The organism is Priestia megaterium, assembly GCF_009497655.1.
GTDB classification, from domain to species: Bacteria; Bacillota; Bacilli; order Bacillales; family Bacillaceae_H; genus Priestia; species Priestia zanthoxyli.
The window spans coordinates 147,501-205,171 of record NZ_CP023317.1 but is presented as its reverse complement, the minus strand read 5'-3'; the positions used below and the strand labels follow the sequence as shown (position 1 = coordinate 205,171).

Genomic DNA, 57,671 nt, shown 5'->3' with positions numbered 1-57,671 from the left:
TAGTTTCATCAGGAGACGTAGACATAAACGTAAATTCATTAATCTCTGTCATTCATTCAGAACCTCATTTCAATCTGTATATATATATTGTAAACGTTGTGGACTATACATATCCAGTAAGAAATCCAACAATCTTTAACATCGCAATTCTACAAAGAAATTTCTTTGTATATAAAAAATTCCTTAGGATTGCTCCTAAGGACGGTAAAGTTTTATATAAAAATGGTTCAAACAATAAAAAAGACGAAACACATTGTTTCGTTTCTAAAACATGGCGGTCCCGACGGGAATCGAACCCGCGATCTCCTGCGTGACAGGCAGGCATGTTAACCGCTACACCACGGGACCATGTTGGTTGCGGGGACAGGATTTGAACCTGCGACCTTCGGGTTATGAGCCCGACGAGCTACCGAACTGCTCCACCCCGCGATGATAAAAAAGCAAAATAAAAATGCCTAGCGATGTCCTACTCTCACAGGGACAAAGTCCCAACTACCATCGGCGCTAAAGAGCTTAACTTCCGTGTTCGGTATGGGAACGGGTGTGACCTCTTTGCCATTATCACTAGACATTTATATGAGATTATTCTCTCAAAACTAGGTAACAGTTTGCTGAGTAAAGCTTACGCTTTTAAAGTTTGGTTAAGTCCTCGATCGATTAGTATCAGTCAGCTACACATGTCGCCACGCTTCCACCTCTGACCTATCAACCTGATCATCTTTCAGGGATCTTACTAGCTTGCGCTATGGGAAATCTCATCTTGAGGGGGGCTTCATGCTTAGATGCTTTCAGCACTTATCCCGTCCACACATAGCTACCCAGCGATGCCTTTGGCAAGACAACTGGTACACCAGCGGTGTGTCCATCCCGGTCCTCTCGTACTAAGGACAGCTCCTCTCAAATTTCCTACGCCCACGACGGATAGGGACCGAACTGTCTCACGACGTTCTGAACCCAGCTCGCGTACCGCTTTAATGGGCGAACAGCCCAACCCTTGGGACCGACTACAGCCCCAGGATGCGATGAGCCGACATCGAGGTGCCAAACCTCCCCGTCGATGTGGACTCTTGGGGGAGATAAGCCTGTTATCCCCGGGGTAGCTTTTATCCGTTGAGCGATGGCCCTTCCATGCGGAACCACCGGATCACTAAGCCCGACTTTCGTCCCTGCTCGACTTGTAGGTCTCGCAGTCAAGCTCCCTTGTGCCTTTACACTCTACGAATGATTTCCAACCATTCTGAGGGAACCTTTGGGCGCCTCCGTTACATTTTAGGAGGCGACCGCCCCAGTCAAACTGCCCACCTGACACTGTCTCCCGGCCCGATCAGGGCCGCGGGTTAGAATTTCAATACAGCCAGGGTAGTATCCCACCGACGCCTCCACCGAAGCTAGCGCTCCGGCTTCTCAGGCTCCTACCTATCCTGTACAAGCTGTACCAAAATTCAATATCAGGCTACAGTAAAGCTCCACGGGGTCTTTCCGTCCTGTCGCGGGTAACCTGCATCTTCACAGGTACTATAATTTCACCGAGTCTCTCGTTGAGACAGTGCCCAGATCGTTACGCCTTTCGTGCGGGTCGGAACTTACCCGACAAGGAATTTCGCTACCTTAGGACCGTTATAGTTACGGCCGCCGTTTACTGGGGCTTCGATTCAGAGCTTCTCCCAAAGGATAACCCCTCCTCTTAACCTTCCAGCACCGGGCAGGCGTCAGCCCCTATACTTCGCCTTGCGGCTTCGCAGAGACCTGTGTTTTTGCTAAACAGTCGCCTGGGCCTATTCACTGCGGCTCTCTCGGGCTATACACCCTACCAGAGCACCCCTTCTCCCGAAGTTACGGGGTCATTTTGCCGAGTTCCTTAACGAGAGTTCTCTCGATCACCTTAGGATTCTCTCCTCGCCTACCTGTGTCGGTTTGCGGTACGGGCACCTCCCGCCTCGCTAGAGGCTTTTCTTGGCAGTGTGGAATCAGGAACTTCGGTACTATAATTCCCTCGTCATCACAGCTCAGCCTTTATGATGAGCGGATTTGCCTACTCATCAGCCTAACTGCTTGAACGCGCATATCCAGCAGCGCGCTTACCCTATCCTACTGCGTCCCCCCATTACTCAAACGGCGGGGAGGTGGTACAGGAATATCAACCTGTTGGCCATCGCCTACGCTTTTCAGCCTCGGCTTAGGTCCCGACTAACCCTGAGCGGACGAGCCTTCCTCAGGAAACCTTAGGCATTCGGTGGACAAGATTCTCACTTGTCTTTCGCTACTCATACCGGCATTCTCACTTCTAAGCGCTCCACCAGTCCTTACGGTCTGACTTCACAGCACTTAGAACGCTCTCCTACCACTGACATCAAAGATGTCAATCCACAGCTTCGGTGATACGTTTAGCCCCGGTACATTTTCGGCGCAGAGTCACTCGACCAGTGAGCTATTACGCACTCTTTAAATGGTGGCTGCTTCTAAGCCAACATCCTGGTTGTCTAAGCAACTCCACATCCTTTTCCACTTAACGTATACTTGGGGACCTTAGCTGGTGGTCTGGGCTGTTTCCCTTTTGACTACGGATCTTATCACTCGCAGTCTGACTCCCATGGATAAGTCTTTGGCATTCGGAGTTTGACTGAATTCGGTAACCCGTTGGGGGCCCCTAGTCCAATCAGTGCTCTACCTCCAAGACTCTCACAACATGAGGCTAGCCCTAAAGCTATTTCGGAGAGAACCAGCTATCTCCAGGTTCGATTGGAATTTCTCCGCTACCCACACCTCATCCCCGCACTTTTCAACGTGCGTGGGTTCGGGCCTCCATTCAGTGTTACCTGAACTTCACCCTGGACATGGGTAGATCACCTGGTTTCGGGTCTACAACCACATACTAAACGCCCTATTCAGACTCGCTTTCGCTACGGCTCCGCCTTATCAGCTTAACCTTGCATGGGATCGTAACTCGCCGGTTCATTCTACAAAAGGCACGCCATCACCCGTTAACGGGCTCTGACTACTTGTAGGCACACGGTTTCAGGATCTCTTTCACTCCCCTTCCGGGGTGCTTTTCACCTTTCCCTCACGGTACTGGTTCACTATCGGTCACTAGGTAGTATTTAGCCTTGGGAGATGGTCCTCCCAGCTTCCGACGGAATTTCACGTGTTCCGCCGTACTCAGGATCCACTCAAGAGGGAACGAAGTTTCAACTACAGGGTTGTTACCTTCTTCGACGGACCTTTCCAGGTCGCTTCATTTACTTCGTTCCTTTGTAACTCCGTATAGAGTGTCCTACAACCCCAAGAGGCAAGCCTCTTGGTTTGGGCTAATTCCGTTTCGCTCGCCGCTACTCAGGAAATCGCATTTGCTTTCTCTTCCTCCGGGTACTTAGATGTTTCAGTTCCCCGGGTCTGCCTTCAATATCCTATGTATTCAGATAAAGATACTGTTCCATTACGAACAGTGGGTTTCCCCATTCGGAAATCTCCGGATCAAAGCTCACTTACAGCTCCCCGAAGCATATCGGTGTTAGTCCCGTCCTTCATCGGCTCCTAGTGCCAAGGCATTCACCGTGCGCCCTTTCTAACTTAACCATTAGCGAATAAATGGTACAACATAAAGTTGTGTTATTTATTGGTTTGATTAAAGAAAAGTTTCACTTTTCCTCAGCAATTACTGTTATCTAGTTTTCAAAGAACAATCGCAACCAAAATTCTTCTTATCTAATAAGAAGAAAGTAGTATGCTTTCTATAATTGAGAGATTGAACTCTCAAAACTGAACAAAGTGTCAAAACGTACGTCATGTAAAAATCCTTAGAAAGGAGGTGATCCAGCCGCACCTTCCGATACGGCTACCTTGTTACGACTTCACCCCAATCATCTGTCCCACCTTAGGCGGCTAGCTCCTTACGGTTACTCCACCGACTTCGGGTGTTACAAACTCTCGTGGTGTGACGGGCGGTGTGTACAAGGCCCGGGAACGTATTCACCGCGGCATGCTGATCCGCGATTACTAGCGATTCCAGCTTCATGTAGGCGAGTTGCAGCCTACAATCCGAACTGAGAATGGTTTTATGGGATTGGCTTGACCTCGCGGTCTTGCAGCCCTTTGTACCATCCATTGTAGCACGTGTGTAGCCCAGGTCATAAGGGGCATGATGATTTGACGTCATCCCCACCTTCCTCCGGTTTGTCACCGGCAGTCACCTTAGAGTGCCCAACTAAATGCTGGCAACTAAGATCAAGGGTTGCGCTCGTTGCGGGACTTAACCCAACATCTCACGACACGAGCTGACGACAACCATGCACCACCTGTCACTCTGTCCCCCGAAGGGGAACGCTCTATCTCTAGAGTTGTCAGAGGATGTCAAGACCTGGTAAGGTTCTTCGCGTTGCTTCGAATTAAACCACATGCTCCACCGCTTGTGCGGGCCCCCGTCAATTCCTTTGAGTTTCAGTCTTGCGACCGTACTCCCCAGGCGGAGTGCTTAATGCGTTAGCTGCAGCACTAAAGGGCGGAAACCCTCTAACACTTAGCACTCATCGTTTACGGCGTGGACTACCAGGGTATCTAATCCTGTTTGCTCCCCACGCTTTCGCGCCTCAGCGTCAGTTACAGACCAAAAAGCCGCCTTCGCCACTGGTGTTCCTCCACATCTCTACGCATTTCACCGCTACACGTGGAATTCCGCTTTTCTCTTCTGCACTCAAGTTCCCCAGTTTCCAATGACCCTCCACGGTTGAGCCGTGGGCTTTCACATCAGACTTAAGAAACCGCCTGCGCGCGCTTTACGCCCAATAATTCCGGATAACGCTTGCCACCTACGTATTACCGCGGCTGCTGGCACGTAGTTAGCCGTGGCTTTCTGGTTAGGTACCGTCAAGGTACGAGCAGTTACTCTCGTACTTGTTCTTCCCTAACAACAGAGTTTTACGACCCGAAAGCCTTCATCACTCACGCGGCGTTGCTCCGTCAGACTTTCGTCCATTGCGGAAGATTCCCTACTGCTGCCTCCCGTAGGAGTCTGGGCCGTGTCTCAGTCCCAGTGTGGCCGATCACCCTCTCAGGTCGGCTATGCATCGTTGCCTTGGTGAGCCGTTACCTCACCAACTAGCTAATGCACCGCGGGCCCATCTGTAAGTGATAGCCGAAACCATCTTTCAATCATCTCCCATGAAGGAGAAGATCCTATCCGGTATTAGCTTCGGTTTCCCGAAGTTATCCCAGTCTTACAGGCAGGTTGCCCACGTGTTACTCACCCGTCCGCCGCTAACGTCATAGAAGCAAGCTTCTAATCAGTTCGCTCGACTTGCATGTATTAGGCACGCCGCCAGCGTTCATCCTGAGCCAGGATCAAACTCTCCGAAGAAATGTTTGACTTGCTCATTTAAAAAATAAAAATTAACGTTGACGTTTGTCGCTTTGTTCAGTTTTCAAAGTTCAATATATTTGGAGCGGGTGATGAGAATCGAACTCACGACATCAGCTTGGAAGGCTGAGGTTTTACCACTAAACTACACCCGCAATATGGCGCGCCCGAGAGGAGTCGAACCCCTAACCTTTTGATCCGTAGTCAAACGCTCTATCCAATTGAGCTACGGGCGCTTCTTATGATGTTTACCGCCGTTGTTTTGGCGACTTTATTATAATATCATTTCTATTTTCTTATGTCAATACTTTTTTAAAAAGTTTTTTTGGTGCGGCCGAGAGGACTTGAACCTCCACGGGGTCGCCCCCACTAGGCCCTCAACCTAGCGCGTCTGCCATTCCGCCACGACCGCTAAATACATAAAATGAATAAGATGCGGGTGAAGGGACTTGAACCCCCACGTCGTAAAGACACTAGATCCTAAGTCTAGCGCGTCTGCCAATTCCGCCACACCCGCAAGAAATGAAAATGAGCCATGAAGGACTCGAACCTTCGACCCTCTGATTAAAAGTCAGATGCTCTACCAACTGAGCTAATGGCTCTTTATGGCTGGGCTAGCTGGATTCGAACCAACGCATGACGGAATCAAAATCCGTTGCCTTACCGCTTGGCGATAGCCCAATAATTTAAAATGGCGGTCCCGACGGGAATCGAACCCGCGATCTCCTGCGTGACAGGCAGGCATGTTAACCGCTACACCACGGGACCATCCAAAATTATGTATGAAACAGTCAAAATGGTGGAGGATGACGGGATCGAACCGCCGACCCCCTGCTTGTAAGGCAGGTGCTCTCCCAGCTGAGCTAATCCTCCACAGGATATGTAAATAAAAATCAATGGTGACCCGTACGGGATTCGAACCCGTGTTACCGCCGTGAAAGGGCGGTGTCTTAACCGCTTGACCAACGGGCCATTATAAAATGGCGGAGAAGGAGGGATTTGAACCCTCGCGCCGCTTACACGACCTACACCCTTAGCAGGGGCGCCTCTTCAGCCACTTGAGTACTTCTCCATATGGCTCCACAGGTAGGACTCGAACCTACGACCGATCGGTTAACAGCCGATAGCTCTACCACTGAGCTACTGTGGAATAATATTTATCAGACTTCTTACATTGTAATCGACATTATATGTAATGTCAATAAGTTTTTGTAATTTCTTTGCCGTTTATTTGAGACGGCTTTATTAATTTACCATAATGAATCTATTTTAGTCAAGCATCTTCTACATTTTTTTTAATTTACCTTTACACTTCCCACAAACATATTTAACTGTGTTCACTTTTCTTTTTCGAACATATTTTTGATCACACTGCATACATACATATATGTGCTCTTTTTTCTTTCCATCACTTTCTTTTTTCAATGCCTGACAAAATCGAGGTGCATCTACTTCTTTCATTAACCTTTTAAAGTCTTGATCTCCATGCTTATACCCTTTCCCCTCAATATGCAAATGATAGTGACAGAGCTCATGTTTAATAATTTCTACTATTTCTTGTGTGCCATATTGTTCAAAGTATTTGTAGTTTACTTCTATATTAGATGTACGTAACAAATACCTTCCGCCTGTCGTACGTAACCGAGAATTAAAAGTGGCTTCATGACGAAATGGTTTGTGAAACAGCTTCAATGAAATTTCTTCTACAAGTATTTGTAAATCCTTATCATTCATCTTACATACTCCTCTACTGTATGAAATCACCTGACTAGCTCTTGGGGCATACACTTCATTACATACTCACTATTCACCTTATCATAAATGAAAAGGAGTGATTGTCCTTATGCCAATGTGGCTACAAAAACAAATGAGGCGCGCTTATTCTGAAAAAGACCGTGCACAAATAAAATTGCTCAACCAATGTTGGTTTTTTTATCAAAAAAATAATTCCGCTTCTTAAATCACTTCTTTTTACAAATAAAATTGCCTTTTCAGAAAATCTGAAAAGGCAATTTTATTATTGATGGGGCGGAATCATCGTCAGTGCAACTCTTCCTTTTTTCATATCTACGTCTTCTACCCACACATTCACCAAATCTCCTACTGAAACGACATCGAGGGGATGCTTAACGTACCGATTCGTTAATTTAGAAATATGGACTAGACCGTCTTGCTTAACTCCTATATCGATGAACGCTCCGAAGTCTACGACGTTTCGCACCGTTCCTTCAAGCTGAATACCTTTTGCTAGATCCTCTAGCTTCAAAATATCCTGACGGAGCAAAGGTTTTGGCAGTTCATCACGAGGATCTCTTTCCGGTCTTACGAGCGCTTCTATAATGTCTTTTAAAGTAAGCTCCCCTATACTTAGTTCTTCTGATATTTCGGGTAAAGAAATATGTTTTAATGCTTCTTTTACTTTCTCCGTTCCAAGTTCAGTCTCTTTCACTTCCGCTTTCTTTAAAAGCTTTTTAACGTCTCCATATGTTTCAGGATGGATACCCGTTCTGTCTAAAGGTTCTTCACCTTCTATAATACGTAAAAACCCAATACACTGCTCATATGTTTTAGCCCCTAGACGCGGAATTTTCTTCAACTGTTTTCGGTTAGAGAATTTTCCGTTTTCATCCCGATATTTTACAATGTTTTGAGCAACTGTCTTATTTAGACCAGCAACGTATTGTAGAAGCGAAGCAGAAGCCGTGTTTGCATTCACTCCTACTTGGTTTACTACTGTCTCTACAATAAAAGTCAGTGAATCATTTAATTGCTTTTGAGACACATCATGCTGATATTGCCCTACTCCTACCGACTTAGGATCGATTTTCACAAGCTCAGCCAGCGGATCTTGCAGCCTTCTGGCAATCGATACAGCGCTTCGCTCTTCTACTTGAAAATCAGGGAATTCTTCTCTAGCAACATCAGAAGCCGAATATACGCTTGCTCCCGCTTCATTCACAATCAAATAATAAACTGGGTTTTCAATTTCTTTAAGAACATCCGCTACAAATTGCTCCGTTTCGCGAGATGCCGTTCCATTTCCAATTGCCACTACTTCAATAGGGTATTCAGCGAACATTTTCTTTAATTTATTTTGTGCTTCAGCTGCTTTTCTCACAGGAGGATGTGGATAAATAACATCAATTTTTAATACCTTGCCTGTTTCATCTACTACAGCTAATTTGCAGCCTGTTCGAAAAGCTGGATCTACTCCTAATACCACTTTCCCTTTCAATGGAGGTTGGAGAAGAAGTTTTCGTAAGTTTTCAGAAAAGATGTGAATGGCTCTTTCTTCCGCTTTTTCTGATAGGTCTTTACGAATTTCGCGTTCAATAGATGGTTCTATTAAGCGTTTATAAGCATCTTCTATAGCTGAGATGATATAACCTTCAGCTGAAGAATCCCTTTTCTTGATTACTTCTTTATGTAAATATGAAAGAATACGATCTGTAGGCGCGTCAATACTCACTTTTAAAATACCGTCTTTTTCTCCTCTATTCATAGCTAAAATACGGTGAGGAACGATTCGCTTTACCGCTTCTGTATATTCATAGTACATTTCATAGATATTTTTTCCATCTTTTTCCGGATCTTTGACTGAAGTAACAATTATGCCATCTTTTACAGTGGTCGTACGAATCCATTGACGGTAAGATGCTTCGTCAGAAATTTGTTCCGCTACAATGTCTAGGGCTCCCTGAATAGCTTCGTCAGAAGATTGAACTCCTGCTTCTTCATTTATGTATGTTTGCGCTTCAATGTTCACGTCAGAATTCGGGAAACTTAGTAGCCACTGTGCTAATGGTTCAAGACCTTTTTCTTTTGCTACAGTTGCTTTTGTACGTCGTTTTTGCTTAAAAGGGCGGTATAAATCTTCTACTTGCTGCAATTTCTTCGCTTGATGAATTTGAGCAGACAGTTCCTCAGTTAATTTCCCTTGCTCTTCAATTAATCGGTGAACTTCCTGTTTACGCTCCTCTAAATTCATTAAATAGTTCCAGGAATCTAAAATATTCCGGATTTGGACTTCATCCAAAGCACCAGTTTGTTCTTTTCTATATCGAGCAATAAAGGGAACTGTATTACCATCTTCTACTAAAGCAATTACGTTTTGTACTTGCTTGTGTGAAATCTCTACCTCTTTACTTACACGTTGAACAATTTGATTATCTAATTTCGTTGCAACAGACACAGCTTATCCTCCTACCTAAATGAAACTTTGTCTCTATTGTAACAAAACTCACATGCAATAACACATGTGAGCTAAAAAGAAAGGCTATGCAGTTGGAAGATGACCAGCGATATACGTAATATCGTCATTATGAGATCGAATTGCTGCCTGTAGGCGTGTCGACAATTGATCGACATTCATCGAGTTAGCAAAAACAGATTTAATCTCTTTTAATTCTAAGCCATCTGTATGAATCAAAAATTTAGAACCGGAGTCATATGGGAAGGTTTGTGTGCGGAACTTTTGAATTTTCCCTGATAAAAAACCTTGAATTGGCAGAGGGTACGTTAATTTCCCCTCCGGAGAATACAGATAAAAGCGGATATTACCTACATTTGTGTAATGAAATTCGTTATGTTTTTTATCAATTTTCAAAATAGCTACTGCTGCGCCTCTTGTATGTCGAGTAGCCTTGTTGCACTTAGAAATGATCTCATCTACATCTAGATGATGATGAGCTTTCGCTACATCCGTAACAGCTACAGAAGCGGCTCTGGCTTGTTCACCGCTTCCTAATCCATCTGCCACTGCACATAGAAAATAATCATCCGTTTCTTTGACATAGTAACTATCTCCACAACACACGTTCCCTTGCTTTGGCTCTTGATATATATGAGTTTGAATCGACTTTGTATTCGGGTCTACTGTCATCACGACATATACTCCGAATCGTTAGAATCTGAGCGAGCTGCAGTCCTTAGCTTATCAAGAGCTCTTCTTTGCAGTCGAGATACATGCATTTGAGAAATCCCTAATTTCTCACCGGCATCTTTTTGACTCAGATTTTCAATAAATGTATAGCGAATTACTTCTTTTTCTCTATCGCTTAATACATGAAGAATCTTTTCTAACACTAAGCGCTGATCAGTTTTCTCATAACCCGACTCTTGTTCACCTACTAAATCAAGGATTGTAACAGTACTTCCATCAGAGTCTGCTTCAATAGAATGATCAACAGACAACGCTTGATAACTTTGCCCCATCTCCATCGTTTCTAAAATTTCTTCCTCTGTCACTCCGATATGATCAGCAATTTCTTTTACTTGAGGAGATCGCTGTAAACGGGTTGTTAGCTCTTCGACAGCTGCTTTAATTTTAGGACCTAATTCTTTGATGCGGCGCGGTACGTGAACACTCCACGTTTTATCGCGTAAAAATCGCTTAATCTCTCCAATGATTGTAGGAACAGCAAACGATTCAAAACTTCTTCCAAATGAAGCATCATACCTTCTAATAGCTCCTAACAGTCCTAGCATCCCTACCTGCACAATATCTTCATGTAAGCTTCTGCCTTTTGAATAACGACGTGCAATAGATTCAACAAGGTTCTTGTAATGTACTACTAGATCACTTTGTGCTTCTTCATCCTGCGTTTTTTGAAAGCGCTCAATTCGTTCCTGAACCTGTTCTTTAGTTAATTTCATAGGTTGAGACTGTGTTTTCATCACTCTCCACCTGCTCTCTTTGCACATACTTAGTCATCATTAGCGTTACACCTTTTGAATTGACCATTTTCACTTCGTCCATTAGTGTTTCAATTAAATATAAACCAAGTCCACCTTCAGGAAGAAATTCAACTTCTTTTGATGTTTCATAAGGTCCTATATGTTCCTTAAGCTCTTCAAAATTAAAGCTTTCGCCTTTATCGACCACCATGATTTCTAAACGGTCATCAAATAAACCAAAACCTACTCTCACTTCACCATTTTCTTCACTCTTGTAAGCATGCTGTACGGCATTTGTACATGCCTCACTCACAGCAATTTTCATATCTTCAATTTCATCATAAGAAAAACCCATCCGGTTCGCTACACCAGACAGCGTCAGTCGAATAATCGCTACATAGTCTGGCTTAGCAGGAATCTTCATCTCAACAAAGTCATAAGGCTGTTTCATTTTACGCCACCTTCTACTTGTGAATTCACGTTTAAAATGTCTGTGAGGCCCGTAATATCAAATAAGCGCTTGATGCGCTCTGATACACCAACAAATTTCAAAGAGCCGTTATTTTTCTTATTGGCTTTTAACAATGCAATAAATACACCTAGTCCTGTACTATCCATGTATGATACATCGGTTAAATCGACTATAATTTCCGGTTCAGTATGTTCAGTAATTTCCATGAACTTTTCTTTTAGCTTAGGTGCTGTATATGCGTCAATCTCTCCAGCCAGCTTAATACGATATGCTTGACCGTCCTTTTGTATATCTATTTTTAAATTCATCGTATTAGTAGACCCCCTCTAATTTTGTGCTATCTTTTCTGTACCCTTATTTAGAATACTTAAACTAAACTCTTCAAAATAATCAATGTAAAGTCATCTCTCAATTGAAAATGCTGTAATTTTTCCAGCTCTTTATATACAGATTCTACAATTTCTTGAGGAGACAAATGCATGTATTTTTGAATTAATTTTATGATGTCCAATCTTTCGATAAATCCTTCTTCAGTTCTGCATTCTGTTACACCATCTGTTAACAGAACAATCATATCGCCTTTTGAAAGCTGCTGCTCGTACTGAAGATATTTCACATGGCGATCGACTCCTAGCACGAGTCCTTTTGCTTCCAAATCTTCAAATGAATCAGCTTTGGCATCATAATAAAAGCCTGGCTCATGCCCTGCAGATGCATAATCAAATAAGTTTGTCTCGGGATTATAACTTCCGTAGAACATCGTAATAAACATACTTGGATCTACGTTTCTCTCTACAATATTATTCAAGTTCTCCAATACGTAACTTGGATTTTTTCTTGAGTCCGGTAAGCTGTCCATTGCATACTTGATCATAGACATACACATTGCAGCTGGAATTCCTTTTCCGATCACATCGGCAATGGCAATACTTAATCCACCGTGCTCTTCTTCTACAAAGTGAAAATAATCTCCGTTCATCTGTTTAGCAGGTACGCTAATCGCGCCAATTTCTAAAGTTGAACTAGCCGGAACCTTTGTCCCTAACAGCGTCTGCTGGACGTTAGCGGCAACTTCGATTTCAGAACGAAGTTCCCGCTGCTTATTTTTTAATGTTTGATGCTCACGAAGAGCAAGACCGTAGCTAATCATTACCTCAAGTAAAAAGTCCAGAGAATGCAGCACTTTTTCTGGAATATCAGAATAAATTTCTTCAATCACTTCTTTATGAATGCTCACAATATCTTCTGGCGATATTTCATTCTCTAAAGATTTTCTACTTAGTTTTTGTCCTTGATACAAAATTTGTTCATTTTGTGTTTGGATATAGTTCCCCAAAATATCTTTGTATAAATCTCTCATCTCTTTATCAAAAGACATTATCTATTTCCTCCTACCGGAGCCACTTAACTGCTTTAATCTCAGTACCTTCTCCGACATTTGTTTCGATGTCAAACTCATCCATCAATCGTTTTACCCCAGGAAGCCCAGCTCCTAGTCCACCCGATGTTGAGTATCCATCTTCCATTACTTTGCGAACGTCGGGGATACCTGGCCCTTCATCTGTTGCTACGACAAGAAGACCGTTTTTTCCTCCACGATTTAATTTCTCAATATAGATTTGACCCTTACCCGCATATAGGTAAATATTACGAGCTAATTCAGAAATGGCGGTTGTAATACGAGCTTGGTCAACTGTTCCAAACCCTAGCTCTTTCGACACATTTCTACCTAATTGGCGTGCCGCTACGATGTCCCATTCTGTTACGATTTTTACGCTGGATTGGAATTCCATATACTAATCCCCCAATTCCGATTGGAGTTTCTCAAGACCTTTTTCTAAATCGAGTGCAGTAAGAACATCGTTTAGGCCAATCCCTAACTCAACAAGTGTAATAGCTACTGCAGGCTGGATACCTGTTAATACTACTCTGGCCCCCATCAAATTAGACATGCTAACCACGTCACCTAACACTTTTGCGATGAATGAATCGATCATATCAATTGAAGTTAAATCGATTACCACTCCTTTTGCTCCAGTTTGATGAATTTTACTTAGCAAATCTTCTTGGAATTGAATAGCCGTTTGATCATCCAGCTCCCATTGAATGGATACCAATAAGTAGTCGTACAATTTCAAAATGGGTATTCTCACGTTTATTCCTCCGATTCTATATCAACTATTTTCCGCTCAGTCATTTCTAACGCAAACTCTACACCTTTTTTTAATGAGTTTTTCGTAATAATTTCATTTAAGTTAATACCTAAGTTCACAATAGTCTGAGCAATTTCCGGACGAATTCCTACTAACAAACACTTGGCTCCAACCAAACGTACGGCTTCAGCAGCTTGAATGATATGATGGGCAACCATCGTATCCACTACTGGTACTCCGGTAATATCTATTAATACGACCTCTGATCGGTGCTTTACGACACCTTGCAGTAAGTTTTCCATAATTTTCTTTGCACGATCGGTGTCAATTGTTCCCACAAGCGGCATTACCGTAATTTTATCAAATACCGGTATTAATGGAGCAGACAATTCTTGAAGTGCAACTTTTTGCAACATAACTGTATTTTCCCACGAGTTGGAGTATTGTTCTACTATTTTGTTATAAATAGGGCTTAACCACTTGTCAAACCGATAGAATAATTCAGAATGAGTTTGATCAGCCTTTACATGTTCACTGTTTACATACCCTTCAACCACTACATGACCCAAGTTACGTACACCCTGTGTCAAATAAGCAAGAGGCCATCCTAAACTCACAACTCGTCCTACTACTTCCTCTAGTTCCTCTGCAAAATTTTCCTGATCACGGAATGCTTTTGCCAAAAGTAAATTTACAAAATCAGAGCTTACATTTACGTACACTTGCTCGGATACAATGTTTTTAATCCGCTCTGTTTCCACATCATTCATTAACACTAGCCATCGATCAAAAATTTCTGATTTATGATTTTGTATATAATTGAATAAATCTTGATTCATGAGGTCCTCCTTGTGAGTCAATACACTCATTTATATCTATATATATATTATCATTTTTAAAACGTTTCTTATTACAATATACGTTTACTGATTATTCCTAGTCAAATTAAAAAAGTTGCTCATAAAGGAGCAACTTAGCATAAATGGAAGTATAATTCTAAAAGTCGATAAGTCCTACACTGATTTGCAAGGCTTCATCCACTCTGTCCATCATTTCATCATCTAAATGGGTAATCTTGTCTGTTAGCCTCTGTTTATCAATAGTACGAATTTGTTCTAGTAAAATAACTGAATCTCGCTCAAATCCATAGCGCTTTGCATCAATTTCAACATGCGTAGGTAACTTTGCCTTTTGAATTTGAGCAGTGATCGCAGCTACAATAACAGTTGGGCTAAAACGATTGCCTATATCATTTTGAATGACAAGTACAGGGCGAACGCCTCCTTGTTCTGAGCCAACAACAGGAGATAGGTCAGCAAAATAAACGTCGCCACGTTTGACTACCAAGTCATTACCCCCCGCTTACTAAACGATCCACAGTATGATCAGCTTCATACTCTGCTAGAAAAGCCTCGGAAGCAATATTTAAGTTTATCTTTGCCATCTCCATATATCCACGTCTCATTGATTCGCGAATATGGCGTTTTTTTCGCTCACGAAGGTACAATTTTGTTGCTTGGTGAATAAAATCACTTCGGTTGCCATTTTCTTGTTTAACCATAAGATCGAGCTCCGATACTAAATTTTTCGGTAATCTTACTAGGATTTCTGTAGTTGCGCTCGCTTCAGACACAAACATACACCTCCAACATCAATACACACACCAATAGTCTCATCTTTCCTTATCATAACATTGATTAGCTTTAATGGAAAGTTAATTCTGTCAATTTCTACACTATTATCGTCAATTGATACCCTCTTTTATGCATGGAAGTTATTATTTTATTGTCTTTTGTTCGCAGGCTTTTTATGTTGACTCAGGAAGATGTATATTCAGCGCAAGATATAATTATTAACATGAATGTGCTGAGAATCTCTTGTATAAACCCTCGGAACCCTTGCTGCAATCATGCAAGGGATTTCATAATTAATTGTTTCAAGATGCTTTGCTACTTCATCAATTGTAATTTCAGCACCTTGTTGTTTTCCAATAAATGTTACTTTTGTACCCATTTTATACATTTTAGGCAATTTAATCATCAATTGATCCATGCATATCCTACCAACAATTGGCACTTTAACTCCATCTACTAACACTTCAAAATTACTTAATTTACGAATCCAGCCGTCTGCGTATCCTACTGGAATAGTAGCAATCCATTCATCTTCTTTAGCTTCATAAGTAGCTCCGTAACTGATATGACTCCCTTTTTTGACTTTTTTAACATGCACAATACGGCTGTGCAGCGAAAAAGCTTGTTTTAACGGAATTGGCAAGACTTCTTTTAATTCCTCTGAAGGACTCAAGCCATACATAGAGATACCTAAGCGTACGCCATTAAAGATATCGCTCGGACGACGAAGCAAAGCTGCGCTATTTGCACAGTGAATCATCGGAGGTGTAAAACTATGTTCTTTCACAATTCGAACCATTTCTTCAAAGAATGTGTATTGTTTTTCAAAATAAGACGAATTTAGCTCGTCTGCTGTTGCAAAGTGCGTAAACACTCCATCCAGCGCGAACCCTGAATGAGAAGTGATGATATTCATCGTTTCGTGTAATTCTTCTTTTGTTCTAATTCCTAAGCGACCCATGCCTGTATCTATTTTTAAATGCATATGCAACTGACTGTTTGCACCTAGAATGGACGCCGCTTCTTCAATCCAAGCTTTGCTATAAGCAGTGACCGTTACATCCCACTCCAATGCAGTTTGAATGTGTAAGGGAGGCACGGCTCCTAATACTAAAATGGATTCCTTTATTCCTTTTTTTCGAAGAGCAATAGCTTCATCCAAAAAAGCTACAGCTAGCATATCAGCGCCAGCTTGAAGCGCAATCTCTGCTACTTCTTTATCTCCATGCCCGTACGCATTCGCTTTTACTACGGCCATTAACGTTTTATGCCCCGGTATCAGTTCTCTTACATGATTCACATTTTGAAAAATGGCTTCTACATCAATTTCTGCCCATGTTTCTCTATAAAATGCATCCATTACTACGACACTTCCTTTTTTCAGAACCATTCTAAACGTACTTTCCTCTGTTAGTATAATACATCTATAGCCAAACTTCATCTCGATCTTTATTCAAATTAAGCAAGAACAAGCCTACATATATGCAGGCTTGTAAGCTTCTCTTATTTTCCCATCTGACTTTGCACAGATCTAGCAACTGTACTCAATTCATCTGGTGTCAGCTGATCAGAAGCCAGCATAAAGTCTACTCCATTATATGTCCAAGATAGACTTTTATCCGTTAAAGCTCCCACAGTAAAACCTAAATCAAATGGCTCTCCGGCAGTAACTGTAGATGTTGCTGTTTTAGCTACTTGCGCTTTTTCTTGTACAAGCGTAAACGGCTTTTCTCCTTTGTACATTAAAACGACTCTCTCACCATTTTCCGTCTCAATTTTCTTTTCCTTGGACAGCTTTGTACCTTTTGGAACGTCCTTAGGATAAAGAACGCTAAATGATTTGTGCTGAGCTAATGTCGGAATGTCAATCTTTGCACTTGTCATGTTTCTTTTTGTATCAAAAGCCCCTTTATCAAACTTAGAATCGAATTTCACCTTAGAGAAATCAACTTTTATTAACACTTTATTATCCGTATCCATAATTTTAACCGACACAGGCGCTAAGTCACTTTTGTTCAGCGTAATTTCTTGTTTAGGAAGCATTGTGCTATTTTGATAGTTCGTTTTTGTTTCAAAAATATAATGTTTATCCGTTGACTTAAAACTTGCCTTTTCATCCTTCACAATATCTTGGACAAGGGATTCATACAAATAAGCTTGACTGCTATTTTGCGGCCAGTCACTTTGAAAACGAAAGCTTTTATTTAAGGCAGGCGTTAAAACAAAAACCCCTTCATCATTACGCAAAATCATTTGGCTTTGATCTTTCTTTGTATTTTTCAAATTCACTCGATAGTACATAGGCTTACTATGCCAAATCTCTACATCGTATACTTGAGCATCTTTCCCTGTATTCAATGTCATCTTAGCATCTGATTTATACCCCGCCATTTCTTGTACCTTGGCATCCAATGCATCTGTTACATCCTGCTGACTTTTTTCACCGCATGCTGATAAGGCTAAGAGAAAAAAGGCGCAAACAAATAAGCCAATCCATTTTTTATGCATTTCCCCAACTCCTTTGTTTCTTATATTCACAGCTAAACGGAGAAGCAAGAACATATCTTGTCTCCCCTATCCACACTATGAATATATGAACAAGAAATAGTGAATATGCAGACTAGCTTGACAAGCGTTCAATAATTACTTGAGCAATCGCATAGTGCGCACTGTGGGAAATAGATACGTGTACAGATGCTTCCAGTGGTTGTTTTGTAACAATGTGGGGTTTCCCTCTTTCATCATTCACGATTTCGATATCTTGGAAGCTGAAATCTTTCCCTATTCCTGTTCCAAGAGCTTTCGAATATGCTTCCTTCACAGCAAATCTTCCTGCTAAAAATTCGACCTTACGTCGGCTTGATAGCTTTTCATAGCGTTCTCTTTCATTTTTTGTTAAAATCCGAGTAATAAAAGCGCTTTGACGCTGCACCATTTTTTCAATCCGCTCTAACTCTGTAATATCAATTCCAGTTCCTATAATCATTTTCATTTAATCCTCTCTTACAGAATAGTATATAAAAATGCCTTTATAAAAAGGAGTGACAAATATGTTCGTACGCACAGAAAATGCAGCTGAATTTAAACGTTTTTATCCTGTTACCTTCACACTTATCTGCATCCACATTGCGCTATGGTTACTTGCCGCTCTTCCCTCACACCTTGCAGAATCTTTTATACATCAGCTTATTGGTGTGAATAGTTTAATTTCCCAAGGAGACTACTGGCGGCTTTTCACACCTATCTTTTTACATCTAAGCTTTTCACATCTTCTTTTCAACTCATTTTCCTTGTTCTTGTTAGGACCAGGCGCTGAGCGTATTCTTTCTTCTTATAAGTTTCTTCTATTCTACCTTACGTGTGGATTGCTTGGAAATATCGTTACATTTCTAATCCAATCTTCTTTTTACAGCCATGTGGGTGCATCCGGTGCCATTTTCGGACTGCTGGGATTTTACCTCTATCTTGTCATAAAACAAAAGCATATGCTTTCTAAAAGCAACCAGCAAATCATTGTCGTCTTTTTAATTATTGGATTACTTTCAGGTCTGCTAACGCCAGGAACCAACAATACAGCTCATTTCGCTGGAGGTATTGCTGGATTTCTTCTCGCTTTTCTTACGTTCAAACAGAAAAACAAGCCACAGATATAAGGCCTGCTTTAGGATTTAATATAAAAAGTGGATGAGTTAATAAATTCCACATCTTCATAAGTCTTCAAATCTCTTACTAACTGAAAGAGCGCTTCATCTTTTTTCTTAGCTTCAATCATGCAATCAATTTGCGGTATCGTTCCATTTACTTCTTTTAAAAAGCTGTAAAACCCATTAACATCGATATAATCTGCATGGGCTCTAAATTCTTTATCACTTTTAGGACTAGATATATGCATTTTTAGAGGGAGTGTTTCATGTTCCCATGTTCTAATGATACGGTCCCAATGCTCTTGCCATGAAGTTTCATCGTTGTTCGCCTGATGATGATGAAGATCAAAAATGATTGGGACATTTAGTTTTTCACATAAATACAAGACGTCTTTTATATGAAAGGTTGTATCGTCGTTTTCCAACATAATCATTTGCTGAAGGGATTGAGGTACAAGCCCCCAATTATGAATAAACTGCTCCAGTGCTTTTTCTTTATCATTATAAGCTCCTCCAACATGTAGAACACAGCGATTTTGAAGCGGAATATCCATTCCTTTCAGCAACTTTTGATGCATGCGAAGAGTTTGGATAGAATGCTTAAAAACCTCTTTATCCGTTGAGTTTAAAACAACAAAATGATCCGGGTGAAAATCTACTCGCATTGGATGTTCCTTCAAAAATACAGAAATACGCTGAAGAGCATCTTTTAAAGGAGCTATGTAGTTCCACTCTTTTAGTGCCTCATGGTTAGCTAATGGAATTAACTTAGAACTGAATCGAAAAAACTCAATTTCACTCCAAGCATTATGTTTTAATAACCGTAAGCAGTTTTCTAAGTTGGATATTGCAATACGTTCGAGCTTGCGAATGGCCGCTTCATGGTCTTTCACACGCTGAAATTGTGCAAAAGTCATTGTTTGAGAAGGAGAACTATTTTCCAAATGAACGCTCATCGCCACATAACCTAACCGAACAATGGTCGACATTAGTGAACACCCCATTTTATTTTACTCATAGTGTGCACCAATAAAATAGCAATTAACACATAAAAAAAACGAGCCTGTTAAGGCTCGTTTTTATTTTACGCTTTGCTGCGAGAATCTTTACGATTACTGCTGCTATTGCGATTTCTATTATCACTGCCGTTGCTTCCACCGCGACGCTTGTCACCAAAACGCTTTGAGTTTCCACGACGATTTTGCTGTGAGTAGTTTTTAGAGTTAGAACGTGAACGACCTCCGCCATTTCCACGTTTGTTTTTATCACCTTTTGCAATTACCGGTGGTTCAGCAGTTAATTGAATTGGTGATTCATTTGGTTCTTTTGTAAATAATTTGATTGCCGCTGCCACTAATGAAACTGAATCGTGCTCTTCAAGTAACTCTTCTGCCAACTGTTTGTAGTAAGATAAGTTGCCTTGTGTCACAGATTCCGTTAATTTGTCAGCTGCAATACGCTGTTGACCTTCCATTGCTTCATCAAGCGTTGGAGCAGTCATACGCTCCATTTTACGTTTTGTTGTACGCTCAATATTGTGTAACTGTCCAGTTTCTCTTGGCGTTACAAATGTCATAGCAGCACCCATTTTACCAGCACGTCCTGTACGTCCGATACGGTGTACATAGCTCTCCGGATCTTGAGGGATATCAAAGTTGTATACATGAGTAACACCAGAAATATCAAGTCCGCGTGCAGCTACGTCTGTCGCAACTAATACATCAATAGAACCTTCTTTAAATTGACGTAGTACAGATAGACGTTTCGATTGTGTCAAGTCACCATGGATACCTTGTGCAGAATAACCACGCATATTTAATGCTTCTGATAACTCATCAACACGGCGCTTTGTACGACCAAAGATGATAGCTAATTCAGGTGATTGCATATCTAAAAGACGAGTAAGGATATCAAATTTACGCTTTTCTTGTACTTCTAAATAATACTGCGTAATGTTTGGCATCGTTACTTCTTTTGCTTTTACTTTTACCACTTTTGGTTCGTTCATGAATTTTTCAGCAATGCGACGGATTGGAGTAGGCATTGTTGCTGAGAATAAAAGTGTTTGGTGGTTCTCAGGTACGTTTGATAAGATTTTTTCAATGTCTTCGATGAATCCCATGTTTAACATTTCATCTGCTTCATCTAAAATAACTGTATGAACGTCTTGTAGACGAAGTGTACGACGATTAATATGATCTAGCATACGTCCTGGTGTCCCTACGATGATATGAGGGTGCTTTTTCAATGCACGAATTTGACGACTGATATCTTGACCACCATAAATTGATAGCACGCGTACGCGCTTTGTTTGACCAATTTTGTAAAGTTCTTCAGATACCTGTACAGCAAGTTCACGAGTAGGAGCAATAATTAACCCTTGAATTGCATCTACGTTTACATCAACTTTTTCAATAAGAGGAATACCAAATGCCGCTGTTTTCCCTGTTCCTGTTTGTGCTTGTCCGATCAAATCGTGACCTTCTAGTGCTAATGGGATAGTTTCTGATTGAATTGGTGTTGCTTCTTCAAAACCCATTTTACTCACAGCTTTGTTAAGCTGTTGACTTAATCCTAAATCTTGAAATAATGCCAAGTTTTTCAAACTCCTTTTATATTTAGACTATCTATATTTTACAAAAAAAAGCATTCTCCGAGGAAACGGAAAATGCTCTAAACGACTACTTCAATAAATTCAACGTTTAGAGTATAAGCGCCTCAAGACACTCAGACTACATCATAACACTATGGCTTTCCGTTTGCAATAGAGCTTACTTATACTCTTTTTAATATCACGGTAATTTATGCATCATTTTTGAGATAACTTCCTCAAGCTTCATCCCTCGAGATGCTTTCACTAAAACCACATCTTCTCTTGTTGTAATCGCTGTTAATTTTTCAACAAGCTCATCTTTCTCCTCAAAGTGTATTACCTTATCTTCTGCAAAATTATTTTTTGCTCCTTGCTCAATTTCAACAGATAAAGGACCGTATGTTAGAACATAATCAATTTTTTCTGCTTGAATAAACTCTCCCACTTCTTTGTGGAACTCTTTTTCCTGATCGCCTAATTCAAGCATATCCCCGAGAACAAGAATTTTTTGCTTATAGCCTTCTAAATCATGCATCAACGTGATAGCAGCTTTAACGGACGTTGGACTTGCGTTATATGCGTCGTTAATGAAGGTCAGGCCATCTGTTCGTTTTACAAGCTCCATACGCATATTTGTTAGCTTTAATTCTTTTAATCCCTTAGCGATTGTTTCGTTGTCTAGTCCAAAATAATGGCCTACCGCAATAGCAGAAAGCGCATTGTGAACATTATGTTTACCTAATACCGGGATAAAGAATGAATATGTTGTTTCACGTGAAACAGTGAATGTTGTTCCTAACTCTTCGGCTGAAATAGCACTTGGATACAAATCGTTTTGTTCTGAGCTGCCAAATGTCACCGTTTCAAATGCTGGATTAACTACGCGCGACGTTAAAAGTGGCTCATCACCATTATAGACAAGCTGACCTGTTGGTGCTAAGCCGCTTGTAATTTCTAATTTTGCCTCCGCAATTCCATCACGACTTCCTAAGTCTTGAAGGTGCGATTCTCCGATATTTGTAATAATGGCCACATCAGGCTCCGCTAAATTAGAAAGAAACTCAATCTCTCCTCGGCTGCTCATGCCCATTTCTAAAACGGCAATATCATGAGTTTCATCTAAACGCAAAATAGTAAGCGGCATGCCAATATGATTATTAAAGTTTCCATCTGTTTTCAGAACACGGTAAGTTGTATCAAGCACAGCTTTCACCATGTCTTTTGCCGTTGTTTTTCCGTTACTTCCTGTAATGCCCACTACTTTAATATCTAACTCGTGACGATAGGATTTCGCTAATTGCTGAAGAGCTTCTAGCGTATCATCGACTAAAATAACGCTAATGTCTGTCGGTGGGTTTTCTTCATCTTTGTTCCACAGAGTAGCGACCGCTCCGTTTTCAATTGCTTTATCGACAAATACATGCCCGTTAAAACGTTCCCCTTTAATTGGGATATATAAATTGCCTCGCTGAATAGTTCTCGTATCAATTGAGACTCCCTCAATTACAGTTGCTTCGTTCCCGCTATGAAATACACTTCCTGGAATCATTGCAGCTAGCTGTTTAAGCGTACGTTTAATCATTGTTGGTTTGCTCCTCTCGATATAAAGTAAACTATGGATACTATTTAATTGAAACTAAACACAGAAACACTATTCATGATGAATAGTGTTGTGTGAGTTACATTGTGTGTTTAATTTGCTGCTTTTCGGTATGACGTTCAATTGCTAGTGATACAAGTTTTTCAATTAAATCTGGATATTCAACACCTGCGTGTTTCCACAATAACGGGAACATACTGAAAGGTGTAAAACCAGGCATCGTATTCACTTCATTAATAATGAATTTACCTTCTGATGTTAAGAAGAAATCTGCACGTACAAGACCAGATCCATCAATTGCTTTAAATGCTTTGATTGCTAGTGCTGACATTTCTTGATGCTGTTCTTCTGTAATTTCAGCTGGAATAATAAGACCTGTATCGCCGTCTTCATATTTTGCTTTGTAATCGTAAAACGCTTTTTTAGGTAAGATTTCTCCAACTACTGAACAAGCTGCTTCATCATTCCCTAACACACCAATTTCAACTTCACGACCAACTGCTGCTGCTTCTACAATGATTTTTCGATCGAATAAGAAGGCTTCAACAAATGCCGCTTCTAACTCTTCGCGGTTATCACATTTGCTAATCCCAACACTTGAACCTAAGTTTGCTGGTTTAACAAAGCAAGGGTATCCAAGTGTTTCTACTTTTTCATAAGCAGCCGTTCGATCTGCTTCCCACTCGCGGCGGATAAATGATACGTACTCCACTTGAGGCAGACCTGCCTGTGCAAACAGCTGCTTCATTACAACTTTATCCATACCAGCTGCTGAAGCTAATACACCGTTTCCAACATAAGGAATATTCAATAATTCTAATAATCCTTGTACCGTACCATCTTCTCCATTTGGACCATGAAGAAGTGGGAAAATAACATCTAGTTGATCATCTGTTTTTGAATCTGTTAATGCAAACATTTCTGTATTCAATGAAACTGGTGAAATAGCTGTTCCGTTATCTTGAATTTCTAATTGAGCAACTGTTTCAAGCGGACCAGTCAGCTGTGTGCCGCGAATCCATTTTCCTGTTTCCGTAATGTAAATTGGATGCACTTCATATTTATCGTGATTAATTGCTTTTGAAACTGCTAGAGCTGTTTGTAAAGATACTTTATGTTCAGCGGATTTTCCTCCGTATAAAAGGCCAAGCTTAATTTTCACTGATGTTCCTCCTAACACATATTCATCTTTTCTATTTTATCATGCACGTTTAGATAGTAAACAGAAATATTAACTATTATTACGTATGTCAAAATAGCTAGGCTTGTGAAAGAAATTCCAGCTTCTCCTTTCATTATTTAAAATGACCTTTTCACTTGAATCATTTATTTTCGAAAAAACTTTTTTGATTTTAAATCTTTTTTAAAAGTTTATTTATAAAGTTTATTTATGCTAAAGATCACCATCAATAATCGAAACTATAGTTCTGGTATAAATCGGGAGGTTCAACAAATATGAGCAAAATGGGAAAAACGATGATTGCTGCATGCAGCGTAGCCATTGGAAGTATTTATGCAACGGGTTATATAAACACTCTATCTGACGCGCAAGCTGTTCAAGTCACACCGGCTCATCATCAGAAAAAAACGAGAGATCAGACAGACAATCAAACAATTGTTAATGATAACTGGGGAGAAGATATCGCTTCTTCTAATAAGCACCCTTCATCAGCGAGTACCGAAAGTTCTGCTCCTAAAACAAAATACAAAGATGGAACGTATTCTGGTCAAGGAAGCAACCGTATCGGAACTGTTTACGTATCTGTGACCATTAAAAACGACCGAATTGATACAGTTGAAATTACAGAAGCGGATACTCACTATTCTGAGAGTTACATTGAGGATCTTCCGTCTCAAGTCGTACAAAGACAAAGCTCAGATGTCGACGTCGTGAGCGGAGCAACGCTTAGCACAGAAGATTTTCAAAATGCCGTGGATGACGCCCTTCAGCAAGCAATGAATGCATAAAGGAGAAACGAATGATGTCCATAAAAACGTATAGCCGCTCTGTCTTATGTATGGGAACAACCGTGTCCATTCAAGTAATTGCTCCCCAATCGGAGGAAGCAAATGTCCTTCACCATATCTCAAAGGCATTTACTATTTTTAAGACCGTCGAAACGACATGCAGTCGATTTGATGCCAAAAGCGAAGTTATGAAGCTAATTAGACATATCAAAGAACCTGTTGCTGTTAGCCCCCTATTATTTGAAGCCCTTCATTTCGCTATCTTAGTAGCAGATGAAACGCATGGAATCTTTGACCCAACGGTAGGAAAACAATTAGAAAAACGTGGTTTTAACGAACATTATTTAGATGGAAAGCTCGTACAAGTGAACGAAGCAGTCGATTCTGGAAGTTATAAAGACATCGTATTGAATACACATAAAAAAACGGTTCTCTTACAAAAACCGATGATTATAGATCTTGGAGCGGTCGCCAAAGGATTAGCTATTGATTTGGCTGCCCACTCCCTTCCTTATCAGCATTTTATGATTAATGCCGGAGGAGACATCCTAGTTAAAGGACTCAATCAACACGGAGATTTGTGGAAAGTCGGGATTCAGCACCCTCAGATTCAAACGCAGTCATTACTGACCTTGCGTGTAACAGATACGGCTGTCTGCACATCAGGAAATTATGCTAGAAAAAATAAGACGCAACCATTCATGCATCATTTGGTTAATCCCTTATCTCCATCTACTAGAAGCAGTCTAATGAGTTGTACAGCTATTGCTCCTTCTGCCATGCTGGCCGATGCATTATCTACATCAGCTTTTATTTTAGGAGCGGAAAAAGGAGTAAATTTATTGAATGATGCCGACGTACGCGGCGTACTCTTCGATTCTAGTTTCACTCCTTTTTTCACATCAGATATGGAGGAATTAATGAATGATGACCACACGTTCTGAACGAAGAAGCGGTGTTAAATATATTAGTACACCCAAAGGTTATATTATTGTAGATGAAAACAAACCAAAAGAAATAAGTCGGTGGGGGCAGCTAGTTAAAACACCTAAAAGATACGTGATGGCTATGCTGCTGCTTTTAACCTTATTAGGTGAATTCAACTCTTCTGCCTTTCAAGGATTAGGACACCTACTACTCGCCGTATGCTCGGCGGCCGCCTTAGATTTAGGATTTTCTTTTGCTTATAAAAAGAAAATTCAGCTTCCTGACGGCGGAATTATTACTGGATTAATTATTGCCTTAGTGCTCAGCACCTCTACACCTGCTTGGGTCACATTTTGCACTGTAGCTGTTGCTATTTTATCGAAGCACTTAGTAAAAGTAAAAAAGAAGCCTATTTTTAACCCTGCTGCTTTTGGTCTTCTCTTTTCACTTATTGTCTTTTCAAGCGGCCAAAGCTGGTGGGGAAGCTTATCTTTACTACCCGTCTGGCTCATTGTATTCGTGTTTGTGACAGGGTACCTTGTGACGAGCAAAGTAAATAAATTCCCTCAAGTATTTGCGTTTTTAGGCGTGTATTTTGCTATTTTTACGATTATGTCATTAATAGGAGTAGGTGATGTAGCGGATGCTTTACGAGCTCCTTTTGTTAATTCCGCTTTATTTTTAGCCTTCTTTATGGTGACGGATCCGCCAACTTCTCCTGCGAAGTATAAAGACCAAATAAAATTTGGGATGCTTGCAGGGGCGATTAGCGCCGTAGATTACTTAGTTTTTGGCGGCCTTGCCTATTTATTAATCGGCCTGTTACTTGCTAATGCATGGAAAGCATGGAAGACTGCAAACAAAAAAGTGACAAAAAAAGCTGCCTAATGACAGGCAGCTTTTTTCATAGCGGAATTTTCACATAAAATTCCGTACCCACGTTTTTTTGACTAAAAACCTTAATTTCTCCGTCATGAGCTTGTACAATCCATTTGGCAATCGCGAGCCCTAAACCTGATCCTCCTTCGGCACGCGCCCGACTCTTATCACTTCGATAAAAGCGATCAAACACATACGGAAGATCTTTCGCTTCAATTCCAATGCCTGTGTCTTTGACAATTAGCATCATAGAGTGATGATGTTTCTTTAGACTAATATGAATGCTTTCTCCAGGTGGGGTGTACTTAAAAGCGTTGTCTAATAAAATCATACATAGCTGATGAAGTCGTTCTTGATCTCCTCCGCACATTAACGATTCAATTTCCCTTGTGAAATGCAGCTCCTTTAGTTCAAATATAGGCTCAAACTGATTAGCTACTTTATCAACTAGCTCACCCATATTAAAGACCGTTTTGTTTAGCAGCTGTGCACTTGAATCAGATCTAGCGAGTGTTAGTAAGTTGCCCACCAGCTTCGTCATCCGCTTTACTTCGTTTAAGCTTTGATAAATGTTTTCGCTTTCTTGCTCAATCGTATGATTTGGTCGTCTAAACAATAGCTCGAGATGCGTTTGCATCACGGAAAGAGGCGTCCTTAACTCATGGGAAGCATCTGCAATAAATTCGACTTGTTTGTTCCAAGATTTTTGGATAGGTACAAGCGCTCGATTGGCTAAAAACAAGCCAGCTACAAGCGAAAGAAGCAGTCCAATAAAAGCTGAAATGACAAGAAGAAAAGCAAGGTGCTCTAAGGTTTGAGTTTCTGGATCTACGTTTAAGACAAGTTGAATTGTTGAAACGTCTTGATCTTTTATATATCCTTCATTTTTCACATTCATCACTCGATAAGCATGACCGTTTACCTCTTGCGACGTTTGGATTTTTCCTTCTGAGAGCGCAGGCTTAAAGTCGTCAATATCGTTTGTATATAACCCTTTTTTAGGTGTAATTTTGATTAATTTTTTATCACTGCTCCAAAGTAAAAACGCAACGCGACGTTCTGTTTCTCTCTCATTGTTTTCCTGAATTTCATGTAAATTTCTTTTTTTAACCTGCTCGCTCATCTCACTTAGCCGATTGTCCGGGTTTAAAAAAATAAGATGCTGCATGTAAAAATATAAAACCACACTAAAAATGCTCAAGATAACCATCAGCACCATTGTGTTAAATAACACAAGCCTGATTCTCGTCTTTTTAAACATGCTCTTCCCCTTTTAACATAAAGCCTACGCCTCTGACTGTACGTACATAATTGTCACAATTAAAAGGCTGAAGCTTCTTTCTTAAATGGTGAACATAAACATCAACTACGCCCACTCCTACATCGGATGTAAAACCCCATACCCGATTAAAAATTTGATCTCGAATAAGGATTTGTTCTTTATTTCGAATAAAATATTCCAAAAGCTGAAATTCTTTAATCGTTAACGTGAGGACACTTCCATTAATCACTACTTCATGATTGGCTTCTCGTATAGAAATGGGACCATATGAAATCATACCTTCTTCTGCCTGCAAGTCCCTAAGCATTACCCTTAACCTCGCAAAAAGTTCAGCCATGGCAAAAGGCTTAACCAAATAATCATCGGCTCCATAGTCGAGTCCTTTCACTCGATCTTCTACACTATCTTTTGCAGTAAGAAAAATAACTTTGGTCAACACCTTTTGTTTTCTTAGTTTTTTTAGTATGTCAAGCCCTGTCATACCCGGCAGCATAATATCTAAAATTAAGGCATCATAAATATTCTGCTCTGCTAAAAACAAACCTTCATCTCCATCAGACGCACAATCAACTTCATATCCTTCTTCTTTTAAGCCTTCTACGATACCGTGTAATAATGAAGCATCATCTTCTACTACAAGTACACGCATATCAAATTCCCCCTTTTGTGATTACCTAAATAATCATTATCTTAGCATGTCACTTTTAAAAATATTTTAAAACTAGCGCGTTATCATCTCTTATACTTTATAAAAAAAGTTATGCCTGCAAGCAGGCATAACTTTTAACTAAACGCTATTTATGATCAGGACGTCGGTAAATGAACACCGCTTCTTTTGGCAGTTTACCAAACAAAAAGCTAGCAAACGGTAAAAGACGATGACATCCCCAAATAATGAGGTAACAGCCCGCTAATGTCAAAATATAACGTGCCAAGATTTCCACGTGAAACATATAGTTTCCTTGTATTGGTACTGCTTTTGCCACAAAGTTTAAAACCATTGGATGAATCAAGTAAAATCCAAACGAGTACATGGCAATATTTTTAACGACCGTCACGGACTTCACAGAAAGCTTTTCAGCTAATATCTCTGCAATTCGGAAGAAGAAATAACTTCCCACGACCAAATAAAGCGTATTAACAGCCTCATACGTAAAGCCTGAAATGTGAATTGTCTTCATTGTGTATAAGTGATAATTTAACAGTGAAATAGCTATTCCCGATCCGAGCGTCACCAGAAATAATACAATATTTGAACGACTGTACTTTTTATCCACTTGCTCGCGATAATAAATACCAATCCAACCGCCGAGTAAAAACGTAGCCATCGTATTTAAAAATAAATTAAATGAAGTGATATGATACGTATTGTTAAGCATTAAATAACCAAGCTGAATGATAATACCAAACAGCCACATGTATTTTTTAAAAATGGTTACTTTTTGTGCTAGCCATACAAAAACCGGCAGCACGAGATACACTTGTACAATTAAAAAGATAAAATGAAGCTGATAGTAGGACTCTCCGCGTAAAATACGTTTCACAATATCAGCTGCATTTAATTCTGTTGCTCCCACATAGTACGAATAAAATTCATAAATAAGTGCCCAAATAACATAGGGAACTAAAATATATGTCACTCTTCGAGCATAATACGTTTTCCATAAAGTCTTTGTTAACGGCTTGTTAATGTAACTATAAAAGAAAACTAAACCTGTGATCACAATAAAGATTCCTGCTTCAATTCGAACAATTCGGTTAAGGAAATGATATTTCTGATAAGCTTCACTTGCAAATGGCAGTACCGTTGCATACGCTGCTGTTACATGTACGAGCACAACCATCATCATAGCGAATAATCGTAAAAAATAAATGGATTGAATATGCTGCTTTTGTTTTTGCTTCACTTTTTCTCTCCTATATAATGTGAAATATACATTCTAGATGAATAATAGAACATTCAATTTTTTCTTATCTTTCCCGTTTTACAAATAAAAAAGCTAATAACATAAAATAAATGTTATTAGCTTTACTCGTTTGTATTTTATCTTTCCTCTTGCTATCACGCAACTGAATTTACAAAAACAATAAAGAACTTGAGTATAAAGGCCTAACTAAGTACCTTTTATTTACGGTGCATTTTGAATTCTAAAAATAATTCATTGTAATAAGCAAGCATTCGTTTGCCTAAGTTATTATATACTTCAAGCTTATTGGTTAGTTCTTCATCCGGATAAAACCGTTCATCTTTCGCTACTTCTTTCGGCAAATAATCTAACGCTTTTTTATTAGGCGTAGAATACCCTACATATTCTGCATTTTGAGCAGCGTGTTTAGGATCTAGCATAAAATTCATGAATTTATGTGCACCTTCTACGTTTTTAGCCGTTTTTGGAATAACCATGTTATCGAACCATAAATTCGAACCTTCTTCTGGAACAACGTAATTCAGCTTATCGTTTTCACTCATAATTTCAGAAGCATCACCTGACCAAACAACGCCAACTGCCGCTTCTTCATTTGCTAGGAGCATCTTAATCTCGTCTCCTACAATGGCTTTTACGTTTGGTGTTAATGTATCAAGCTTTCTTTTTGCTTCTTGAAGATGAGCTTTATTCGTATCATTTAATGAATAATTTAAGCTATTTAGCCCCATTCCCATCACTTCTCTAGCGCCATCTGCAAGTAAAATTTGATTTTTTAGCTTAGGATCCCATAAATCATTCCAACTCTTTATCTTCTTACCATGAATCATATCAGAGTTATAAACAATACCCACAGTTCCCCAAAAATAAGGAATAGAGTACTTATTGCCAGGATCAAAAGATAGGTCTAAAAAACGCGGATTAATGTATTTTAAATTAGGCAGCTTCGAATGATCAATTGGCAATAGTAAATTTTCTTCACGCATCTTGCTAATCGCGTATTCAGAAGGAACAGCAATATCAAATGTCGTACCGCCTTGTTCAATTTTTGTCATCATTGCTTCATTCGAATCAAAGGTCTGATAAATGACTTTAATTCCGGTTTCTTTTTCAAACTGATTCACTAAATCAGGATCAATATAATCTCCCCAATTATAGACGGTCAGCGTGTCTCCTCCAGAGTATCCTTCGGCATTGTTCAAATGATGAACCACATACATAAGAACGAAAGAAAGGATGACGATGAAGATAAACGGCTTTGCTAATTGCTTCATTTTCCAGTCGCCACCCCTTTCGCTTTATTGCTATATCGCTGACTGATAAAGTAATAACCAATTACAATCAGCACGGTAAACATGAAAATAAGAGTAGAAAGAGCATTGATTTTCAGCGAGACCCCTCTTCTTGCTAACGAGTAAATTTCTACTGAAAGCGTGGAAAAACCATTCCCGGTCACAAAGAACGTAACCGCAAAGTCATCCAAAGAGTAAGTTAAAGCCATAAAAAAGCCTGCAAAGATACCCGGACGAATAAATGGCAATACCACTTTCGAAAGTACTTCAAAGCGACTTGCTCCCAAATCACGGGCTGCATCGAGCAGTGTCGGACTCATTTCCTGCAGCTTAGGCAGAACCATGATGACCACAATCGGTACACTGAATGCAATATGCGCTAATAATACCGATATAAACCCAAGCTTTACACCGATAATGGTAAATAGAATTAAAAAAGATGCGCCAATAATAACATCTGGACTCACAATTAACACATTATTAAATGTTAACAGTGTATTTTGAACACGTCTACGCTTCACGTATACGATAGCAAGTGCTCCGATCACACCAATAATCGTTGAAATAACCGAAGACAATAGAGCAATAATTAAGGTATTCAAGACAATAATGAGCAAACGTGTGTCTTGAAACACTTCTTTGTACCAATCTAACGTAAATCCTTCAAACTCTCGCATGTTTCCTCCGCTGTTAAAAGAGTAATACATTAAATAAAAAATGGGCGCGTATAAAATGAAAAAGACAAAAAATAAATAAAGGTGGCTGAACTTCCACTTTCTCTTCATTTTACACACCTCTCTTTCCAGTGCCTGTTATGAGCATCATAACGGCCATCGCAATAATTAAAAAGACAGCAATTGTGGCTCCCATGCCCCAATCCTGCGTCACTAAAAAATGTTGTTCAATCGCCGTTCCCAGTGTAATGACGCGGTTTCCAGCAATTAAACGCGTAATCATAAAGAGTGACAGTGCTGGAATAAAAACAGCCTGACAACCTGATTTAACCCCTTCTAGCGTTAGCGGAAATACCACGCGCTTAAATGTCACCCATGAAGATGCCCCCAAGTCTCGCGAAGCGTAGATAAGCGAGGGATTAAGTTCTTCTAAAGAGTTAAAGATCGGCAAAATCATAAAGGGGATAAAAATATACACTGATACAAATACAAAACTAAAGTCAGTAAATAAAATTTGATGAGTACCAAATCCCAGAAATTCAGTAAATTTATTAACCGTACCGTACGTGCCGAATATGCCTAAAAAAGCATAAGCTTTTAATAATAGGTTAATCCACGTCGGTAAAATAATCAGTAGAAGCCAAAGCTGCTTATGCTTAAGCTTCGTTAGTAAATAAGCTGTTGGATAAGAAAAAACCAAGGAAAATAACGTAATTAAAAAGGCATACCAAAATGAGCTCAGCGTCATCTGTAAATAAACAGGGGTAAAAAATTTCTTATAGTTTTCAAGCGTCAGCTCATTATCAATGCTGAAAAAAGAATAATAGACAACTAATACAATGGGAGCAACTACAAAAAGCAAAATCCATAACACATACGGGACTAAATAAATATTTCTTGATTTAGTTTGCATGGTAATCCTCTTCATAACCTTCGAGTCGCTTATCGAATTCTTCTTCCGTTTCATTAAATCGCATAACGTGAATAGCTTCAGGTTCAAAATATAAACCAATTTCTTCGCCAACCGTTGCCTTTTTTGTAGAGTGGACGAGCCACTCATTCCCTGCATGGTCATAGCCTAAAATTTCATAATGGACTCCTCTAAACAGCTGTGAATCTACACGAACCTGCAGCTTTCCTTGATCGGAGCTTGTAATGGCTAAATCTTCAGGGCGAATCACAATTTCAACCTGCTCATTTCGGTTTAACCCTTGATCGACACATTCAAATTGCTGGCCGCCAAACTCCACTAAAAAGTCAGCAATCATTTTACCTGGTACAATATTTGATTCACCAATAAAATCGGCAACAAAACGATTAATTGGCTCATCATAAATATCTGTAGGTTCCCCGCTCTGCTGAATTCTTCCTTTATTCAAAACAAAGATTTCATCGGACATCGCAAGCGCTTCTTCTTGATCGTGCGTAACAAAAATGAACGTAATACCTAGACGGCGCTGTAATTCTCTTAACTCGTATTGCATTTCCGTACGCAATTTTAGATCAAGAGCTGAAAGCGGCTCGTCCAGCAGAATGACTTCGGGCTGATTTACAATTGCTCGTGCAATGGCTACGCGCTGTCTTTGACCGCCCGACATTTCCTTTATTTCTCTCTTTTCATATCCTTCTAGGTTAACAAAGCGAAGGGCTTCTTTAACTTTTATCCCAATATCAGCATTTTTCATCTTCTTGATTCGAAGACCAAATGCTACATTTTCAAATACATTCAAATGCGGGAAAAGCGCGTAGTCTTGAAAAACCGTATTAACCTGACGTTTGTTAGCCGGGACATCATTAATTCTTTTTCCATTAAAATAAATCGTTCCGCTCGAGGCCTCCGTAAAGCCTGCAATTAATCGTAAAATCGTTGTCTTTCCACATCCCGATGGACCTAAAAGGGTATAAAACTTCCCTTTTTCAATTTCAAAGCTTACATGATCCAATACAACTGAATCATTATCATATTGCTTGGTCACATTTTCAAATTGAATAATTGTATTCGTAGATTTCATTTCACTTCACCTCTTTTGTTCTATAAATAAGACTCTGTCGCCACGATAATTAACTCTGTTATTCCGTCATGAGCATTTAAAATCTGATGTTCTTCAGAAGCTTGAAAATAGATGGTTTCCCCTTGTTTAGCCTCATATATTCTGCCTCCAAGCTTCACCTTCACACACCCGCGCAAAATGTAGCCAAACGTTTCTGAAAGAGAAGGTTCAAATCTCTTAAATGCACCTTTTTCATGAAGAATAAGACGAATTGGCTCCATTTCTTTTTCATTTGATTCATGTACAAGCCACTGAATATGGTAACCTTTTTCATCTTCGCAATAACTCGTGTAGTCTTCCTCTTTATATACAACCTTTTGAACATGCGTATCAATTTCGAAGAATTCTTTCGGTTCGCACCCCAGCACTTCCAAAATACTAAAAAATGTTTCTAAAGACGGCGAACTTAAATCGCGCTCTAGCTGCGAAATATAGCCTTTGCTTAAATCAGTACGTTCTCCTAGCTCTTCTTGTGTTAAGCCTTTTTTTAATCGTAAATTCTTAATTTTCTTTCCTATTTCCATACTCTCGATCCTCAACTGTATTTAAAATTAGCAAACAGCATGAATAATTGTTCATGCTGTTCCAAACTCAAGTTTTGTTTTACTTAACTTAAAGTTTACTTTTAACCTTAAAATATTATACATGAATTATTTTTTAGTACAACCTTAAACACTTAAAAAATAAAAACTCCTTTTATTTAAAAGGAGTTTTTATTTTTATTTATACAACTTATGCGTTTCGTACTGTTTCCCCGATAATGTATCAAACTCAACTTCATGGTAATCTTGAAGGTCTTTTGCAGCTTTATTAGAGAGCGCTGCCGGCTCATCCACTAGCTTTCCTTTTGAGTTTATATACATATTTGAACGAAAAGCCGGCACTTCTGTTTTCATTTGATTCAGCTGATCGTAGAATAGATTACTTTTGTAACCAAGAGATTGAACAAGTGTCGGAGCAATATAAATAGGACTCATCGTACCAAGATTTTTATCTATTTTTGTATCGTAATTAGATAAAAATAAGAGCGGCGTCTCATAAAATTTTTGAGATGTTTGCTGCGTTTTCTCGTTTCCAAAACCCGTTTCTTTGTAAGCTTGAAGGTTTTGTCCAAGTGCTGGCAAATGATCTCCCCAAAATACTACAATGGTCGGCTCATCCAACTTTTGAATTTCATCGTTCAATCGTTTTAAAGCAGCATCTGAACGTTTGATTCCTTCAGCATAAATTTCAATTTCCTTTTGCATTTCTGGTGATAACCCTTTACCGGTTACTTTAATGGTTTCCTGACCATTATACTTATCCGCAGAATAAGGAAGATGATTTGCAATCGTTACAGCATGCACAAATGCAGGCTTTTTCGACTGACGAAGCGTATCGAGTACTTCATCAACTACAGCTTCATCAGAAACAAATTCTTTGTTATCTTTTTGCGTATGCTTCATTTGATCAATAAACTTCACTTGATCAAATCCCAAATTTGGATACACATTTTGTCTCATATAAAGCATGCCGCTGTTTGGATGCATAGCTGTTGTAGCATAGCCTTGTTTTTCTAAATAAGAAACAAAAGACGGATATTCTTTTTTACTCAATACATGCTGATAAGGAAGACCTCCAGGGTTAAAGAAAGACAAAGAGTAGCTCGTCAATGCTTCAAACTCTACATTAGCTGTCTCCCCGCCAAATGAAGGACTTAAAGACCACCCAGAAGGATATTTCTTTTGAAGCTCCCTTGTATTTTTCATTGGATCTTCAGAGAACGTCACGTTAAGCTTTGTTGGGTCCCAAAACGTTTCATTCATTACAAACACAACGTTTGGCTTGACTTCAGTCCTGCTTTCTTGTGTTTTCTCTTCCTTTGACTGAATGCGTTTTGCCACTTTGGCCATTACTTCCTGTGAGTAGTCATCCGGCTCTTGCAGCACATCTGTTTTAACATTTGAAATCATGCCAATAACCGGTCCATTATAGTAATAATTATTTTGCTGATTCCAAGGCATCAGCGCAGCATATTGATCATAATATTTTTGAGCAAACGAGTGTTCAAAGAATAAAAATGATTTCATTAAAAAGATAAGCGGCAGAATCATAATAATTCGAAGAAACCATCGAATTTTAATTTTCGGCAAGAAAAACCAAAGAGCAATCAGTACGACAATAGATCCAATAACTCCTATGACAATAGGAATTGAAATGGAATCTTTAATCATTGGAATAACTTCTTTTAACTGACTCGCCTGAATAAAATCGTTCGGGAACAATGGTTCATTTCGAAAGATTTTTTTATAATAGTTTACAAGAGCTAAAATAAAATACAGAACAAAGGTAATCCCAGCCCCTAAATAAGCTTCCCCTACTAGCATAATGATCGCTAGTGTTAACAGCGAGAGTAAAAAGACCGTAAAAAGATAGCGTTCAGGGTATGCTTGCATCCACTCTATTGTTTTGCCTGGATTATGTATATCAATATGATAGATAACAAAAACCATAGCAGAAACGGCTGCTACCGCAATTGAAAACACAATTGCCGTAAAAATGGCGTACCACTGCGAACCTTGTATTCTCTCTATCTGATTAAATCGAATTAGCAAATAGAAAGTGAGCGCCCATAAAACAAGTGAGCATCCCCCTATTAATACGACGAACCCAGCTGTATGGATTTGGGCCCAGTCAAACAATATCTTTGTGTCATTTGATATATTAAGCATAACAACACTGTATAAAAAAACGCTAAGCAGCCCATACGCCACCAGCATTGGCAAAGAACGATACAAATGTTTAAACATAACCTTAAGCCTCCTATTTACAATATCTTAACACTTTTAATATGATTTTAACATTCCTATCTCTCTCGCTTTCACGCCTAATTTTCCCATGATCATACCACTAACATTTCCCGAGAAATTTCACACGAAAAAAGCCCGCTTTTCTTATGAAAAGACGGGCCTCTTAGCCGTTTTATACGTATGTAAAAATTGCTGCTATGAACGTTCTTTCACTGCTTCTGCTTTTAGCAAATCACGAATTTCTGTTAAAATCTCTTCTTCTTTTGACAGAACAGCCACTTCTTCCTCTACTTTCTCTTCTTCTTTTCTCTTAAAGCGATTAAAGAAACGAATAAATAAGAAAATCGAGAATGCAACAATTAAGAAATCAACAATCGTTTGAATAAAAGATCCATATAATACCGTAGCATCTCCAACCGTGAAGGATAAATCTTTAAAGTCTATCCCTGCTAACAACAAACCAATCAGCGGCATAATAATATCATTTACAAGAGACGTGACAATTTTTCCAAATGCCGCTCCAATAATAACACCGACTGCTAAGTCTAATACGTTTCCTCGCAAAGCAAATTCTTTAAATTCTTTAAGCATCTGTTTGTTCCACCTCCTGCCCTTCATTTCAAACTTTCATGATAATACATCCTAAATTAAACAAACAAGGTGCATTTTCATTTTTCTCTTTTTCATGAGATATGTACCAGACCTTTAGTTGTATTTCTGCCCATATTTTTACTTTATATTCGCGTGTAAATAAAAACGAACTTTCAGTTTTCATTCAGGTAAGGTTCATGTTCAGTCCATTTTTCTTTTATACACTAATAGCATGTAATTCATCAAATATGTAAACGAGCAATAGAGGAGATGGCTAGAACGTGAGAAAAATTCTACTGCGAGCAGCGACTGTGTGTCTCGCAGCTATTATCAGTATTTCATATACAGCAAGCACGGCGGAGGCAAGTGAAAACACAGCAAGTGAAGATTTAATTATTATTAATAAAAAAACAAATCAGCTTGCTTATTTTCATAACGGAAAATTAGAAAAGACGTATTCAGTAGCTACGGGAAAAACATGGAGCGATACGCCGGTAGGCTTTTTCAAGATTGTTAACAAAATTAAAAATCGCCCTTACTATACAGGGCACATTGCAGGAGGCGCTCCTAATAATCCTCTTGGCTCTCGCTGGCTAGGGCTTAATGCAAACGGAACAACCGGCGACACATACGGTATTCATGGGAATAACTCAGAAGCTAGCATTGGTAAATATGTAAGCCACGGCTGCGTACGGATGCACAATGCGGATGTGGAAGAACTATTCGATAAAGTAGCAGTAGGAACATCTGTAACTATTACGTATTCATCAAAAACCTTCGAAGAGCTGGCAAAGGTATATGGCTACGGACAGCTGTGAAAAATAAAAGCTTATCCAAAAAATGTGGATAAGCTTTTATTCTTCTTTATTCCCATACATGAGCTCCGTACTATGTGAATATAGCTCAATAATATTCCCAAACGGATCTTCGCAATAAATTAAGTAATAAGGTTTTCCAGGTCTTGTATTCCATACTTGGCTACGCTTTTTACCGCCTGATTGTTCGATTTTATCCGCTAATTTTTCCACGTCATCGGCTATTAAACACATGTGAAAATAACTTTGATACTGCTCATCGCTGTCTTTTAATACAAGAGGCATTTGCGGCTTATTAAATTCAAACAGTTCAATGCCTACCTGGTTATCAGCTGTCATGTGAGCATTTTTCATTTTTTTAATATGAGACCCTAGTAAATCTTGAGTCATATTTTCAGCTTTTTCTTCCTCCGCATTAAACGTATAAGGACCGGCAATCAGCTTAAAACCTAAAACTTTCCCATACCACTGGACGGCTTCTTCTACATCAGGTACAGCTAATCCAACGTGAGTAATAGCTACCATTTTATCATCCTCCTATACACAAACATTCCCTTTCTACAAAAAGAAAAACAGCCCATTTAAAATGGACTGTTTACACGTATTAGAGTCATTTACGATTTTAAAGCATTATATTGAGCAATGATTTCTTTTGTTAAATTATTACTTGCCTCTAACCCACTGACCTCTTTTAACACATACTCAATACCATACTCATGAATATTCGCTTGAAGCTTCATAGCCTCTTTATCTTCTTGCGGGTCAAATAGAAGCGCAGCAGCGATGGCCTTCGCTAAGTGGGTATAAGAAAGGCCCGCTTTTTTTGCTTCTAGCGCTGGACGAATCAAACGATCCTGAGGTCCAAGTTTGCGAATTGGCGCTCTTCCTACCCGTTTAACTGAATCATTTAAATGAGGATTCTTAAAGCGCTCAATAATTTTTACGATGTAGGCTTCGTGTTCCTCTCTATCTAAGTCATATCTTTTAATTAGATAGTCTCCTGTTTCTCGTAGCGTTTGCTGTACTTGTTGGTAAATATCTGAATCTCTTAACGTTTGATCAATCGTTTCTTTTCCTTTTAAATAACCAAAATATGCAATCACCGCATGTCCTGTATTTACTGTAAATAGCTTTCTTTCAATAAAAGGAGCAAGGTCAGGCACAATCGTCATTCCTTCTACAAAAGGAATATTTTCAGGTGCCTCTACTACCCATTCATAATAGGATTCTACTAAAACATCAAGCGAACCTTGGTTGTGTTGAAGAGGTACGATACGATCTACAGCTGAATTGAAGAAAAAGACCTTATTTACCATATGAGCTTTTGTCTCTTCATCCAGCGCATCAAAAATATAGCCTTTTAATAAATCTGTCGCAGAGATTTGATTTTCACATGCAATAATATATACCTTTTCGTCGCTTGTTTTCACACGCTCAGCCAGACCTTTAGCAATTAAAGGAGCAATGCGAGGCAGAACGTTCGGTCCGATGGCTGTCGTAATGTACGTTGCTTCTTTAATCGCTTTAATGACTGCTTGTTCTTGCGTCAGATTATTTAAACCAGATACGTTTTGAACAGCTAATGTCTCTGGGTGCTCTGCGGCTGTTATTACGTTATACCCTTCATCTGTGTTTAACTGATTAATAATCTTTTCAGCAATATCTACGAATGTAACGTGATAGTTGCTTTGAGAAAATAATGCCCCAATAAATCCTCGCCCAATATTACCTGCTCCAAAATGAACTGCTTGTTTCACAAAAATCATTCCTTTATCAAATTATTTCGAAGGTACTCATGAAACGTATCCTCTAGCCTTTTGCGAATTATCTCTTCGTTCGAAGACGAAAAAACCATCATTGCTTCATGATCTTCAATTAAACTTGTACTAATTAAACTTAAGATTTCTTGCTGTACTTCACTTAACTCCTCAGGTGCTAGCATTAATAGAAGGTTACGCGCCTGCATGTTTGTTCCGTCCATACCTTTAACTGTGCAAGGCTGTTCTAAATGTGAAACTTGAAAAATCAGCTCTTTCACGTGATGTTCACGGCAATGGAACAGTGCCATACTCGTTTGCGGAATACCTAAACCGCCTTTGTTTTCTCGTTCCTTAAGCTGATCAATAACGCAGCTGGCATTGGTTATTAAACGTTCTTTTTCAGCTGCTTTTACTACGTGCGAAATCACTTGATCATGACTCACTGCATCCGAAAATCGATACATTCTAAGGTTTTGAAGAATTGATTCGATACTTCCATGCACATCTTTAATTTGCTTCATCGTTTCCTCAAAAGACGGTTTTTGTGTAGAGACGGTCTTATTTTTATATTGGAACGAACGATAGCCCTTATCTTTGGTTAACTTTTGAATGTTTTTCTGTAAAAAATTCTGAACGGACTGAATATCCTCTTCGGTTAAGAGTGGATTGACTAAAATGTAATCGACATTTAAAAAAGGAAGTCTTACTGTTGAAATCACTACGTCATACCCTTCAAGCGCCGCTTCTTTGATTTCTTTTACCGATTTAATGACAACTGAATTAATCTCCGGAATCTCTTTACGAATACGGCTAGCTAACATTTTCGAAGTGCCGATTCCAGTTGGACAGACAATCAGTGCCTGAATTTCCATGACTTCTTCTTTTAGCACTAGCGTTGAACCGAAATGCAAAACAAGATATGCCACTTCATCATCTGGAAAAACTAAATCCGGCAGCTCTTGATCGATACTGTTTCTCACAGCCATAAATAAAACAGGGTACTTTTTCTTAATCTCTTCCGTTAATGGATTAAAAAGCTCCATTTTTTGCTTAAGACGAAAAATTGCCGGTTCCATATGAGCAAGCAGCCCTTGGTAAAGGGAAAAATCACCGGTCAAGTCGGTGTTAAGCTGAACAGAAACATGAGAAATCATATTCTTAATAATCTGCCCAACCACTACGCTGTCGTAATATACGTCTCTAGTAGTTTGGAACTTAGCTGCACGCAGCCGTACTGCTAAGAAATGAATATCTTTTTCCGTGAAAGAAAGAGAAAATACCCGTTCAATTTCGCGGCAAATATCCTTCATTAAGAACAGTTCACTCGCCAGCTCTTCCGTTTGGCCGCCGTCGTCTTCTAGATACATTTGCTTTTTCGTTCGCTGTATCATAATGCAAATATGAACAATGAGCCCTATATAATCGCTGTCAGCCAGCTTAGAATGATGCTGATTAATCGCTTGATGTACAATTCGGTCTACTTCTGCTAAATAATTCGGATAAAAATAATGCAAAATCGTTTCATCCGTATGCTGGTGATTTTCTACTAGAAACAAACATTCAATTAACTCTTCATTAAAGTGGACAAGAAAATAATTGGCTAATGCGTTCCGTTTATTGGCTTCAGTAGCTTGAACCTCTACTCCGACCCCTCTCTTTCGATGAAGGAAAACGTCAAATGTGGTTAACCACTCTGTTAATTCATCTAGATAAGCAGTTAGTGTAGTAATACTTACTTCTAAGTCTTTAGCCAGCGTTTGTAATTTAAATGAATCTCCTTCTTCTAGAAGAAGAATTAAAAGAATTAATTTTCTTTCCTGTGGAGACTGATCCGTCGTTTTAATCTTCATCAGCTCTTGGATAAGACGAAAAATTTGTTCATTTTTACCTTCAATCATTAGTCCTTCATCTTGTGTACGAATCAGCTTTAAATCAAATTTTTCAAGTATTGATTCAATTGCCTTCAAATCTCGGTGAACGGTTCTTACACTTACATTCAAAAAAGTAGCAAGTGTAAGTGCTGTATGCTTTCCTGCCGTTTTAATAATTAACTCAATGATTGATTTTTCTCTTGAAGTAATAAACAAGAACATCAACTCTTTTCTTATTTATAAACAAAGGATAAAAAGGCATCTTCATGCCTTTCTATCCCGTTAGTTACTTTGAATAATAGCCATTAATTCTTTAGCTGATTTGGCATGAACCATCTTTTCAATATTGTTCATATCAGAACATGTAATCGCGATACCAGATAAAATTTCTAAATGGGTGCCGTCTTTTCCGGCAATTCCGAAAATCAAACGAACTTTCTCACCATCAAAATCAACGCCTTCTGGAACTTGAATTACTGTAAAACCTGATCTTAAAACGTTCTTTTTCGCTTCTTCCGTACCGTGCGGAATCGCTACGTCATTTCCCATATAAGTAGAAGTCATATTGTCTCGCTCAATCATCGCTTCAACATAGTTTTCTTCTACATATCCGCCTTTTACTAACACACTTCCTGCAAATCGAATTGCTTCTTCCTTAGAAGAAAAGTGCTGATTCAAGAAAACGTTTTCTTCTTTTAATAAACCATCATTACTATCTGTATAGTTTTCTGCAGATACGTTCTTTTCTTCTTCCGCCTTAGAAGTAGTATGATCATTTTTTAGTTGATCAATTAGTTTGTCATATTCCGGGCTAGATAGAAAGTTATCCACCGAGATATGATACGCATCTGGAACTTTGTTTTGAGCTCTTGGCGTTAGCTCTTCCTGTGTAATAACGATTTGAGCATCACTTGGAATATTACTGATAGCTGTATTTGTTACCGAAATATTTAAATCTGCTTGTTTAACTTTCTTGCGAAGAAGAGAGGCGCCCATTGCACTCGATCCCATACCTGCGTCACAGGCAAAAACAATTTTTTGAACGCTTGCTGGTACGTCGCCTTGCTGTTTTGTAAAGCTTCCTGCTACAGAGCTCTTCTTGCCCTTCATCTCTTGCATTTTGCGAGCTGCTTCGTCCAAATCTTCTGTTTGCTTGCCCGTTTTTAAAATTAACGAACCTACAATAAACGATACGACGGCTGCAACAAGAACACCTGAGATATTTGCAACATAGCTGCCTGCATTACCTGGTGTAGCAGCTAAAATAGCCAAAATACTTCCTGGTGAAGCAACGGCTTGTAAGCCTCCTCCTAAAAGAACAAATGTAAATACTCCGCTCATTCCTCCTAAAATAGCCGCAATGATTAGAAGAGGACGCATTAAAACGTAAGGGAAGTAAATTTCGTGAATTCCGCCAATAAAATGAATGATGGCCGCTCCCGGTGCTGACTGTTTTGCTGTTCCTTTTCCAAAGAAGCAATACGCTAACAGAATTCCTAATCCCGGACCAGGATTTGTTTCTAATAACAATAGAATGGACTGTCCGTTTGTTCGAATTTGTTCTGCTCCAATCGGAGATAAAATGCCGTGATTAATGGCATTGTTTAAGAATAAAATTTTAGCTGGTTCAATTAAAATACTTGTAAGAGGAAGAAGGCCATGTGCAACCATCCAATCTACACCCACTACAAGTGCACCTGTAAATCCGTCCACAGCTGGGCTAACTCCTAAAAAGGCTAGAATCGCTAGAATTCCTCCAAGAATACCTGCTGAGAAATTATTAATTAACATCTCAAATCCTGTTTTGACTTTACCTTCAATAAACTGGTCAAACTTCTTGATGATATAACCGCCCAGCGGCCCCATAATCATAGCGCCTAGAAACATCGGAATATCAGATCCAACAATGACGCCCATGGTCGCGATAGCACCTACAACGCCTCCGCGCTGATCGTGTACAAGCTTTCCTCCTGTGTAGCCGATTAGCAGCGGAAGCAAATATTTGACCATTGGATCCACTAGTTTGGCAAGGCTTTCATTTGGAAAAAAGCCTGTTGGAATAAATAAAGCAGTAATAAGTCCCCATGCAATAAATGCTCCGATATTTGGCATAACCATTGAACTTAGAAAGTTCCCAAATTTTTGTACAGCTACTTTTATATTAGATTGAGCCATTTGCTCTCTTCCTTTCTCTACGTGATGATACTTTAATCGTAAGAGATTAAACGCTTTCATTCAATGAATAGGAAAACTAACTTTGTCGTACCACAGACGGACAAAGCTTTTAATTACATAAAAAAGCAGCTAAATTACACGAATTCAGCTGCTTTCTAACTTAATATTTATCTAATTCACTTACAGGAGATTGAATAATAACTGGATTTTTCTCTGGATTTAACCATTTTAAAATAGAGACAACTTGTTCTTTAGAAGTGGCCGTACATCCTGCTGTATAATTTGTTCCTACATGAAAGAAGATTGCACTTCCCTTTCCTGGGGTTCTAGATTCATTATAATTAATGACAAACCCATAATCATAAGCCGGGATATCCATGTTCTCAGCGCTCGTCCAGCGGCCATTCGCTGGCTTTTGCTGCCACGTATTATACAGAGAGCTTTTTGAATCGTCTACCCACACATCATTTGATGTAATCTTTCGATATGGAAGCTTAGTTCCAGGATTTGCATAGCGTCCGAATGCTGTGCCAATTGTATATTTCCCTGTCGGAGACTCCATATCTCCTTCTTTTTTCGCTAAAGCGAATCCTTTTTGTCCAAGTACACCGTTCGCAGTTAAAACTTGCTTCCATTTTCCATCAACTTTTTCAAATGTTTGAATTTTAGCAGACTTCGTATCGTAGTTATCTGCTGTAACCAAGATGACTTGCTGAGCGTTGCCTAACGTTTTAAAAGAATCGACTACGAGCTTTGGAGACGCTGTAGCTGAAGCCTGTACATAGTCACTGCTTACATAGCCTGTGCGGCCGTTATAGTTAATTTTGTACCAGCTTCCGCTTTTGCTCACCACAGACAGCTTCTGGCCTTTTGTCACACTTCCTATAGAGGCATAGTTGGTGCCTGCTCCGCTTCTTACGTTCAGCGTGCTCGCCGTTACTGTGTACGTTGTGCTTTCTGCTGGTGGCGTTGTTGGGGCCGTTGTTGTTCCCGATGCTTGTACATAATCGCTGCTTACGTAGCCCGTGCGGCCGTTGTAGTTGATTTTGTACCAGCTTCCGCTTTTGCTCATCACAGACAGCTTCTGGCCTTTTGTCACACTTCCTATGGATGCATAATTGGTGCCCGCTCCGCTTCTTACATTCAGCGTGCTTGCCGTTACTGTATACGTTGTGCTTTCTGCTGGTGGCGTTGCTGTTCCTGATGACTGTACATAATCGCTGCTTACATAGCCTGTGCGGCCGTTATAGTTAATTTTGTACCAGCTTCCGCTTTTACTCATCACAGACAGCTTCTGGCCTTTTGTCACACTTCCTATGGATGCATAATTGGTGCCCGCTCCGCTTCTTACATTCAGCGTGCTTGCCGTTACTGTATACGTTGTGCTTTCTGCTGGTGGCGTTGCTGTTCCTGATGACTGTACATAATCGCTGCTTACATAGCCTGTGCGGCCGTTATAGTTAATTTTGTACCAGCTTCCGCTTTTACTCACCACAGATAGTGTTTGATCTTTTACTACGCTGCCGATAATCCCGTAATTCGTTCCCGCTCCGCTTCTCACATTTAGCTTGCTTGCCGTTACTTTATATGTAACTGTTGCTGCATATGCCTTTTCTTGATTTCCCCCAATTGAGCCAAAGCCAGGCGTTACAGCCGTTGCAAGCGTAGCTGTTAACGCCATCCCCACCATTAATTTTTTCAACTGCTTTCCCTCCATTTATTCCTTATAAAATTCTACTATTTTCTATTCTTAATTCATTATCTTACCATATTCCAAACGAAGGGAAAGGGTCAATAGATGCTTTTCACACGGCCTATAAAAAAAGACAGACCTCTTTGATAGGTCTGCCTCTTTCACTATTATCCTAAATCAACGTTGTGATATACTTGCTGCACATCTTCTAAGTCCTCTAATGCATCAATCATTTTTTCAAACTGAGCTTGTGCATCTTCAGGAAGAGTTACATCATTTTGAGCAAGCATCGTTTGCTCAGCTACTGTAAATTCCGTAATACCAGCATCGTTGAACGCTTTTTGTACCGCATGGAATTGATCCGGATCAGCATAAACAATTACAGAATCTTCTTCTTCTAAAATGTCACGCACGTCTACTTCTGCTTCCATTAACAGTTCTAGCGTCTCTTCTTCATCCTTACCTTCTACACCAATAACAGCTGTTGGATCAAACATATACGCTACTGATCCGCTTACTCCCATATTACCGCCGTTTTTACCAAAGGCAGCACGCACGTCTGAAGCTGTTCTGTTTACGTTATTCGTAAGAGCATCTACGATAACCATTGAGCCATTTGGTCCAAAACCTTCGTAACGAAGATTATCGTAATTTTCTTCTGAACCGCCCTTTGCTTTTTCAATGGCACGGTCAATAATTGCTTTTGGCACATTGTATGTTTTCGCGCGTTCTAATACAACTTTTAACGCTTGGTTTGATTCTGGATCTGGCTCACCTTGTTTTGCAGCCACATAAATCTCACGGCCAAACTTGGCATATATACGACTTGTATTAGCATCTTTTGACGCTTTCTTTTCTTTAATATTGTTCCACTTACGGCCCATATTGTTTCACTCTCTTTCAAAATTGAATCTAATAAAATAAATAGGCAATGATATATCCGTTTTTATTATACATCAATTCCCTCTTATCTTTCGAGTTTAATACCTAAAAAAGACAAGCAATCTTTTGGTATATTTCGTTAACTAAATAAATGAGAAAACCATTTGATAACAGGCTGAATGATTTTTGTATATACTTTTTTCAGCGGTTTGTATATACATCTCACCCAAATCCACCGTAAAGGATAGTAGATCATATGAATTATGATCCACTTAACTCCTTTCCAAAAACAGAAGAATATACGCTGACAAAATGAAACCACGGGAATAACAATTTCATTGTAAAATGGCAGCACAACATATTTCCATAGAAGATAACAAGGGTAACAAACCATGTATAAAACAGGGTATAAAACATACTTCCATATAAATCTAGTTATAGGCAAAAAACATCGTTTCCACACGAAGAGAATAAAAGGATAGATGAGGACACTCCATAGCCGAGAAATAGGATAAACGAATAAAAAACGTATAATGTATCTCCAAATGAAATCAATGACAGGTTGAATAATTCTTGTTCCTATCCATATGAGGGGCTTAGCGATAAAATATATCCATATCTTACACAAAATTTGAAATACAAAATAAAAGGGAAAATACAAGACAAAAAAGATGCCTCGCAACACGTACTTTATACTTTGAGCTACTCCACTAATACTTTTCACTTCCTTTTTTATAAATGAGTTTCGTTCATTTACCTACTCTATTATATAAAATAAATGAAGCAAGCAAATATATTTTTTAGCTCAATGAGAATTATATACAAAAACACCCTTCTATAATAGAAGGGTGTCTAGAACCTTATTATTCTACAGTAACTGATTTTGCTAAGTTACGTGGTTTATCTACATCGCAATCGCGGTGCAATGCAGCGTAGTAAGAGATTAATTGTAAAGGAATAACCGCTGCTAGTGGTGAAAGTGTTTCGTGAACTTTCGGAATCACGTAGCGATCTTCTTCTGTTTCTAATCCTTTCATTGAAATGATACAAGGATTAGCTCCACGTGCTACTACTTCTTTTACGTTACCACGGATGCTTAAGTTTACATGTTCTTGTGTTGCTAATGCAATAATTGGCGTATTGTTTTCAATTAAAGCGATTGTTCCGTGCTTAAGCTCTCCTCCAGCAAATCCTTCTGCTTGAATGTAAGAGATTTCTTTTAGTTTTAACGCGCCTTCTAAACCTACATAATAATCAACAGAACGTCCAATAAAGAATGCGTTGCGAGTTGTTGCTAAGAATTGAAGAGCAATGCTTTCCATTTCTTCTTTGTCGTCGCAAAGTACTTCCATTGTGTTTGCTACGATTGCTAACTCTTGAACTAAATCAAATTCTAATTCAATGCCGCGTGTTTTTGCTGTTACAGCCGCTAGAATTGATAGGACTGCTAATTGAGCTGTATAAGCTTTTGTTGATGCTACAGCAATTTCCGGACCTGCATGAAGTAATAACGTATAATCAGATTCACGAGATAATGTTGATCCCGGAACGTTTGTGATTGTTAACGCTTTGTAACCTAGTTCTTTAATTTGAACTAATACTGCACGGCTGTCAGCTGTTTCTCCACTTTGAGAAATAAAGATAAACAGTGGCTTTTCAGATAAAAGCGGCATGTTGTAAGAGAATTCACTTGCTACGTGCACTTCTACCGGAACCTTCGCCCACGTTTCAATGAATTGTTTACCTACTAGGCCTGCATGATAGCTTGTTCCACATGCTACGATATAGATGCGGTCTGCTTCATCCATTGCTCCTAAAATGTCTGCATCAATGTGCAGTTCATTGTTTTCATTTTGATACTCTTGAATGATTTTACGAACAACTAAAGGCTGCTCATCAATTTCTTTTAACATATAGTGAGGGTACGTACCTTTTTCAATATCACTTGCATCAAGCTCTGCTGTGTAAGGTGCTCTTTCTACCACTTCACCATCAAGCGTTTTAATTGTTACGCCTTCTTTTGTAACAATTACTGTTTCTTTATCCATTAATTCTACGTACTGATCTGTTACTTGAAGCATTGCCATAGCATCGCTTGCTACAACGTTAAATCCTTCGCCAACACCTACAAGAAGCGGGCTTTTGTTTTTAGCTACGTAGATTGTATTTTTATCTTCGTTATCAACAAGAGCTAGTGCATAAGAACCGTGAAGCAAGCTTACTGTCTTGCGGAACGCTTCTTCTACATCTAAGCCTTCTGCTGCGATTTTTTCAATTAACTGAACGATTACTTCTGTATCCGTTTCGCTTTTGAACGTTACATCTTGTAAATATTCACGTTTCAAAATAGCATAGTTTTCAATTACACCATTATGCACAAGCGTGAAGCGTCCAGATGTACTTTGATGCGGGTGAGCATTTTCTTGGCTTGGTACACCATGAGTTGCCCAACGCGTATGACCGATACCTGCTGGTGCTACAACACTGTTATCTACTGCCTGACGCAATTCTGCAATACGGCCTTTTTCTTTGAATACGTGTACGCCTTCATTGTTAACAACTGCAATACCTGCTGAGTCATAGCCACGATATTCTAACTTTTCAAGACCACGTAATAAAATTTCTTTCGAATCTTCTGTTCCAATATATCCTACAATTCCGCACATAGATAAAATCCTCCTTCATGTATGAAAAGAGAGTCTCTTTTCATCATCAATGATTATCATCTCAATGCTTTTGTCCAATAAGTCACCTCATTGTTTTTCACATCAAGTTTTCGGCCGTGATAATCAACAACCGGGAGGCATCCGCCGATACTTCGATAAACCTCCTCCTCGTCAACTAAGTCGTTTCCGTCCCTTTACTTAGTTCAGGCGCTTTGTATTCACTTTTAAAATAGATTGTTCACTCCTTTACATAAATTAAGAGACGAACAGATTTAATATTACAATAAGAAGTGAGAAAACGTCAATTATCTTCTTTACTATCTGTAAAAACAGCCTTTAGCATCAGATAATTTCCAAGAATTTTTCTCAACAATATAAAAATATGCATAAGCAGCTTGAAACGTCACCGCTTATGCATATAATTAATGAATTACTCTAAGCCCATTTCTTCTTTTACTACTTCTACGATACGCGTTACATAAGTTTCACATTCTTCTTGTGTTTGTGCTTCAACCATAACACGTACTAACGGCTCTGTTCCTGAAGGGCGTACAAGTACTCGGCCATTACCGTTCATTTCTTTTTCCACTTCTTCAATAACCACTTTTACCTTCTCGTTATCTGTAACATGATGCTTATCCGTTACTTTTACATTTACAAGAAGCTGAGGATACTTCTTCATTTCAGCTGCTAATTCTGATAAAGGCTTTTTCGTTGCTTGCATAATGTTTACAAGCTGAATAGCTGAAAGCATACCGTCACCTGTTGTGTTGTAATCTAAGAAAATAATATGACCTGACTGTTCTCCACCTAGGTTATATTGATTAGCTTTCATTTCTTCTACTACATAACGGTCGCCTACACCAGTTTGTGCACTTTCAATTCCGCTAGCTTCTAGTGCTTTATAGAAGCCTAAGTTACTCATAACAGTAGAAACAAGCGTATTTTTCTTTAAACGTCCTTGTTCATATAAGTACTTTGCACAAATGAACATGATTTGATCACCGTCTACAATCTCGCCTTTTTCATCGATTGCGATTAAACGATCTCCGTCTCCATCAAATGCTAACCCAACATCCGCTCCTTTTTCTTTTAAGAAGGCACTTAATGCTTCCGGATGTGTAGATCCTACACCGTCATTGATGTTTAATCCGCTTGGTGATGCCCCCATTGTAGAGATATCCGCATCTAAATCTGCAAATAAATGTGCTGCTAACGACGACGTTGCTCCGTGCGCACAGTCTAATGCAACATGAATACCTGAGAAGTCTTCATCAACCGTTTGTTTTAAGTATTGAAGATATTTTTGTCCACCTTCGAAGTAGTCATTTACCTGACCTAAATCTCCCCCAACAGGTCTTGGTAATTGATCTGTTTCACTATCCATTAACGCTTCAATTTCATTCTCTTGTGCATCTGACAGTTTAAATCCATCTGGACCAAAGAATTTAATTCCGTTATCTTGAACTGGGTTATGTGAAGCAGAGATCATGACTCCTGCTTGTGCGCCAAGTGCTTTTGTTAAATACGCTACCCCTGGAGTTGAAATAACGCCTAATCGCATAACTTCTGCACCAATTGAAAGCAAGCCTGCAACAAGCGCTCCTTCTAACATATGACCAGAAACGCGTGTATCGCGTCCGATTAATACCTTTGGTCGCTCTGCATCTTTTGTTAGAACGTAACCACCTAAGCGTCCAATTTTAAAAGCAAGCTCAGGAGTTAATTCACTATTGGCAACTCCTCGTACTCCGTCTGTTCCAAAATACTTACCCATTAATTTTCTCTCCTTCATGTCAAAACATTTAGTTTCCTGATGTATTATCTGTCTGTCCATCTACGGGTGTAGAATTTTCATCACTTTGATTACTACTATCGTCACCAGTTTCTGTATTATCTGTTGGTGTATCTGTATTGTCTTCAGGTGTATCAGTCTCTTCGCTTGGTTTATCAGTTGAATCACCTGAATTTCCCGTCCCAGGATTTGTTCCTGATCCTGATCCAGTTCCCGTGTCTGGCTTTGTTTCTTTATCGCTCGTGCTTCCACTTGTTTCTTTATCCGTTTGCTCATCATTTGTCCCTGATTGTTTTTTCGCTGTTACACGAACTTTTGCCTGTTTAGTCGATAGTGTTGATGTAACAGAGTCAGGACTATTTATTATAATAGGAACCGTGTGCTCCCCAGCAGATAAATTCCCTACATTCGCTGACAAGCTAATGCCGCTTTTCGTTAACTTATCTAAATCAGATTTTGGTCCTTTTACATCCGCATCTACTGAAGTAGGAGAAAGCAGTTCATACGTGTACTTTGAGGATTGACCAGTTAAAGAAACCGGCAAATTCTTAAATGACTTAGTCTCAGCTGCACTTGCGTCCGTTTCTTCTGCGTCTTTCTCATCACCTTGTTTGTCTACTTCCACATGAACGGTAATTTGTTTAGGACTTACACTATCTATTCCGTCTGGAACAGGGACATTCACCTTAACATCTTTAGATTTCGTAATACCGGTAACATCGACTGGAATATTATCAATTTTATCGATTTTTTCTAAAGAATCAGATGGACCGATAATTTTCACGGTATCTGTTTTAGGCTCTAGCTTCGTAATGTTGACACCGTCGCCTGGCGTGCCTTCTTGAATCACATCGATCGGCACTTTTTTACTAATATTTTTCACCGGGATTGTTACATTGACCGTTTCTGGTTGAACTGTTACATTCAATTTATTTAAATTCTTGTCTAATGCGACAACAGTTGCTTGTTTCGTCACTGTTTTTGAAGCATTATCTAAATCAATAATAGCTTTTACATAAGCAACTTGGTCTAATTGACTTGATGCGCCCGTTACCGTGACGGCTCTTGGGCTAACGGTTGCTTCCCCTGCTTCATACCCATTTTTGACCTTATTTTTATCATAGCTTGCCTCTACTGAAAACTGTTTTGAATCGCGTTCTTCAATTGTTACATTTACAATATCAGGCTTAACCACTACGTTTAAATTATCAGAGATATTTCGATACTGAACCTTGACTCTATGCTGCCCTAAGCTTAAATTATCAAGGTCAATATAAGCTTGATAATCTTTTTGTAGCTTTGTTTGAGCCAAAATATTTTTAGGACCTTCCAGTGTCATAATGACCGTATCCGGAACACCTCTTACAATTCTGTTCTTCTCATTGTAGGATACTTGAACCGGAACATCTGTTAATGTTTCTACTCCAGTGTTGGCAGAACTGCTTCGGTTCAGAATTTTATTTGATGAACTGGCACCATCATCTAAATTAACAGATAAATATAACATGAAGGCTAACAGCAACGCGATAATTTTCATAACCCACGATCGATTCATCAATTTATCCATTCTTCTTCAACCTCCATTGCCAACGAGTGGAAGAAGTTGCTTTAGAAGTTGTGACTAATTCTTTTTCTAGCATTTCTCTTAATGTATCAATGGTCAATTCACGATACAATTCACCGTTTTTGGTAACGGAAATGCCTCCAGTTTCTTCAGATACAATGACAGTCACACTATCTGTTACTTCACTTATTCCTACAGCAGCACGATGGCGAGTACCTAATTCTTTTGAAATAAAAGGACTTTCAGATAAAGGTAAGTAACATGCTGCAGCGGCTACTTGATCCCGCTGTAAAATAACCGCTCCATCATGAAGTGGTGTATTCGGTATAAATAAGTTGATTAATAATTCAGAAGAAATATTAGAGTTGAGCGGTATACCTGTTTCAATATAATCACCCATACCCGTCTCTCTTTCAATTGAGATCAATGCACCTATGCGTCTTTTAGCCATATAATGCGTTGCTTTTATAATCGCCTCAATCGTAACGGTACGTTCATCTTCTTCAGGCAAATTACTGCGTGAAAACAAACGTCCTCTCCCAAGCTGTTCAAGCGCTCGGCGCAGCTCTGGCTGGAAGATAATAATAATAGCTAAAAATCCATACGTTAACGCTTGGTCCATTAACCATTGCAACGTATTTAGTCCAAGGAAGTTACTTATAAAGCGGACAACTAAAATTACCGTGATTCCTTTTAAAAGCTGTACTGCTTTTGTACCTCTTATGACCATAATTAATTTATATATGACGAACCATACCAGGAGAACATCAACAATTTTTCCTAAATATGAGAGGATTGGCAGGTCTCCAATAGGCATCTTCTCACTTCCTCTATATATGTAATAAAGATAACATAACCGTTTTATTATACCATAAAACAAAATTACACTGTAAATTACATCTTATTTTTAAATCCTTGTTCCTATATAATGTAGCCTTCTTTTTATATAAATAAAACCGTCCACTGTTCCTCTCTAACAAGATAAGCGGACGGTTTTATGTTTAACTATTAAAAGTCAACAGCTTGCTTGGCATGAGTTTTGACGTTATACCATACCCAGTCAAAAATCTTGTCTAACTCTTCAATATTGCCTGTCACTTCTCCTGCAGAAGCTAGATACTTATCACCATGTATAACAGTAACGTTTCCATCTACTTTTCCTTCAATTTTAATATCGCCATTTCTCACAGTAATATCACCTTTGACGGTCTCACCTTTTGGTACAACGACTGTTTTATCGTGAATGACCAGGTTCGGCTGCTTTGAAACAGAAAAGTCTTCATCCGTTTCCCAAGCTGAAAACACCGTGCCGGACATTAACAGCACAAATACAGCAGCTGCACTAAGAATCGGATGGTTTGTAAACCATCTATTCATTCGAATTCGATTCTTCTCACGTGGTAACCCGGCCATAACACCTGCTGTAAAGTTCATAGGTAATTCTATATGAGAAGTGCTTTGCACAAATGCAATCGTTCTTTTTAACTGATGCATATGCTGCTGACAACCTTTGCATTGGTGCAAATGCTCTTTTAATAACAGTTCATTTTCTTTTGTAATATCTCCATCTAAATGCTCATGAATGAGGTTTACATACATTTTTGGACATTTCATTCTTAGTTCACTCCTTACAAGTGGCGAAGTCGATTTCTTAAAGCTTCACGTCCTCTGTGAATTCTAGTCTTTACCGTACCAAGAGGCAGGTCTAAAATATCGCTGATTTCTTTTAACGACAGCTCATCTATATATTTTAGGACAATGACAGTTCGATATTTCTCAGGTAGCTTTAATATTTCCGACTGAATGAATTCTTGCAATTCTACTTGCTCTAGCTCTTCCTCTGGTAAGGCCTGATCGGCAGCTATTTGAGAGTACATATTTAACCCGTCGGTCCCGGCTACTTCTGCATCTAAATAATAGTCTGGCTTTTTTTTACGAATTCGATCAATACAAAGATTTGTAGCAATTCGATATAGCCAGGTGGAAAACTTTTTACTCGTGTCATAGCTATGAATATTTACATAGGCTCGAATAAACGCTTCTTGTGCAGCGTCTTGCGCTTCTTCCCGGTTTCCTAGCATTCGATAACATAGATGAAAAAGTTTATCCTTGTGATATTCTACTATGTCAGCAAACGCATCCTGGTCACCTTTTTTTACTTTTTTTATTTTTCTTTTTAATAATAAATCCATGTAACGGTTACCTCCGCCCATTGCGGGATAGTATATATACGTGTACTTTATCATAAAGTTTCACTTATGCTTAATTATTTTAACAAAAATTTGTCAAATACGTTTAAAAAGATCGTACGTAGGTTATGTAATTAGTATAGATGAAAAGAAGAGGAGTGGAAAGCTTGACTCATACAAAAGAAAACCTTTTGAATCAAATTGAAGAATGTAGAAATAACATGGTCACTCTTGCAGCAGAAAATCCTTTATCATCACTAACAGTGGTGAGAGTAAGCTCAGAGCTAGATGGTCTATTAAATGAATATGAAAAGTTTTTCTCTATATAAAGAAGCTCTAGAATCTGAACTAAGAGCTTCTTTTTTTTATCTTCACATTTGTTTCATGTACCTTTTGGTAGGCAATAATGTTTTATACTAATTTTTCTCCTAAAAGTGAGCCCATTAATGCAACAGCTACGGTAGCTGTTTTATTCCGCTCATCTAAAATAGGATTCACTTCCACAAACTCGGCAGAAGTGATTAGCTGAGATTCTGCCAACATCTCCATAGCTAAATGACTTTCTCTGTAGCTTATTCCACCGATAACTGGCGTTCCTACTCCAGGTGCATCATGTGGATCCAGTCCATCTAAATCGAGTGATAGATGAACGCCATCTGTTTTATCACGCAAATATAAAATTGTTTCTTCCATTACTTTTGTCATACCCATTCGATCTATCTCATGCATCGTATACACTTTAATTCCTTTTTCCTTTATTAGCTCTTTTTCTCCTTCATCTAAAGAACGGGCTCCGATAATCACAATATTCTCGGGCTTGACTTTAGGGGCATAGCCACCAATTCGAGTCAATGCTTCGTCTCCTATACCTATACTTGCCGCCAATGGCATACCGTGAATATTGCCGGAAGGAGACGTATCTGCTGTATTTAAATCTCCGTGTGCATCATACCAAATTACGCCCAAATTTTTATAATGACGACTTACTCCTGCTAGTGTTCCGATAGCGATGCTGTGATCTCCCCCTAGCACTAAAGGAAACCTTTTATTTGTAATAACATCACTTACGGTCTGAGCAAGTCTTTCGCTAGCATCCGCTACAGCTTTTAAATTCTTTAAGTTTGTATTTTCATCACTATGTACTCGTTCAGCTAAGGCAATTTCAATATTCCCTTTATCTTCTACACTATATCCAATATTCTCGATGCGTTCCATAACACCTGCATATCGTATCGCACTTGGCCCCATATCGACCCCTCGGCGAGTTTGACCTAAATCCATTGGTACTCCAATAATTGAAAGCTTATTCATAATATGTCCCCCCATCACAAATGTTGCTACTCTCTTATTGTAACGGCTAAATGAGCGATGGCTCAACTCGACACTTTTTTGAATATATATACAATTCTAATTTGTAGAAACTACACAAAAAAACCTTTAAGCAAATTGCTTAAAGGTTTTACGTTTATATGTATGGTGGAGCCTAGCGGGATCGAACCGCTGACCTCCTGCGTGCAAGGCAGGCGCTCTCCCAGCTGAGCTAAGGCCCCAATATGTTTTTTTATATAGAAATGGAGCGGAAGACGAGGTTCGAACTCGCGACCCCCACCTTGGCAAGGTGGTGTTCTACCACTGAACTACTTCCGCTTATTAAAATGAGCCATGAAGGACTCGAACCTTCGACCCTCTGATTAAAAGTCAGATGCTCTACCAACTGAGCTAATGGCTCTCTATGGCTGGGCTAGCTGGATTCGAACCAACGCATGACGGAATCAAAATCCGTTGCCTTACCGCTTGGCGATAGCCCAATAAAAATGGTGGAGGGGGGCAGATTCGAACTGCCGAACCCGAAGGAGCGGATTTACAGTCCGCCGCGTTTAGCCACTTCGCTACCCCTCCGATATAAATGGTGCCGGCAAGAGGACTTGAACCCCCAACCTACTGATTACAAGTCAGTTGCTCTACCAGTTGAGCTACACCGGCACGGTGGTGGAGGATGACGGGATCGAACCGCCGACCCCCTGCTTGTAAGGCAGGTGCTCTCCCAGCTGAGCTAATCCTCCACTATTATGTAGATAAAAATAAATGGTGACCCGTACGGGATTCGAACCCGTGTTACCGCCGTGAAAGGGCGGTGTCTTAACCGCTTGACCAACGGGCCAGTTGGCTCCACAGGTAGGACTCGAACCTACGACCGATCGGTTAACAGCCGATAGCTCTACCACTGAGCTACTGTGGAATAATAATAGCCTGGCAACGTCCTACTCTCACAGGGACAAAGTCCCAACTACCATCGGCGCTAAAGAGCTTAACTTCCGTGTTCGGTATGGGAACGGGTGTGACCTCTTCGCTATCGCCACCAGACAAATTATATTATACATGATTTAAAAAAGAAAGCAAGACTTTTTTTGAAAAAGTTTTGTTCTTTCAAAACTAGATAACAGGTTGCTGAGTAAAGCTTACGCTTTTAAAATTTGGTTAAGTCCTCGATCGATTAGTATCAGTCAGCTACACATGTCGCCACGCTTCCACCTCTGACCTATCAACCTGATCATCTTTCAGGGATCTTACTAGCTTGCGCTATGGGAAATCTCATCTTGAGGGGGGCTTCATGCTTAGATGCTTTCAGCACTTATCCCGTCCACACATAGCTACCCAGCGATGCCTTTGGCAAGACAACTGGTACACCAGCGGTGTGTCCATCCCGGTCCTCTCGTACTAAGGACAGCTCCTCTCAAATTTCCTACGCCCACGACGGATA

General features: G+C 39.4%; 50 protein-coding genes, 22 tRNA genes and 5 rRNA genes (2 of these 77 cut by a window edge). 7 read left to right on the top strand and 70 right to left on the bottom strand.

The features are described from left to right. From tsaE to CEQ83_RS01100, 18 genes are all read right to left on the bottom strand, one after another. On the bottom strand, positions 1-52 hold the beginning of the coding sequence (gene tsaE, locus CEQ83_RS01185) for a tRNA (adenosine(37)-N6)-threonylcarbamoyltransferase complex ATPase subunit type 1 TsaE (protein ID WP_013081426.1). It extends 419 nt beyond the left edge of the window; 52 of the gene's 471 nt are visible here — the first part of the coding sequence; the start codon lies at positions 50-52; its stop codon lies off the left edge, out of view. 220 nt (positions 53-272) lie between these two features. Beyond that, positions 273-348: transfer RNA gene (locus CEQ83_RS01180), tRNA-Asp, on the bottom strand. Positions 349-352: 4 nt separating this feature from the next. After that, positions 353-429 (bottom strand) — tRNA-Met (locus tag CEQ83_RS01175). Positions 430-453: 24 nt separating this feature from the next. After that, a 5S ribosomal RNA gene (rrf, locus tag CEQ83_RS01170) occupies positions 454-569 on the bottom strand. A 68-nt stretch (positions 570-637) separates the two neighbouring features. After that, positions 638-3,573: ribosomal RNA gene (locus tag CEQ83_RS01165) — 23S ribosomal RNA — on the bottom strand. Between the two features lie 225 nt (positions 3,574-3,798). Beyond that, positions 3,799-5,350 (bottom strand): 16S ribosomal RNA (locus CEQ83_RS01160). The 16S, 23S and 5S rRNA genes sit together here with 13 tRNA genes alongside, the layout of an rRNA operon. An 81-nt stretch (positions 5,351-5,431) precedes the next feature. Further along, positions 5,432-5,505, bottom strand: a tRNA-Gly gene (locus CEQ83_RS01155). Between the two features lie 4 nt (positions 5,506-5,509). Beyond that, positions 5,510-5,586: transfer RNA gene (locus CEQ83_RS01150), tRNA-Arg, on the bottom strand. 90 nt (positions 5,587-5,676) lie between these two features. Continuing rightward, positions 5,677-5,762 (bottom strand) — tRNA-Leu (locus CEQ83_RS01145). A 22-nt stretch (positions 5,763-5,784) separates the two neighbouring features. Continuing rightward, positions 5,785-5,867, bottom strand: a tRNA-Leu gene (locus tag CEQ83_RS01140). Positions 5,868-5,879: 12 nt separating this feature from the next. Next, positions 5,880-5,952, bottom strand: a tRNA-Lys gene (locus CEQ83_RS01135). Between the two features lie 4 nt (positions 5,953-5,956). Beyond that, positions 5,957-6,031: transfer RNA gene (locus tag CEQ83_RS01130), tRNA-Gln, on the bottom strand. Between the two features lie 11 nt (positions 6,032-6,042). After that, positions 6,043-6,118: transfer RNA gene (locus CEQ83_RS01125), tRNA-Asp, on the bottom strand. A gap of 29 nt (positions 6,119-6,147) precedes the next feature. Continuing rightward, positions 6,148-6,223: transfer RNA gene (locus tag CEQ83_RS01120), tRNA-Val, on the bottom strand. Positions 6,224-6,247: 24 nt separating this feature from the next. Further along, a tRNA-Glu gene (locus tag CEQ83_RS01115) sits at positions 6,248-6,322 on the bottom strand. Between the two features lie 9 nt (positions 6,323-6,331). Beyond that, positions 6,332-6,422 (bottom strand) — tRNA-Ser (locus tag CEQ83_RS01110). 3 nt (positions 6,423-6,425) lie between these two features. Continuing rightward, positions 6,426-6,500: transfer RNA gene (locus tag CEQ83_RS01105), tRNA-Asn, on the bottom strand. Positions 6,501-6,634: 134 nt separating this feature from the next. Continuing rightward, positions 6,635-7,084: a SprT family protein gene (locus tag CEQ83_RS01100; RefSeq protein WP_028411875.1), complete on the bottom strand. Its 450-nt coding sequence runs from the start codon at positions 7,082-7,084 to the stop codon at positions 6,635-6,637. Positions 7,085-7,193: 109 nt separating this feature from the next. Between CEQ83_RS01100 and cmpA the strand changes: the two genes are divergently transcribed. Beyond that, positions 7,194-7,310 (top strand): cortex morphogenetic protein CmpA, encoded by a 117-nt coding sequence (gene cmpA, locus CEQ83_RS01095; RefSeq protein ID WP_013055014.1) that lies wholly within the window; start codon positions 7,194-7,196, stop codon positions 7,308-7,310. Positions 7,311-7,367: 57 nt separating this feature from the next. Here cmpA and CEQ83_RS01090 read toward each other — a convergent pair whose 3' ends face one another. The 14 genes from CEQ83_RS01090 to acpS all read right to left on the bottom strand — a co-directional run bounded on the left by CEQ83_RS01090 (position 7,368) and on the right by acpS (position 18,271). Next, the gene (locus CEQ83_RS01090) at positions 7,368-9,542 is read right to left on the bottom strand and encodes a Tex family protein (protein ID WP_098113854.1); all 2,175 of its coding nucleotides are present in this window, start codon (positions 9,540-9,542) and stop codon (positions 7,368-7,370) included. An 84-nt stretch (positions 9,543-9,626) separates the two neighbouring features. Next, entirely contained in the window at positions 9,627-10,232 is a 606-nt protein-coding gene (locus CEQ83_RS01085) for a PP2C family serine/threonine-protein phosphatase (protein WP_033580804.1), read from the bottom strand. Beyond that, complete coding sequence (gene sigB / locus CEQ83_RS01080) at positions 10,232-11,026, bottom strand: RNA polymerase sigma factor SigB (protein ID WP_013055011.1); 795 nt, start codon at positions 11,024-11,026, stop codon at positions 10,232-10,234. Before sigB ends, CEQ83_RS01085 begins: the two co-directional genes overlap by 1 nt. Next, positions 10,992-11,477 carry an anti-sigma B factor RsbW gene (gene rsbW, locus CEQ83_RS01075; RefSeq protein ID WP_025753516.1) on the bottom strand — a complete coding sequence of 162 codons (486 nt, stop codon included), beginning with the start codon at positions 11,475-11,477 and terminating at the stop codon, positions 10,992-10,994. The genes sigB and rsbW overlap by 35 nt, the downstream gene beginning before the upstream one ends. Beyond that, the gene (locus CEQ83_RS01070; RefSeq protein WP_013055009.1) at positions 11,474-11,806 is read right to left on the bottom strand and encodes an anti-sigma factor antagonist; all 333 of its coding nucleotides are present in this window, start codon (positions 11,804-11,806) and stop codon (positions 11,474-11,476) included. Before CEQ83_RS01070 ends, rsbW begins: the two co-directional genes overlap by 4 nt. Positions 11,807-11,865: 59 nt before the next feature. Then, positions 11,866-12,876 (bottom strand): PP2C family protein-serine/threonine phosphatase, encoded by a 1,011-nt coding sequence (locus CEQ83_RS01065; RefSeq protein ID WP_155016969.1) that lies wholly within the window; start codon positions 12,874-12,876, stop codon positions 11,866-11,868. A gap of 13 nt (positions 12,877-12,889) precedes the next feature. Next, positions 12,890-13,291, bottom strand: a complete 402-nt coding sequence (locus tag CEQ83_RS01060) for an anti-sigma regulatory factor (RefSeq protein WP_013055007.1) — start codon at positions 13,289-13,291, stop codon at positions 12,890-12,892. Between the two features lie 3 nt (positions 13,292-13,294). Further along, the gene (locus tag CEQ83_RS01055; protein WP_013055006.1) at positions 13,295-13,651 is read right to left on the bottom strand and encodes an STAS domain-containing protein; all 357 of its coding nucleotides are present in this window, start codon (positions 13,649-13,651) and stop codon (positions 13,295-13,297) included. Positions 13,652-13,653: 2 nt separating this feature from the next. Further along, the gene (locus CEQ83_RS01050; RefSeq protein WP_013055005.1) at positions 13,654-14,490 is read right to left on the bottom strand and encodes an RsbT co-antagonist protein RsbRA; all 837 of its coding nucleotides are present in this window, start codon (positions 14,488-14,490) and stop codon (positions 13,654-13,656) included. A 157-nt stretch (positions 14,491-14,647) separates the two neighbouring features. Beyond that, a complete protein-coding gene (ndoA, locus tag CEQ83_RS01045; RefSeq protein ID WP_013055004.1) occupies positions 14,648-14,998 on the bottom strand; it encodes a type II toxin-antitoxin system endoribonuclease NdoA in 351 nt (116 codons plus the stop codon). Between the two features lie 4 nt (positions 14,999-15,002). After that, the gene (locus tag CEQ83_RS01040; protein WP_013055003.1) at positions 15,003-15,284 is read right to left on the bottom strand and encodes a CopG family ribbon-helix-helix protein; all 282 of its coding nucleotides are present in this window, start codon (positions 15,282-15,284) and stop codon (positions 15,003-15,005) included. Positions 15,285-15,484: 200 nt separating this feature from the next. After that, entirely contained in the window at positions 15,485-16,675 is a 1,191-nt protein-coding gene (gene alr, locus CEQ83_RS01035; protein ID WP_034327253.1) for an alanine racemase, read from the bottom strand. A gap of 113 nt (positions 16,676-16,788) precedes the next feature. Then, positions 16,789-17,847 carry a LolA family protein gene (locus tag CEQ83_RS01030; protein ID WP_033580802.1) on the bottom strand — a complete coding sequence of 353 codons (1,059 nt, stop codon included), beginning with the start codon at positions 17,845-17,847 and terminating at the stop codon, positions 16,789-16,791. 58 nt (positions 17,848-17,905) lie between these two features. Then, positions 17,906-18,271 carry a holo-ACP synthase gene (gene acpS / locus CEQ83_RS01025; protein ID WP_028411881.1) on the bottom strand — a complete coding sequence of 122 codons (366 nt, stop codon included), beginning with the start codon at positions 18,269-18,271 and terminating at the stop codon, positions 17,906-17,908. Between the two features lie 64 nt (positions 18,272-18,335). Between acpS and CEQ83_RS01020 the strand changes: the two genes are divergently transcribed. After that, positions 18,336-18,938: a rhomboid family intramembrane serine protease gene (locus CEQ83_RS01020; RefSeq protein WP_028411882.1), complete on the top strand. Its 603-nt coding sequence runs from the start codon at positions 18,336-18,338 to the stop codon at positions 18,936-18,938. Positions 18,939-18,946: 8 nt separating this feature from the next. Here the strand turns inward: CEQ83_RS01020 and uvsE are convergent, their stop codons facing one another. From uvsE to CEQ83_RS01000, 4 genes are all read right to left on the bottom strand, one after another. Beyond that, positions 18,947-19,918, bottom strand: coding sequence for a UV DNA damage repair endonuclease UvsE (uvsE, locus tag CEQ83_RS01015; protein WP_033580801.1), 972 nt, complete (start codon positions 19,916-19,918; stop codon positions 18,947-18,949). Between the two features lie 95 nt (positions 19,919-20,013). Further along, positions 20,014-21,525 (bottom strand): degradosome RNA helicase CshA, encoded by a 1,512-nt coding sequence (locus tag CEQ83_RS01010; RefSeq protein WP_028411884.1) that lies wholly within the window; start codon positions 21,523-21,525, stop codon positions 20,014-20,016. A gap of 196 nt (positions 21,526-21,721) precedes the next feature. Continuing rightward, complete coding sequence (locus CEQ83_RS01005) at positions 21,722-23,104, bottom strand: UDP-N-acetylmuramoyl-tripeptide--D-alanyl-D-alanine ligase (protein WP_099000535.1); 1,383 nt, start codon at positions 23,102-23,104, stop codon at positions 21,722-21,724. A gap of 97 nt (positions 23,105-23,201) precedes the next feature. Beyond that, positions 23,202-24,284, bottom strand: a complete 1,083-nt coding sequence (locus tag CEQ83_RS01000; protein ID WP_013054995.1) for a D-alanine--D-alanine ligase — start codon at positions 24,282-24,284, stop codon at positions 23,202-23,204. A 293-nt stretch (positions 24,285-24,577) separates the two neighbouring features. Here CEQ83_RS01000 and CEQ83_RS00995 point away from each other — a divergent pair, with 293 nt between their 5' ends. The 3 genes from CEQ83_RS00995 to CEQ83_RS00985 are packed head-to-tail and all read left to right on the top strand — an operon-like array spanning position 24,578 to position 26,905. Further along, positions 24,578-25,090 (top strand): FMN-binding protein, encoded by a 513-nt coding sequence (locus CEQ83_RS00995; RefSeq protein WP_033580799.1) that lies wholly within the window; start codon positions 24,578-24,580, stop codon positions 25,088-25,090. A gap of 14 nt (positions 25,091-25,104) precedes the next feature. Further along, positions 25,105-26,034: an FAD:protein FMN transferase gene (locus CEQ83_RS00990; RefSeq protein WP_228123024.1), complete on the top strand. Its 930-nt coding sequence runs from the start codon at positions 25,105-25,107 to the stop codon at positions 26,032-26,034. Beyond that, a complete protein-coding gene (locus CEQ83_RS00985; RefSeq protein ID WP_228123023.1) occupies positions 26,015-26,905 on the top strand; it encodes an RnfABCDGE type electron transport complex subunit D in 891 nt (296 codons plus the stop codon). The genes CEQ83_RS00990 and CEQ83_RS00985 overlap by 20 nt, the downstream gene beginning before the upstream one ends. 16 nt (positions 26,906-26,921) lie before the next feature. On the opposite strand, the gene CEQ83_RS00980 is transcribed toward CEQ83_RS00985, so the two are convergent. The 10 genes from CEQ83_RS00980 to mscL all read right to left on the bottom strand — a co-directional run bounded on the left by CEQ83_RS00980 (position 26,922) and on the right by mscL (position 37,500). Continuing rightward, a complete protein-coding gene (locus CEQ83_RS00980; protein WP_028411889.1) occupies positions 26,922-28,157 on the bottom strand; it encodes a sensor histidine kinase in 1,236 nt (411 codons plus the stop codon). Continuing rightward, on the bottom strand, positions 28,150-28,827 hold the full coding sequence (locus tag CEQ83_RS00975; RefSeq protein WP_028411890.1) for a response regulator transcription factor: 678 nt from the start codon (positions 28,825-28,827) through the stop codon (positions 28,150-28,152). Before CEQ83_RS00975 ends, CEQ83_RS00980 begins: the two co-directional genes overlap by 8 nt. 145 nt (positions 28,828-28,972) lie before the next feature. Next, on the bottom strand, positions 28,973-30,085 hold the full coding sequence (locus CEQ83_RS00970) for an acyltransferase (RefSeq protein WP_028411891.1): 1,113 nt from the start codon (positions 30,083-30,085) through the stop codon (positions 28,973-28,975). A 218-nt stretch (positions 30,086-30,303) separates the two neighbouring features. After that, the gene (locus tag CEQ83_RS00965; RefSeq protein WP_028411892.1) at positions 30,304-31,377 is read right to left on the bottom strand and encodes an ABC transporter substrate-binding protein; all 1,074 of its coding nucleotides are present in this window, start codon (positions 31,375-31,377) and stop codon (positions 30,304-30,306) included. After that, positions 31,374-32,180 (bottom strand): ABC transporter permease, encoded by an 807-nt coding sequence (locus tag CEQ83_RS00960; RefSeq protein WP_028411893.1) that lies wholly within the window; start codon positions 32,178-32,180, stop codon positions 31,374-31,376. Before CEQ83_RS00960 ends, CEQ83_RS00965 begins: the two co-directional genes overlap by 4 nt. 1 nt (position 32,181) lies before the next feature. Further along, positions 32,182-32,982 carry an ABC transporter permease gene (locus CEQ83_RS00955; protein ID WP_028411894.1) on the bottom strand — a complete coding sequence of 267 codons (801 nt, stop codon included), beginning with the start codon at positions 32,980-32,982 and terminating at the stop codon, positions 32,182-32,184. Further along, the gene (locus CEQ83_RS00950) at positions 32,972-34,081 is read right to left on the bottom strand and encodes an ABC transporter ATP-binding protein (protein ID WP_098113859.1); all 1,110 of its coding nucleotides are present in this window, start codon (positions 34,079-34,081) and stop codon (positions 32,972-32,974) included. Before CEQ83_RS00950 ends, CEQ83_RS00955 begins: the two co-directional genes overlap by 11 nt. Positions 34,082-34,101: 20 nt before the next feature. Further along, positions 34,102-34,644: a helix-turn-helix domain-containing protein gene (locus tag CEQ83_RS00945; protein ID WP_028411896.1), complete on the bottom strand. Its 543-nt coding sequence runs from the start codon at positions 34,642-34,644 to the stop codon at positions 34,102-34,104. 195 nt (positions 34,645-34,839) lie between these two features. Further along, positions 34,840-36,909: an LTA synthase family protein gene (locus CEQ83_RS00940; RefSeq protein ID WP_098113860.1), complete on the bottom strand. Its 2,070-nt coding sequence runs from the start codon at positions 36,907-36,909 to the stop codon at positions 34,840-34,842. 195 nt (positions 36,910-37,104) lie between these two features. After that, positions 37,105-37,500 carry a large conductance mechanosensitive channel protein MscL gene (gene mscL / locus CEQ83_RS00935; RefSeq protein ID WP_028411898.1) on the bottom strand — a complete coding sequence of 132 codons (396 nt, stop codon included), beginning with the start codon at positions 37,498-37,500 and terminating at the stop codon, positions 37,105-37,107. Positions 37,501-37,781: 281 nt separating this feature from the next. Between mscL and CEQ83_RS00930 the strand changes: the two genes are divergently transcribed. Further along, a complete protein-coding gene (locus CEQ83_RS00930) occupies positions 37,782-38,318 on the top strand; it encodes a L,D-transpeptidase (protein WP_098113861.1) in 537 nt (178 codons plus the stop codon). 36 nt (positions 38,319-38,354) lie between these two features. Here the strand turns inward: CEQ83_RS00930 and CEQ83_RS00925 are convergent, their stop codons facing one another. The 12 genes from CEQ83_RS00925 to sigW form a co-directional block, all read right to left on the bottom strand. Then, positions 38,355-38,840 (bottom strand): VOC family protein, encoded by a 486-nt coding sequence (locus CEQ83_RS00925; RefSeq protein ID WP_028411900.1) that lies wholly within the window; start codon positions 38,838-38,840, stop codon positions 38,355-38,357. 89 nt (positions 38,841-38,929) lie between these two features. Then, entirely contained in the window at positions 38,930-40,072 is a 1,143-nt protein-coding gene (locus tag CEQ83_RS00920; RefSeq protein WP_028411901.1) for a mannitol-1-phosphate 5-dehydrogenase, read from the bottom strand. 5 nt (positions 40,073-40,077) lie between these two features. Beyond that, the gene (locus CEQ83_RS00915) at positions 40,078-42,168 is read right to left on the bottom strand and encodes a BglG family transcription antiterminator (RefSeq protein ID WP_033580794.1); all 2,091 of its coding nucleotides are present in this window, start codon (positions 42,166-42,168) and stop codon (positions 40,078-40,080) included. Between the two features lie 60 nt (positions 42,169-42,228). Continuing rightward, positions 42,229-44,121 carry a PTS mannitol transporter subunit IICBA gene (locus CEQ83_RS00910; RefSeq protein WP_028411903.1) on the bottom strand — a complete coding sequence of 631 codons (1,893 nt, stop codon included), beginning with the start codon at positions 44,119-44,121 and terminating at the stop codon, positions 42,229-42,231. Positions 44,122-44,281: 160 nt separating this feature from the next. Continuing rightward, positions 44,282-45,823, bottom strand: coding sequence for an SH3 domain-containing protein (locus CEQ83_RS00905; RefSeq protein WP_194273198.1), 1,542 nt, complete (start codon positions 45,821-45,823; stop codon positions 44,282-44,284). A gap of 158 nt (positions 45,824-45,981) precedes the next feature. Then, the gene (locus CEQ83_RS00900) at positions 45,982-46,698 is read right to left on the bottom strand and encodes a YebC/PmpR family DNA-binding transcriptional regulator (RefSeq protein WP_098113864.1); all 717 of its coding nucleotides are present in this window, start codon (positions 46,696-46,698) and stop codon (positions 45,982-45,984) included. Between the two features lie 861 nt (positions 46,699-47,559). Further along, on the bottom strand, positions 47,560-49,362 hold the full coding sequence (gene glmS, locus CEQ83_RS00895; RefSeq protein WP_014461996.1) for a glutamine--fructose-6-phosphate transaminase (isomerizing): 1,803 nt from the start codon (positions 49,360-49,362) through the stop codon (positions 47,560-47,562). A gap of 430 nt (positions 49,363-49,792) precedes the next feature. Continuing rightward, complete coding sequence (gene glmM / locus CEQ83_RS00890; protein ID WP_155016967.1) at positions 49,793-51,139, bottom strand: phosphoglucosamine mutase; 1,347 nt, start codon at positions 51,137-51,139, stop codon at positions 49,793-49,795. A 28-nt stretch (positions 51,140-51,167) separates the two neighbouring features. Continuing rightward, entirely contained in the window at positions 51,168-52,724 is a 1,557-nt protein-coding gene (locus CEQ83_RS00885) for a CdaR family protein (protein WP_155016966.1), read from the bottom strand. After that, entirely contained in the window at positions 52,717-53,538 is an 822-nt protein-coding gene (gene cdaA, locus CEQ83_RS00880) for a diadenylate cyclase CdaA (protein ID WP_013054971.1), read from the bottom strand. The genes CEQ83_RS00885 and cdaA overlap by 8 nt, the downstream gene beginning before the upstream one ends. Positions 53,539-53,729: 191 nt before the next feature. Beyond that, on the bottom strand, positions 53,730-54,335 hold the full coding sequence (locus CEQ83_RS00875) for an anti-sigma factor family protein (protein WP_013081391.1): 606 nt from the start codon (positions 54,333-54,335) through the stop codon (positions 53,730-53,732). Positions 54,336-54,349: 14 nt separating this feature from the next. After that, the gene (gene sigW, locus CEQ83_RS00870) at positions 54,350-54,913 is read right to left on the bottom strand and encodes an RNA polymerase sigma factor SigW (protein WP_013054969.1); all 564 of its coding nucleotides are present in this window, start codon (positions 54,911-54,913) and stop codon (positions 54,350-54,352) included. A gap of 164 nt (positions 54,914-55,077) precedes the next feature. Here sigW and CEQ83_RS00865 point away from each other — a divergent pair, with 164 nt between their 5' ends. Continuing rightward, on the top strand, positions 55,078-55,239 hold the full coding sequence (locus tag CEQ83_RS00865; protein WP_013054968.1) for an aspartyl-phosphate phosphatase Spo0E family protein: 162 nt from the start codon (positions 55,078-55,080) through the stop codon (positions 55,237-55,239). An 82-nt stretch (positions 55,240-55,321) separates the two neighbouring features. On the opposite strand, the gene rocF is transcribed toward CEQ83_RS00865, so the two are convergent. The 12 genes from rocF to CEQ83_RS00805 form a co-directional block, all read right to left on the bottom strand. Next, entirely contained in the window at positions 55,322-56,221 is a 900-nt protein-coding gene (gene rocF, locus CEQ83_RS00860; RefSeq protein ID WP_028411907.1) for an arginase, read from the bottom strand. 163 nt (positions 56,222-56,384) lie between these two features. Further along, positions 56,385-56,460, bottom strand: a tRNA-Ala gene (locus tag CEQ83_RS00855). Positions 56,461-56,482: 22 nt separating this feature from the next. Further along, positions 56,483-56,557 (bottom strand) — tRNA-Gly (locus CEQ83_RS00850). A gap of 9 nt (positions 56,558-56,566) precedes the next feature. Then, positions 56,567-56,639 (bottom strand) — tRNA-Lys (locus CEQ83_RS00845). 4 nt (positions 56,640-56,643) lie between these two features. Next, positions 56,644-56,718 (bottom strand) — tRNA-Gln (locus tag CEQ83_RS00840). 7 nt (positions 56,719-56,725) lie between these two features. Beyond that, positions 56,726-56,809 (bottom strand) — tRNA-Tyr (locus CEQ83_RS00835). A gap of 8 nt (positions 56,810-56,817) precedes the next feature. Then, positions 56,818-56,893: transfer RNA gene (locus CEQ83_RS00830), tRNA-Thr, on the bottom strand. A gap of 4 nt (positions 56,894-56,897) precedes the next feature. Further along, a tRNA-Val gene (locus CEQ83_RS00825) sits at positions 56,898-56,973 on the bottom strand. A gap of 23 nt (positions 56,974-56,996) precedes the next feature. Beyond that, positions 56,997-57,071 (bottom strand) — tRNA-Glu (locus tag CEQ83_RS00820). A gap of 3 nt (positions 57,072-57,074) precedes the next feature. Further along, a tRNA-Asn gene (locus CEQ83_RS00815) sits at positions 57,075-57,149 on the bottom strand. 9 nt (positions 57,150-57,158) lie between these two features. Then, positions 57,159-57,274, bottom strand: a 5S ribosomal RNA gene (gene rrf / locus CEQ83_RS00810). Between the two features lie 110 nt (positions 57,275-57,384). Next, positions 57,385-57,671: ribosomal RNA gene (locus tag CEQ83_RS00805) — 23S ribosomal RNA — on the bottom strand (it continues 2,649 nt past the right edge of the window).

Coding starts and splice junctions, on each gene's coding strand:
- mscL (WP_028411898.1), bottom strand. CDS start 37,500: ATGCTTAAAGAATTTAAAGAATTTGCTTTGCGAGGAAACGTATTAGAC.
- rsbW (WP_025753516.1), bottom strand. CDS start 11,477: ATGAAACAGCCTTATGACTTTGTTGAGATGAAGATTCCTGCTAAGCCA.
- CEQ83_RS00955 (WP_028411894.1), bottom strand. CDS start 32,982: ATGCAAACTAAATCAAGAAATATTTATTTAGTCCCGTATGTGTTATGG.
- rocF (WP_028411907.1), bottom strand. CDS start 56,221: ATGAATAAGCTTTCAATTATTGGAGTACCAATGGATTTAGGTCAAACT.
- CEQ83_RS01100 (WP_028411875.1), bottom strand. CDS start 7,084: ATGAATGATAAGGATTTACAAATACTTGTAGAAGAAATTTCATTGAAG.
- CEQ83_RS01070 (WP_013055009.1), bottom strand. CDS start 11,806: ATGAATTTAAAAATAGATATACAAAAGGACGGTCAAGCATATCGTATT.
- CEQ83_RS00975 (WP_028411890.1), bottom strand. CDS start 28,827: ATGCGTGTACTTGTAGTAGAAGATGATGCTTCATTATTACACGGTATC.
- glmS (WP_014461996.1), bottom strand. CDS start 49,362: ATGTGCGGAATTGTAGGATATATTGGAACAGAAGATTCGAAAGAAATT.
- CEQ83_RS00900 (WP_098113864.1), bottom strand. CDS start 46,698: ATGGGCCGTAAGTGGAACAATATTAAAGAAAAGAAAGCGTCAAAAGAT.
- CEQ83_RS01085 (WP_033580804.1), bottom strand. CDS start 10,232: ATGACAGTAGACCCGAATACAAAGTCGATTCAAACTCATATATATCAA.
- cmpA (WP_013055014.1), top strand. CDS start 7,194: ATGCCAATGTGGCTACAAAAACAAATGAGGCGCGCTTATTCTGAAAAA.
- CEQ83_RS00980 (WP_028411889.1), bottom strand. CDS start 28,157: ATGTTTAAAAAGACGAGAATCAGGCTTGTGTTATTTAACACAATGGTG.
- sigW (WP_013054969.1), bottom strand. CDS start 54,913: ATGGATTTATTATTAAAAAGAAAAATAAAAAAAGTAAAAAAAGGTGAC.
- cdaA (WP_013054971.1), bottom strand. CDS start 53,538: ATGCCTATTGGAGACCTGCCAATCCTCTCATATTTAGGAAAAATTGTT.
- CEQ83_RS01050 (WP_013055005.1), bottom strand. CDS start 14,490: ATGAATCAAGATTTATTCAATTATATACAAAATCATAAATCAGAAATT.
- CEQ83_RS00940 (WP_098113860.1), bottom strand. CDS start 36,909: ATGTTTAAACATTTGTATCGTTCTTTGCCAATGCTGGTGGCGTATGGG.
- CEQ83_RS00910 (WP_028411903.1), bottom strand. CDS start 44,121: ATGGCTCAATCTAATATAAAAGTAGCTGTACAAAAATTTGGGAACTTT.
- CEQ83_RS00960 (WP_028411893.1), bottom strand. CDS start 32,180: ATGAAGAGAAAGTGGAAGTTCAGCCACCTTTATTTATTTTTTGTCTTT.
- uvsE (WP_033580801.1), bottom strand. CDS start 19,918: ATGTCGACCATTGTTCGGTTAGGTTATGTGGCGATGAGCGTTCATTTG.
- CEQ83_RS00945 (WP_028411896.1), bottom strand. CDS start 34,644: ATGGAAATAGGAAAGAAAATTAAGAATTTACGATTAAAAAAAGGCTTA.
- CEQ83_RS00950 (WP_098113859.1), bottom strand. CDS start 34,081: ATGAAATCTACGAATACAATTATTCAATTTGAAAATGTGACCAAGCAA.
- CEQ83_RS01065 (WP_155016969.1), bottom strand. CDS start 12,876: ATGTCTTTTGATAAAGAGATGAGAGATTTATACAAAGATATTTTGGGG.
- glmM (WP_155016967.1), bottom strand. CDS start 51,139: ATGGGTAAGTATTTTGGAACAGACGGAGTACGAGGAGTTGCCAATAGT.
- CEQ83_RS00965 (WP_028411892.1), bottom strand. CDS start 31,377: ATGAAGCAATTAGCAAAGCCGTTTATCTTCATCGTCATCCTTTCTTTC.
- CEQ83_RS00915 (WP_033580794.1), bottom strand. CDS start 42,168: ATGTTCTTGTTTATTACTTCAAGAGAAAAATCAATCATTGAGTTAATT.
- CEQ83_RS00985 (WP_228123023.1), top strand. CDS start 26,015: ATGATGACCACACGTTCTGAACGAAGAAGCGGTGTTAAATATATTAGT.
- CEQ83_RS00990 (WP_228123024.1), top strand. CDS start 25,105: ATGTCCATAAAAACGTATAGCCGCTCTGTCTTATGTATGGGAACAACC.
- CEQ83_RS00885 (WP_155016966.1), bottom strand. CDS start 52,724: ATGGATAAATTGATGAATCGATCGTGGGTTATGAAAATTATCGCGTTG.
- sigB (WP_013055011.1), bottom strand. CDS start 11,026: ATGAAAACACAGTCTCAACCTATGAAATTAACTAAAGAACAGGTTCAG.
- CEQ83_RS00925 (WP_028411900.1), bottom strand. CDS start 38,840: ATGGTAGCTATTACTCACGTTGGATTAGCTGTACCTGATGTAGAAGAA.
- CEQ83_RS01030 (WP_033580802.1), bottom strand. CDS start 17,847: ATGTTCTTGCTTCTCCGTTTAGCTGTGAATATAAGAAACAAAGGAGTT.
- CEQ83_RS00995 (WP_033580799.1), top strand. CDS start 24,578: ATGAGCAAAATGGGAAAAACGATGATTGCTGCATGCAGCGTAGCCATT.
- CEQ83_RS00875 (WP_013081391.1), bottom strand. CDS start 54,335: ATGAAATGTCCAAAAATGTATGTAAACCTCATTCATGAGCATTTAGAT.
- CEQ83_RS01060 (WP_013055007.1), bottom strand. CDS start 13,291: ATGGAATTCCAATCCAGCGTAAAAATCGTAACAGAATGGGACATCGTA.
- alr (WP_034327253.1), bottom strand. CDS start 16,675: ATGGTTCTGAAAAAAGGAAGTGTCGTAGTAATGGATGCATTTTATAGA.
- CEQ83_RS01020 (WP_028411882.1), top strand. CDS start 18,336: ATGTTCGTACGCACAGAAAATGCAGCTGAATTTAAACGTTTTTATCCT.
- CEQ83_RS01005 (WP_099000535.1), bottom strand. CDS start 23,104: ATGATTAAACGTACGCTTAAACAGCTAGCTGCAATGATTCCAGGAAGT.
- acpS (WP_028411881.1), bottom strand. CDS start 18,271: ATGATTATAGGAACTGGAATTGATATTACAGAGTTAGAGCGGATTGAA.